At 72.4% G+C, this 42947-nt stretch carries 35 protein-coding genes, 2 pseudogenes and 1 riboswitch; of the genes and pseudogenes, 25 read left to right on the forward strand and 12 right to left on the reverse strand.

What is annotated here, in order from left to right; genetic code table 11:
* Together DEP02_RS15235 and DEP02_RS15240 are read right to left on the reverse strand one after the other, a co-directional pair.
* On the reverse strand, nt 1-216 hold a 216-nt coding region (locus tag DEP02_RS15235), incomplete at its 3' end, for a DUF5691 domain-containing protein (protein ID WP_500299329.1).
* Nucleotides 217-471: 255 nt separating this feature from the next.
* Nucleotides 472-1848, reverse strand: a complete 1377-nt coding sequence (locus DEP02_RS15240; protein WP_112467867.1) for an SWIM zinc finger family protein — start codon at nt 1846-1848, stop codon at nt 472-474.
* Nucleotides 1849-1981: 133 nt separating this feature from the next.
* On the opposite strand from DEP02_RS15240, the gene DEP02_RS15245 reads away from it, so the two are divergent.
* From DEP02_RS15245 to sucD, 5 genes are all read left to right on the forward strand, one after another.
* Nucleotides 1982-3133, forward strand: coding sequence for an ATP-binding protein (locus DEP02_RS15245; RefSeq protein ID WP_112467868.1), 1152 nt, complete (start codon nt 1982-1984; stop codon nt 3131-3133).
* A gap of 120 nt (nt 3134-3253) precedes the next feature.
* A complete protein-coding gene (locus DEP02_RS15250) occupies nt 3254-5671 on the forward strand; it encodes a DUF5682 family protein (RefSeq protein ID WP_232839128.1) in 2418 nt (805 codons plus the stop codon).
* Nucleotides 5668-6843 carry a VWA domain-containing protein gene (locus tag DEP02_RS15255; RefSeq protein ID WP_112467869.1) on the forward strand — a complete coding sequence of 392 codons (1176 nt, stop codon included), beginning with the start codon at nt 5668-5670 and terminating at the stop codon, nt 6841-6843. Before DEP02_RS15250 ends, DEP02_RS15255 begins: the two co-directional genes overlap by 4 nt.
* 412 nt (nt 6844-7255) lie before the next feature.
* Nucleotides 7256-8437, forward strand: a complete 1182-nt coding sequence (gene sucC / locus DEP02_RS15260) for an ADP-forming succinate--CoA ligase subunit beta (RefSeq protein WP_112467870.1) — start codon at nt 7256-7258, stop codon at nt 8435-8437.
* A 21-nt stretch (nt 8438-8458) separates the two neighbouring features.
* Entirely contained in the window at nt 8459-9343 is an 885-nt protein-coding gene (gene sucD / locus DEP02_RS15265; RefSeq protein ID WP_112467871.1) for a succinate--CoA ligase subunit alpha, read from the forward strand.
* A gap of 100 nt (nt 9344-9443) precedes the next feature.
* Here sucD and DEP02_RS15270 read toward each other — a convergent pair whose 3' ends face one another.
* Nucleotides 9444-10367, reverse strand: coding sequence for an RNA polymerase sigma factor (locus DEP02_RS15270; protein WP_232839129.1), 924 nt, complete (start codon nt 10365-10367; stop codon nt 9444-9446).
* Between the two features lie 105 nt (nt 10368-10472).
* On the opposite strand from DEP02_RS15270, the gene DEP02_RS15275 reads away from it, so the two are divergent.
* Nucleotides 10473-12302, forward strand: coding sequence for a cell division protein PerM (locus DEP02_RS15275; protein ID WP_232839130.1), 1830 nt, complete (start codon nt 10473-10475; stop codon nt 12300-12302).
* A gap of 34 nt (nt 12303-12336) precedes the next feature.
* Here the strand turns inward: DEP02_RS15275 and DEP02_RS15280 are convergent, their stop codons facing one another.
* Complete coding sequence (locus DEP02_RS15280) at nt 12337-13143, reverse strand: hypothetical protein (protein WP_112467873.1); 807 nt, start codon at nt 13141-13143, stop codon at nt 12337-12339.
* Nucleotides 13144-13456: 313 nt separating this feature from the next.
* On the opposite strand from DEP02_RS15280, the gene purN reads away from it, so the two are divergent.
* Together purN and purH are read left to right on the forward strand one after the other, a co-directional pair.
* On the forward strand, nt 13457-14086 hold the full coding sequence (purN, locus tag DEP02_RS15285; RefSeq protein WP_112467874.1) for a phosphoribosylglycinamide formyltransferase: 630 nt from the start codon (nt 13457-13459) through the stop codon (nt 14084-14086).
* The gene (purH, locus tag DEP02_RS15290; protein ID WP_112467875.1) at nt 14083-15648 is read left to right on the forward strand and encodes a bifunctional phosphoribosylaminoimidazolecarboxamide formyltransferase/IMP cyclohydrolase; all 1566 of its coding nucleotides are present in this window, start codon (nt 14083-14085) and stop codon (nt 15646-15648) included. The genes purN and purH overlap by 4 nt, the downstream gene beginning before the upstream one ends.
* A 225-nt stretch (nt 15649-15873) precedes the next feature.
* Here the strand turns inward: purH and DEP02_RS15295 are convergent, their stop codons facing one another.
* Nucleotides 15874-16461, reverse strand: a complete 588-nt coding sequence (locus DEP02_RS15295) for a hypothetical protein (RefSeq protein ID WP_112467876.1) — start codon at nt 16459-16461, stop codon at nt 15874-15876.
* Between the two features lie 286 nt (nt 16462-16747).
* On the opposite strand from DEP02_RS15295, the gene DEP02_RS15300 reads away from it, so the two are divergent.
* From DEP02_RS15300 to DEP02_RS15350, 11 genes are all read left to right on the forward strand, one after another.
* Complete coding sequence (locus DEP02_RS15300; RefSeq protein ID WP_112467877.1) at nt 16748-17602, forward strand: bifunctional methylenetetrahydrofolate dehydrogenase/methenyltetrahydrofolate cyclohydrolase; 855 nt, start codon at nt 16748-16750, stop codon at nt 17600-17602.
* Nucleotides 17592-18095: a DUF3017 domain-containing protein gene (locus DEP02_RS15305; protein ID WP_112467878.1), complete on the forward strand. Its 504-nt coding sequence runs from the start codon at nt 17592-17594 to the stop codon at nt 18093-18095. Before DEP02_RS15300 ends, DEP02_RS15305 begins: the two co-directional genes overlap by 11 nt.
* A 337-nt stretch (nt 18096-18432) precedes the next feature.
* Nucleotides 18433-19680 (forward strand): helix-turn-helix domain-containing protein, encoded by a 1248-nt coding sequence (locus tag DEP02_RS15310; protein WP_232839131.1) that lies wholly within the window; start codon nt 18433-18435, stop codon nt 19678-19680.
* Nucleotides 19681-20568: 888 nt separating this feature from the next.
* On the forward strand, nt 20569-21558 hold the full coding sequence (locus tag DEP02_RS15315) for a malate dehydrogenase (RefSeq protein WP_112467880.1): 990 nt from the start codon (nt 20569-20571) through the stop codon (nt 21556-21558).
* Nucleotides 21559-21823: 265 nt separating this feature from the next.
* A complete protein-coding gene (locus DEP02_RS15320) occupies nt 21824-23350 on the forward strand; it encodes an aldehyde dehydrogenase family protein (RefSeq protein ID WP_112467881.1) in 1527 nt (508 codons plus the stop codon).
* A gap of 135 nt (nt 23351-23485) precedes the next feature.
* The gene (locus tag DEP02_RS15325) at nt 23486-25015 is read left to right on the forward strand and encodes a GMC family oxidoreductase (protein ID WP_112467882.1); all 1530 of its coding nucleotides are present in this window, start codon (nt 23486-23488) and stop codon (nt 25013-25015) included.
* On the forward strand, nt 25015-26190 hold the full coding sequence (locus DEP02_RS15330) for a quaternary amine ABC transporter ATP-binding protein (RefSeq protein ID WP_232839132.1): 1176 nt from the start codon (nt 25015-25017) through the stop codon (nt 26188-26190). Before DEP02_RS15325 ends, DEP02_RS15330 begins: the two co-directional genes overlap by 1 nt.
* Complete coding sequence (locus tag DEP02_RS15335) at nt 26190-28139, forward strand: ABC transporter permease (RefSeq protein WP_112467883.1); 1950 nt, start codon at nt 26190-26192, stop codon at nt 28137-28139. Before DEP02_RS15330 ends, DEP02_RS15335 begins: the two co-directional genes overlap by 1 nt.
* Nucleotides 28140-28143: 4 nt before the next feature.
* Entirely contained in the window at nt 28144-29097 is a 954-nt protein-coding gene (locus DEP02_RS15340; protein ID WP_112467884.1) for an ABC transporter substrate-binding protein, read from the forward strand.
* Nucleotides 29098-29280: 183 nt separating this feature from the next.
* Entirely contained in the window at nt 29281-29625 is a 345-nt protein-coding gene (locus DEP02_RS15345; RefSeq protein WP_112467885.1) for a hypothetical protein, read from the forward strand.
* 7 nt (nt 29626-29632) lie between these two features.
* Entirely contained in the window at nt 29633-30820 is a 1188-nt protein-coding gene (locus DEP02_RS15350; RefSeq protein WP_112467886.1) for a glutathionylspermidine synthase family protein, read from the forward strand.
* Nucleotides 30821-30834: 14 nt separating this feature from the next.
* Here the strand turns inward: DEP02_RS15350 and rocD are convergent, their stop codons facing one another.
* Nucleotides 30835-32040, reverse strand: coding sequence for an ornithine--oxo-acid transaminase (gene rocD, locus DEP02_RS15355; protein WP_112467887.1), 1206 nt, complete (start codon nt 32038-32040; stop codon nt 30835-30837).
* Between the two features lie 125 nt (nt 32041-32165).
* Nucleotides 32166-32281: riboswitch (ZMP/ZTP riboswitch) on the forward strand.
* A 31-nt stretch (nt 32282-32312) separates the two neighbouring features.
* On the opposite strand from rocD, the gene DEP02_RS15360 reads away from it, so the two are divergent.
* Nucleotides 32313-33767, forward strand: coding sequence for a glycine hydroxymethyltransferase (locus tag DEP02_RS15360; protein ID WP_112467888.1), 1455 nt, complete (start codon nt 32313-32315; stop codon nt 33765-33767).
* Here DEP02_RS15360 and DEP02_RS15365 read toward each other — a convergent pair whose 3' ends face one another.
* The 4 genes from DEP02_RS15365 to DEP02_RS15380 form a co-directional block, all read right to left on the reverse strand.
* Nucleotides 33768-34391 (reverse strand): hypothetical protein, encoded by a 624-nt coding sequence (locus DEP02_RS15365; protein ID WP_112467893.1) that lies wholly within the window; start codon nt 34389-34391, stop codon nt 33768-33770.
* Nucleotides 34392-34498: 107 nt separating this feature from the next.
* Complete coding sequence (locus DEP02_RS15370; RefSeq protein WP_232839133.1) at nt 34499-35206, reverse strand: hypothetical protein; 708 nt, start codon at nt 35204-35206, stop codon at nt 34499-34501.
* 120 nt (nt 35207-35326) lie between these two features.
* Nucleotides 35327-36214: a hypothetical protein gene (locus tag DEP02_RS15375; protein ID WP_232839134.1), complete on the reverse strand. Its 888-nt coding sequence runs from the start codon at nt 36212-36214 to the stop codon at nt 35327-35329.
* Nucleotides 36207-36809 carry an RNA polymerase sigma factor gene (locus DEP02_RS15380; protein WP_198668450.1) on the reverse strand — a complete coding sequence of 201 codons (603 nt, stop codon included), beginning with the start codon at nt 36807-36809 and terminating at the stop codon, nt 36207-36209. The genes DEP02_RS15375 and DEP02_RS15380 overlap by 8 nt, the downstream gene beginning before the upstream one ends.
* 213 nt (nt 36810-37022) lie before the next feature.
* Between DEP02_RS15380 and trpS the strand changes: the two genes are divergently transcribed.
* Nucleotides 37023-38033 (forward strand): tryptophan--tRNA ligase, encoded by a 1011-nt coding sequence (trpS, locus tag DEP02_RS15385; RefSeq protein WP_112467889.1) that lies wholly within the window; start codon nt 37023-37025, stop codon nt 38031-38033.
* A gap of 177 nt (nt 38034-38210) precedes the next feature.
* The gene (locus tag DEP02_RS15390; protein ID WP_112467890.1) at nt 38211-38792 is read left to right on the forward strand and encodes a 2'-5' RNA ligase family protein; all 582 of its coding nucleotides are present in this window, start codon (nt 38211-38213) and stop codon (nt 38790-38792) included.
* 267 nt (nt 38793-39059) lie between these two features.
* Here the strand turns inward: DEP02_RS15390 and dprE2 are convergent.
* Nucleotides 39060-39821: pseudogene (gene dprE2, locus DEP02_RS15395) on the reverse strand (decaprenylphospho-beta-D-erythro-pentofuranosid-2-ulose 2-reductase); the annotation flags it as partial.
* 86 nt (nt 39822-39907) lie between these two features.
* On the opposite strand from dprE2, the gene DEP02_RS15400 reads away from it, so the two are divergent.
* On the forward strand, nt 39908-40891 hold the full coding sequence (locus tag DEP02_RS15400) for a YihY/virulence factor BrkB family protein (protein ID WP_112467897.1): 984 nt from the start codon (nt 39908-39910) through the stop codon (nt 40889-40891).
* On the opposite strand, the gene DEP02_RS15405 is transcribed toward DEP02_RS15400, so the two are convergent.
* On the reverse strand, nt 40839-42113 hold the full coding sequence (locus tag DEP02_RS15405; RefSeq protein ID WP_232839135.1) for a D-alanyl-D-alanine carboxypeptidase family protein: 1275 nt from the start codon (nt 42111-42113) through the stop codon (nt 40839-40841). The genes DEP02_RS15400 and DEP02_RS15405 overlap by 53 nt on opposite strands.
* Nucleotides 42114-42204: 91 nt before the next feature.
* Between DEP02_RS15405 and DEP02_RS15410 the strand changes: the two genes are divergently transcribed.
* Nucleotides 42205-42444 carry an SCO4848 family membrane protein gene (locus DEP02_RS15410; RefSeq protein ID WP_112467892.1) on the forward strand — a complete coding sequence of 80 codons (240 nt, stop codon included), beginning with the start codon at nt 42205-42207 and terminating at the stop codon, nt 42442-42444.
* 36 nt (nt 42445-42480) lie between these two features.
* A pseudogene (locus DEP02_RS15415) lies at nt 42481-42947 on the forward strand (metallophosphoesterase); the annotation flags it as partial.

A 42947-nucleotide genomic window follows, 5' to 3' on the forward strand; every position in this document is an offset into this window, starting at 1 on the left:
GGCCGGCTCCGGGCGCTCGGCCGCCGGCGCGGGGCGCAGTCCCGCCCGTCGCCGTACGGTCTGCACGGCCGCCGCGTCCAGCAGCGCCACGGGGGCCGTCCGGCCGGGCGCGCCGCCCGGAGGCGTACGCCGGTCCGTGCCGAGCAGGGCGGTGGTGACCAACTCCTCCCAGGCGCCCGTGGCGGGCGCTTCCACCGGAGCGGAGGTCCTGATCATGAGCTTCCTTTCGGTGGTCGGGTGCCTGGAAGTGGTGGGAGGGTCACTGCCCACCGGGTTTCCCGTGGGGTGGAACAAATGCCTGGTTCAGGAGAGAAAGGATGGGTTGGTGGGTTATTCTCTCGCTCTTCTGCGCCTTTCGGGTGAGGGTTCCCGCTGCGTCGGCGGGGCCCCGCCGTTTGCCGGGACGTCACTCCTTTGCCGGACGCTTCGAGTTCGCCGTCGGGGCGAATGTTGCGGACGGTGTATGAAGGGTCAGCACAGCGTCACTATTTCTCCCTCGGTCTTTCCCTCGTCCCGCGGCCAGGCGGCCAGAGGGGTGAAACCCCGGTGGCCGCACTCGCCGAAGACGGTGACGGGCGCGCCGCCCGACAGGGCGACCAGCCGCCACAGGCCCGGACGCGTACGGGCCGCGGGGGCGAGGGGCAGCGCGGAGTCGCAGCCGGCGTCGGCCAGCTGCCAGGACTCACCGTCCGGGACCGGTACGACCTCCCCGAGTGTCACCGGGACCGACTCCAGCCACGGGTCGTCCCGCAGCGCCTCGCCGTAGCAGGCGGCCGCCTGCGCCGTGGTCACCCCGGGCGGGCGTATGCGCGTGGGTGCCGGAGGAGTGAACCGCTCGCCCAGGGCCGCACGGAGCTGTCCCACGCCCGGATACGCGGACACCTCCGCGTCCAGGGCCAGGCCCACCGGCAGCGCGAGCTCCGGTGCGCGGCCGGCGGCGCCGTAGGAGAGCAGCAGCGCCGTACGGCCGGAGCCGGCGCCGTACAGCCAGATCCTGCGGGTGGTCAGCTTCGCGTCCGCGGTGTCGTACTGGGCGAGGACGAGCCAGTGGTCCCGTACCGCCGGCCCGTCCGCGGAGGCGGGCAGGCCGACACGGGAACGGACCGTCGCCGCCAGTCCCTCGGGCAGCCGCTCGCGGCCCAGCCAGCCCTGGTCCAGGAGGTGCAGCAGCGCGCACTCCTCCAGCAGCCGCACCGGCCAGCCCGGCCCCGACGAGGGTATGGCCGCCAGCTCCCGCACCCGCGCGGCCAGCCCGGGCGCCTGCGCGTCGACCATGCGGGCCGCCGTCTCCTCCCACAGCCCGTACCCCGCCTGTTCGGCCGTGGCCAGACCGCCGCGCAGCAGGTCGGCCAGGCGCTGCTCCAGCTCCGTCGCTCCCGTGGTGATCCGCTCGGCCCGTCGCTCCGCCCTGCGCCGTGCCGCCCGGGGGTCAGCGGAGCCGGAGGCGGATCCGGCCGTCCCGGCCGCCCGTTTCTCCGCCGTCCGCTTCTTTCTGCCCGCCGCCCACTGCTCGGCCCAGTCCGGCGCCCGCCCGGGCGGTACCGCACCGGCCGCACCGTCATCACTCGCCCACAGCAGCAGCAGACCGAGCGCGTGCTTGCACGGGAACTTGCGGCTCGGGCAGCTGCACTTGTACGCCGGCCCGGCCGCGTCCGCGATGTCGACGACCGTCCGATACGGCCTGCTGCCGCTGCCCTTGCACAGTCCCCACACCGTCCCCTCGTCGGAACTCCCCGCCTCGGACCACGGCCCGGCCGCTGCGAGTTTGCTTCCCGCTTTGCGTGACGTGTCGTCAGGCGCCAGTGCCAGCACCTGGTCCGCGGTCCAGCGCACCCCCTGCTGAGTCATGCCATCGAAGGTAGGTCCTGCCACTGACAATCGACCTCGCGAGAGCGTTTGCCCAGGTCAGAACGTGTTGTCAGTGCCGTGGTGCACGGTGGGTGCCAGATCCGAACCGGCCGAGCTGGAGGGGGCCTCAGCCATGTCTGTGTCCGTGGAACCGACATCCGTCGAACCGAGCCGCAGCCACTCCGCGCCCGCGAACGCGAAAGAAGCGGAGGCGCTGCGCCCGCACGCCGAGAACGCCTTCGCCGCCGAACTGGCCGCGCTCGCCGCGCACGACGACCGCCCGCGCCCGCCCCGCTGGAAGCTGTCGCCGTGGGCCGTCGCGACCTACCTGCTCGGCGGCACGCTGCCGGACGGCACGGTGATCACACCGAAGTACGTCGGACCGCGCCGCATCGTCGAGGTCGCGGTCACCACTCTCGCCACCGACCGCGCCCTGCTCCTGCTCGGCGTGCCCGGCACGGCGAAGACCTGGGTGTCCGAGCACCTGGCCGCCGCGGTCAGCGGCGACTCCACGCTGCTGGTGCAGGGTACGGCCGGCACACCGGAGGAGGCGATCCGTTACGGCTGGAACTACGCGCAGCTGCTGGCGTACGGCCCCAGCCGCGACGCCCTCGTACCCAGCCCGGTCATGCGGGCCATGACGCGGGGCATGACCGCCCGTGTCGAGGAGCTGACCCGCATCCCGGCCGACGTGCAGGACACACTGATCACCATCCTGTCGGAGAAGACCCTGCCGATACCGGAGCTGGGCGAGGAGGTGCAGGCGGTCCGCGGCTTCAACCTGATCGCCACCGCCAACGACCGCGACCGCGGGGTCAACGACCTGTCCAGCGCCCTGCGCCGCCGCTTCAACACGGTGGTGCTGCCGCTGCCCGAAAGCCCCGAGGCCGAGGTCGACATCGTCGCGCGCCGCGTCGACCAGCTCGGCCGCTCCCTGGATCTGCCGGCCGTACCGGACGGCACCGACGAGATCCGCCGTGTCGTGACCGTCTTCCGCGAGCTGCGCGACGGGATCACCACCGACGGCCGTACGAAGCTGAAGTCGCCGAGCGGCACCCTGTCCACGGCCGAGGCGATCTCGGTGGTCACCGGCGGGCTGGCACTGGCCGCCCACTTCGGTGACGGCGTGCTGCGCGCCGGTGACGTGGCCGCCGGCATCCTCGGCGCCGTCGTCCGCGACCCGGCGGCCGACCGTGTCGTCTGGCAGGAGTACCTCGAGACCGTGGTCCGTGAGCGCGACGGCTGGAAGGACTTCTACCGGGCCTGCCGGGAGGTGAGCGGGTGAGCGGCACCGGACGGCCGAACGGCATGGGACGGCTGCCGGCCGGCACGGCGGGAGCCCGCGCCGACGACGGGCCCAGCCGGACGGGCGGGCGAGGACGACGTGGGGGACGAGGTGGACGGTGTGACAGGAGTTGAGCCGGCCGGGGGCCGGTGGCCCGGCGCGGGGCCGCTGCTGCTCGGAGTCCGGCACCACGGACCCGGGTCCGCACGCGCGGTGCGGGCCGCACTGCAGGCGGCACAGCCACGTGCGGTGCTGATCGAGGGGCCGCCGGAGGCCGACGCGCTGATCCCGCTCGCCGCCGACGAGGACATGCGGCCGCCCGTCGCACTCCTCGCCCACGCCGTGGACGAGCCCGGCCACTCGGCGTTCTGGCCGCTGGCCGAGTTCTCGCCCGAGTGGGTCGCCATCCGCTGGGCCCTGGAGCGCGACGTCCCGGCCCGCTTCATCGACCTGCCGGCCACGCACACGCTCGCGTGGGACAAGGAGCGGCCGGACGGGGACGGCTGCGCGGGGGAGGGGACCGCGCAGCGCCCGTCCGAGGGCCGCCCGCCCGAGGCCGATGTGCGCGTCGATCCGCTCGCAGCGCTCGCCGGAGCCGCAGGGTACGACGATCCCGAGCGCTGGTGGGAGGACGTCGTCGAGCACCGGGGCGCCGGGGAGGGGGACGTGTTCGCCCCGTTCCTGGCGCTGGAGGAGGCCATGGGCGCGCTGCGGGAGGCGTACGGCAGCGGCGGGGGCCACGACCGGGATCTCGTGCGCGAGGCGTACATGCGGCTCCAGGTGCGCTCCGCCCGGCGCGAGTTCGGGGACGCCGTCGCGGTGGTGTGCGGGGCCTGGCACGTGCCCGCGCTGCGGCGGAAGGAAGCCGTGACCGCCGACCGGGCCCTGATGAAGGGGCTGCCCAAGGTCAAGGCGGACATGACGTGGGTGCCGTGGACGCACCGCCGGCTCTCCCGGGCGAGCGGCTACGGCGCGGGCATCGAGTCGCCGGGCTGGTACGCCCACCTGTTCGGCGTGCCGGACCGGCCCGTGGAGCGGTGGCTGACCCGGGTGGCGGGGCTGCTGCGGGAGGAGGACCGGATCGTGTCCTCCGCGCACGTCATCGAGGCGGTGCGGCTGGCGGGGACGCTCGCCGCGATGCGCGGCCGCCCGCTGCCGGGCCTGAGCGAGACGACGGACGCGGTGCGCGCGGTGATGTGCGACGGCTCCGACGTGCCGCTGGAGCTGGTGCGCGACCGGCTGGTGGTCGGGGACGTCCTGGGAGAGGTGCCGCGGACGGCGCCCGCGGTGCCGCTGCAGCGGGACCTCACCCGCATCCAGCGGCGGCTGCGGCTCAAGCCGGAGGCGCCGGAGCGGGAACTGGAGCTCGACCTGCGCGAGGAGACCGACGCCGGGCGCAGCAGGCTGCTGCACCGGCTGCGGCTGCTGGGCATCGGCTGGGGGGAGCCGGCCGCCTCGCGGGGCAGCACGGGCACGTTCCGGGAGACCTGGCGGCTGCGCTGGGAGCCGGACCTGTCGGTGCGGGTCGCCGAGGCCGGGGTGTGGGGGACGACCGTGCTCGCCGCCGCGACCGCCAAGGTGGAGGCCGACGCCGTCGCCGCGCAGGCTCTCGCCGAGGTCACCGAGCTCGCCGAGCGCTGTCTGCTCTCCGGACTCCCCGACGCGCTGCCCGTGGTGATGCGGGTGCTCGCCGACCGGGCGGCGCTCGACGCGGACGTCGGGCACCTCGCCCAGGCACTGCCGGCCCTGGTGCGCTCCCTGCGCTACGGCGACGTGCGGGGCACGGACACCGGGGCCCTGGCCGGAGTGGCCGCGGGCCTGGCCGAGCGGATCTTCGTCGGCCTGCCCCCGGCCTGCGCCGCACTGGACGCGGACGCGGCCGAGGAGATGCGGCGCCACGTGGACGCGGTGCACGGGGCCGTCGCCCTGCTCGGCGACACCCCCGCGGCCGTCCACGACGGCCTGCGCACCCGCTGGCACGGTGTGCTCCGGGTGCTGTCCGGGCGGGACACGGTGCCCGGGGTGCTGCGGGGGCGTGCCGCGCGGCTCCTGCTCGACGACGGGGAGGTCGAGCAGGAGCAGGCGGCGAGACTCATGGGGCTCGCGCTCTCGCCGGGTACGCCGCCGGCCGACGCGGCCGCGTGGATCGAGGGCTTCGTCGGCGGCGGGGGCGGGATGCTGCTCGTGCACGACGAGCGGCTGCTGGGCCTGGTCGACACCTGGCTGACCGGCGTGCCGGGGGAGGCGTTCACCGACGTACTGCCGCTGCTGCGGCGCACCTTCTCGGCCTACGAGCCCGGGGTGCGCAGGACACTCGGCGAGCTGGTCCGGCGTGGTCCGGGGCGGGGCGGTGGCGGGGCCGGGAGGACGGGGGCCGGTATGCCCGGTTTCGCCGCGGACCTCGACCAGGAGCGGGCGGACGCCGTGCTGCCGGTGGTACGGCTGTTGCTGGGGCCGGCCGGCCCCGGACCGAGCCCCGCCCCGGGCCCCGGTCCCGGGAAGCAGGGGGGCGACGAGCTGGTGGGGGTGGCGGGATGAGCGCGGGCGAGAGGTACGACGTGACGGACCCGGCGCAGGAGCGGCTGCGGCGCTGGCGACTGGTGCTGGGCGGCGATGCGGCCGACGGCACCGGATGCGCGCTGTCGGGCCGGGACGCGGCGATGGACGGGGCGCTCGCCGCGCTCTACGGCAAGGGGGACAGGCCGCGGACGGGACGGGACCGTTCGGCCGGGCTGGGGGCCTCGGCGCCCTCGGTGGCGCGCTGGCTCGGGGACATACGGACCTACTTCCCCTCGTCCGTCGTCCAGGTCATGCAGCGGGACGCCATCGACCGGCTCGGGCTGGCCACACTCCTGCTGGAGCCGGAGATGCTGGAAGCGGTGGAGGCGGACGTCCACCTCGTCGGCACCCTGCTCTCGCTCAACAAGGCGATGCCGGAGACGACGAAGGAGACGGCACGGGCCGTCGTGCGCAAGGTCGTCGAGGACCTGGAGAAGCGGCTGGCCACCCGCACCCGGGCCACCCTCACCGGCGCCCTCGACCGCAGCGCGCGCGTCAGCCGGCCGCGCCACCACGACATCGACTGGAACCGCACCATCGCGGCCAACCTCAAGCACTACCTGCCGGAGTACCGGACGGTCGTGCCCGAGCGGCTGATCGGCTACGGCCGGGCGTCGCAGTCCGTGAAGAAGGAGGTCATCCTCTGCGTCGACCAGTCCGGGTCGATGGCGGCGTCCGTGGTGTACGCCTCCGTGTTCGGGGCGGTGCTGGCGTCCATGCGGTCCATCAGCACCCGGCTGGTCGTCTTCGACACGGCGGTCGTCGACCTCACCGACCAGCTCGACGACCCGGTCGACGTGCTCTTCGGCACCCGGCTCGGCGGCGGCACGGACATCAACCGGGCGCTGGCGTACTGCCAGTCGAGGATCACCCGGCCCGCGGAGACGGTGGTCGTGCTGATCAGCGACCTGTACGAGGGAGGCATACGGAACGAGATGCTCAGGCGGGTCGCCGCGATGAAGGCGTCCGGAGCGCAGTTCGTGACACTGCTCGCGCTCTCCGACGAGGGGGCGCCCGCGTACGACCGTGAGCACGCGGCCGCGCTCGCCGCGCTCGGGGCACCGGCGTTCGCCTGCACACCCGACCTGTTCCCGGAGGTGATGGCGGCGGCGATCGAGAAACGGCCGCTTCCGGTGCCGGACACCGTGTGACGCGTAAAAACGGACATGCCTACCCATCGGTAACAGGAGGCTTGCGCAACCCCGGGAACCCCGTGCGAGGATCGCCGCCTCACCACTGGTGCCGCCGCACGGCATGCGCCGCACCCGCGTCGGCGCCGCGGCGGACGGGTCGGCTCCCGTTGGGGCGGGGGCATCCGCCCCGGGTCCCCCGCGTGGCACGCCGTGCCAGGGAGTGCGGCATCATGTGACAGGTATCACCGCTCATGTGTGACCCCGGATTTAGGGGGTTCCGGCAAGCGGGGATAACCTGCGAGATGGACATGCCGCGCGCTCGGACACCGTGTGCGCCTTCCCTGTGACCCAGAGCAGACGTCACGTTGCCCTTCGCGGCACGCCCACGCATTCAACGAACCGCGAGATCACTGGATAGGGACGGAAGCGCGTGGACCTGTTCGAGTACCAGGCGAGGGACCTCTTCGCCAAGCACGGTGTACCGGTGCTGGCCGGTGAAGTCATCGACACGCCTGAGGCGGCGCGCGAGATCACCGAGCGGCTGGGCGGCAAGTCGGTCGTCAAGGCCCAGGTGAAGGTCGGTGGTCGTGGCAAGGCCGGTGGCGTCAAGCTCGCCGCCACCCCGGACGAGGCCGTCGCCCGTGCGACGGACATCCTCGGCATGGACATCAAGGGCCACACGGTCCACAAGGTCATGCTCGCCGAGACCGCTCCGGAGATCGTCGAGGAGTACTACGTCTCCTTCCTCCTCGACCGTGCCAACCGCACCTTCCTCTCCATCGCCTCCGTCGAGGGCGGCATGGACATCGAGGAGGTCGCGGCCACCCGCCCCGAGGCCGTCGCCCAGATCGCGGTCGACGCCATCGACGGCGTGGACCGGGCCAAGGCCCAGGAGATCGTCGCCGCGGCGAAGTTCCCGGCCGAGGTCGCCGACAAGGTCGCCGACGTCCTGGTGAAGCTGTGGGAGGTGTTCATCAAGGAGGACGCCCTCCTGGTCGAGGTGAACCCGCTCGCCAAGGTCGCCTCCGGTGACGTGATCGCCCTCGACGGCAAGGTGTCCCTGGACGACAACGCCGAGTTCCGTCACCCCGAGTTCGAGGAGTTCCACGACAAGGCCGCCGCCAACCCGCTCGAGGCGGCCGCCAAGGAGAAGAACCTCAACTACGTCAAGCTCGACGGCGAGGTCGGCATCATCGGCAACGGCGCCGGCCTGGTCATGTCGACCCTGGACGTCGTCGCCTACGCGGGTGAGGCCCACCAGGGCGTCAAGCCGGCCAACTTCCTCGACATCGGCGGCGGCGCCTCCGCCGAGGTCATGGCCAACGGCCTCGAGATCATCCTCGGCGACCCGGACGTCAAGTCCGTCTTCGTCAACGTCTTCGGCGGCATCACCGCCTGCGACGCCGTCGCCAACGGCATCGTGCAGGCCCTGGAGCTCCTCGAGTCCAAGGGCGAAGAGGTCACCAAGCCGCTCGTCGTGCGCCTCGACGGCAACAACGCCGAGCTGGGCCGCAAGATCCTCGACGACCGCAAGCACCCGCTCGTCCAGCGGGTGGACACGATGGACGGCGCGGCCGACAAGGCCGCCGAGCTGGCTGCTGCCGCGAAGTAAGGGACGAGGTCACAGAACACCATGGCTATCTTCCTCACCAAGGAATCCAAGGTCATCGTCCAGGGCATGACCGGCTCCGAGGGCCAGAAGCACACCCGCCGCATGCTGGCCTCCGGCACGAACGTCGTCGGCGGCGTGAACCCGCGCAAGGCGGGCCAGAGCGTCGACTTCGACGGCACCGAGGTACCGGTCTTCGGCTCCGTCAAGGACGCCATCGAGAAGACCGGCGCCGACGTCACGGTCATCTTCGTCCCGGAGAAGTTCACCAAGGACGCGGTCGTCGAGGCGATCGACGCCGAGATCCCGCTCGCGGTCGTCATCACCGAGGGCATCGCGGTGCACGACACGGCCGCCTTCTGGGCGTACGCCGGCAAGAAGGGCAACAAGACCCGCATCATCGGCCCGAACTGCCCCGGCCTGATCACCCCCGGTCAGTCCAACGCCGGCATCATCCCGGCCGACATCACCAAGCCGGGCCGTATCGGCCTGGTCTCGAAGTCCGGCACGCTGACGTACCAGATGATGTACGAGCTGCGTGACATCGGCTTCTCCACCTGCGTCGGCATCGGCGGCGACCCGATCATCGGTACCACGCACATCGACGCGCTCAAGGCGTTCCAGGACGACCCCGACACCGACCTGATCGTCATGATCGGCGAGATCGGCGGCGACGCCGAGGAGCGGGCCGCGGCCTTCATCAAGGAGAACGTGACCAAGCCGGTCGTCGGCTACGTCGCGGGCTTCACCGCGCCCGAGGGCAAGACCATGGGCCACGCCGGCGCCATCGTCTCCGGCTCCTCCGGCACCGCCCAGGCCAAGAAGGAGGCCCTGGAGGCCGCGGGCGTCCAGGTCGGCAAGACCCCGACCGAGACGGCCAAGCTGGCGCGCGCCATTCTCGGCGGCTGAAGCCGGCCGCGCCGACTGAGCTTTCCGACACGAAGGCGTGGTGGGCCCCGTTCCCCCGTGGGAACGGGGCCCACCGGCATGTCCGGGACCGGGCGCCGGACTATCCGGCCTCCGGTACCAGCTGTTCCGGGCCGGCCGTCGGCTCCTTCCGCAGCTCGGAGTGCAACTCGGCGTGCAGCTTGGCGTGCAGTTCGAACGCCCCCGGCGAGAGGGGCCCGAGCAGACCCTGCGGCGGCACCCCCTGCACCGCGTGCCCGGGGGGCACCGGTGCCAGGTAGTGCGTGGGGGCCGTGCGCAGCGTGAGCGCCGTCGCGCCGAAGACGGTGACCGTGAAGGCGATGGCGGACCGGGTCCAGAAGCGGGTGCGGCGCTCCCCGTTCGTCCGCACGGCCGTCGGCCCGGCCGCCCCGAGGCGTTCCGTGGCCCCCAGCCGGACCAGACGCCGGTGCAGTTCCGCCGGGTCGGCCAGTTCCGGCAGGCGCGCGGCGACGGCCTCACGGGCGTGCATCAGCCGGTTCGCCGCCGCGGGGGTGCTCGCCTCGGTCTCCGCCGCGGTCTCCGGCAGGTCGAGGCCGACGCCGTCGTAGAGCACCAGGGTGCGGCGGTACGACGGCGGCAGCCGCAGCAGAGCCTGCTGCAGTGCGCGGTCCGCGGGGTCGAGGGGCGGGTCGGGGACGCGGTTGCGCGGGACGAAGCGGTGCCAGGGGGACAGCGCGCACTCGTACGCCGCCGCCCGCACCCAGCCGGCCGGGTCCCGGTCGCGGGCCACCTCCGGCCAGTGCTGCCAGGCCAGTTGGAAGGCCTCTTCCACGGCGGCGCGCGCCCGCTCGTGCCGGCCGGTGAGCAGGTAGGCCTGCCGTACGAGGGCGGGGGCGCAGAAGGCGTGGAGCGCGTCGAAGGCCTGAGTCGGCATCAGGGAGTCGCCGTCCTCCTCGACAGGCTGACCGGACGTCAGGGAGACGATCGCGCCGGGGTGTCGGCCCCCCGTGGGCAGTGGCAGCAGATTCGCATGACTGTTCGTCACGGCGCGTCCCTCCGTGTGAATAGGCACATAAAAGTATATTGAGCGACACAGCGGAGGTTCGCCTGTTGCGCAGGGAAAGCGGGTGTTCGTTGGGAGCATGAAGCCGTGATCCAGACGACCCGTCACCGTCCGCCGCTGCCACGCCTGCGCACCCGGGTACGGGACCGCTCACCCGGCCTGGGGACCGGTTTCGTGGGCGGTGCGGTGGCGGCGGGGCTGGGACTCGGCTCGTTCGCCGTGCTGGTCATCGCGCTGTGGATCAGCTCGCCGTACCCCGACAGCGGGCCCGGCGGCGCGCTGAACGTCGCCGCGGCGCTGTGGCTGTTGGCGCACGGCGCCGAACTGGTCCGCACCCACACGCTCACCGGAGTCCCCACGCCCGTCGGAGTGACCCCGCTGCTGCTGTTCGCCCTGCCCGCGCTGCTGGTGCACCGGGCGGCGCGGGACGCCACCGACACGGGCGACGGCGGCCCGCTCCTCCCGCCGCGCACCGCCTGGGCGGGCGTCGTCCTCGGCTACCTCACCGTCGGCGGCGGTGCCCTCGCGTACGCGGCCGACGGTGCGCTGCGTCCCTCGTGGACGTGGGCGGTGGTGTGCGTACCGCTGCTCGCCGTGGCGGCGGCCGGCACCGGCGTGTGGACGGCGTACGGCTGTCCTCGTGCGCCCCTGGACAGGGCGCTGCGCCTGCTGCCGGGCGGCGTACGGCGCCTGCTGCTCGGGCCCGGCCCCCGTGCGCGCCTCGGCGCCGCGACGCGGGCGGCGGGGGCCGGGGTGGTGGTCTTCGTGGGGGGCGGGGCGCTGGTGCTCGGGGTGTCGCTGGTGGGGCACGGCGAGACGGCCCAGGGGGCGTTCCTGACGCTGACGGAGGGCTGGTCGGGGCGGTTCGCCGTCCTGCTGCTGTGCCTGGCGCTGCTGCCGAACGCGGTGCTGTGGGCGGTGGCGTACTGCCTCGGGCCCGGCTTCCTGCTCGGCTCCGGTCACGTCGTCGGCCCGCTCTCCTCCTCCCCGGCCCCGCTACTACCGCCCTTCCCCCTGCTCGCCGCGGTCCCGGACGCGGGGCCCGGCACCCCGCTCACCTGGGCGTCGGCGGCGGTGCCGGTGACGGCCGGACTGACGATGGGCTGGTTCGTGGCGGGAGCGGCGGTGCGGGAGAGCTGGGACGCCCGGGGAGGAAGCGCGGGGGTGCGGGCGTGGTCGTGGCGGCGGACCGTGGCCGGGGCCGGACTGGCGTGCCTGGTGTGCGCGGCCGCGCTCGGGGCGTTCGCGGCCCTGGCGGGCGGCCCGCTCGGCGGTGCCGCGCTCGCCCGGTTCGGACCGGTGGGGTGGCAGGTGGGCGGGGCCGCGCTGCTGTGGACGGCGATGGTGGCCGTGCCGACGGCGACGGTGCTGCGGGCGTGGCGCTGCCGCGGGGGCCGGATGCCGGCGGGTGACGGAACCCGGCGGACGATCGGCAAACCCCGGGCGGGCGGAGCCCCCACGGTCCCGGAGCCTTCGGCCACCGACGGACGCGTACGCCGACGGGGCCCGTTCCTTCGGCCGAGGGCCGCGGCGCCCCCGCCTCCGCGGCCCGCACCGGTGCCCGGTGGCTACGGTGCCGCCCTCGAGCCGTACGACGTACTGCCCCTCGACCCGCTGCCGCCCGGACCCGCCGACTCCTGGCAGGACGACGACAGCGCCCGCCGCGCCCGCTGGGCCGCGCTGAAGGAGGCGGCGAAGGGAGCCACGGAGCCGGAGGAAACCGTGAAGCCGGAAGAGGCCGCCGCCCAGGAGGAAGCCGCCGACCAGGAGAAAACCGCAGACCCGGAGGAGACGAAGACGGGCGACGCGAAGGCGGCGAAGACGGGCGACGCGAAGGCGGACGGCATCACGGAGCCGGTGCAGCCCCCGCCACCCCCCGAGGGCGACGGCCCGGCAGACCCGCCCGCCGAACAGTGACCCCCGCTCAGGACCCCCCGAGTCCGGCGCCCCGTCAGCCGTTGTTCCCCAGAACCTTCCGCAGTTCAGGGGGAAGATGCTGGGCGCAGGACTGTTTGGCCTGGTTGGTGAGGGAGTCGTGCACGCACGTGTAGTAGTCCCGGTAGACCAGCTGCGCGGCGAAGAGCACGGCGACCACGACAATCGCCAGCGAAGCGGTGACCAGACCGCTGATCGCGGCCGTCACCTGGGGGCGGCCCGTGGGCGCCGGCGTGTTGGGATCGTGCCCGCGAGGTTTGGCGCGCAGGGAGCTGATGCCCCAGTACAGGGCCAGCGCACCGAGCAGCAGGGCCACGTACGTCCAGCTGAACAGCGCGAAGAAGAAGGCCCACATGCCGGACAGCAGCGCGTACCGCGCGCGGCGCTGGACGGGGTCCGTGGGATCCCAGCGCATACCGGAGCCGGGGCCGCCGCCCGGGCCCTCCGGGCCGCTGGGTCGCTGCGGGCGCTCGCCGAAGCCGCCGGAGGAGCGGCCCGGCTGGCGGTCACTCCACTGGCTGCCCCACGGGGACCGGCCGCCGCCCTGCCCCGAACCGTCGGAGCCGCCGCCGTTGGAGGAATCCCCACCGGAGGAGTCCCCGTCGGACGGGCGCCGGGGCTGCCACGGCCGGTCGGGGGTGCCCTCCGGAGGCGGAGCGAAGGGGTTGTCGTCCGGGGCCGCGCCGCCCGTGCCGTTGCCCCGCCCGTCCGAGGAGGCGTCCGGCGGCGAGGACGGGCGCTCCCTCAGCAGCACGGCACCGCGCTGCCCTCCCTGCGCCGACTGCGGAGGGAGCGTGAGGAGTCGCAGGCTGCGGTCGGGCATCAAGTGAGCGTCTTCCCCTTGGTGAGTCACGACTGATCTGGCACGTCCGGTACATCGTCCGGTACGTCCCGGAAAGCGCTGCGCGCCCCGGGACACGGGTCCGTCATTCCGTGAACGCACGGTGCAGGCGGTGCGTTCCCGTACCAGCTCCCCCCTGACGCTACCTTCCGGCCACGCCCCCGTCCCATGGGGGCCGGTCGGCTGTGCCGGTATCGTTGCTGACGGTCGGCCGCTTCGTAGGCTTCCCCGTATCCGGGGGCGCGAAGCGTTCGTACGACCATACAAAACAGCTTCCCCGAGAAAGGGCCCCACCGTGGCCGCCAAGCCCGTGGCCAAGCGCCTCGTCGTGCTGGTCTCCGGATCCGGAACCAATCTGCAGGCGCTTCTCGACGCGATCGCCGGGACGGGAGCCGAGGCGTACGGCGCCGCGGTCGTCGCCGTGGGCGCCGACCGCGACGGCATCGAGGGGCTGGCGCGCGCCGAGCGCGCCGGGCTGCCGACCTTCGTGCGGAAGGTCAAGGACTACGGCACGCGCGAGGAGTGGGACGCGGCGCTCGCCGAGGCCGTCGCCGCGTACGAGCCCGACCTTGTCGTCTCCGCCGGGTTCATGAAGATCGTGGGGAAGGAGTTCCTCGCGCGCTTCGGCGGGCGGTTCGTCAACACGCACCCCGCCCTGCTGCCCAGCTTTCCGGGAGCCCACGGCGTGCGGGACGCGCTCGCGTACGGCGCCAGGGTCACCGGCTGCACCGTCCACTTCGTCGACGACGGCGTCGACACCGGTCCGATCATCGCCCAGGGGGTGGTCGAGGTCCGGGACGAGGACGACGAGAGCGCGCTGCACGAGCGCATCAAGGAAGTCGAGCGAAGGCTGCTCGTCGAGGTCGTGGGGCGGCTCGCCCGCAACGGCTATCGCATCGAGGGACGAAAGGTAGTTATCCAGTGACCGCCGAGAGCAACAAGCGGCCCATCCGGCGCGCGCTCGTCAGCGTCTACGACAAGACCGGCCTGGAGGAGCTCGCGCGCGGGCTGCACGAGGCCGGCGTCGAACTCGTCTCCACCGGCTCCACCGCCGGGCGGATCGCCGCGGCCGGCGTGCCCGTCACCAAGGTCGAGGAGCTCACCGGCTTCCCCGAGTGCCTGGACGGCCGGGTCAAGACCCTGCACCCCAAGGTCCACGCCGGCATCCTCGCCGACCTGCGCCTGGAGGCGCACCAGCGGCAGCTGGCCGAGCTCGGCGTCGAGCCGTTCGACCTGGTCGTCGTCAACCTCTACCCGTTCCGGGAGACCGTCGCCTCCGGCGCCTCGCCCGACGAGTGCGTCGAGCAGATCGACATCGGCGGCCCCTCCATGGTCCGCGCCGCCGCCAAGAACCACCCGTCGGTCGCGGTCGTCACCAGCCCGGAGCGGTACGCCGACGTCCTCGCCGCGGTCACCTCCGACGGCTTCGACCTCGCCACCCGCAAGCGCCTGGCCGCCGAGGCCTTCCAGCACACGGCCGCCTACGACGTGGCCGTCGCCTCCTGGTTCGCCTCGTCCTACGCGCCGGTCGACGACTCCCGGTTCCCCGACTTCCTCGGCGCCACCTGGGAGCGCGCGCACACCCTGCGCTACGGCGAGAACCCGCACCAGCCGGCCGCGCTCTACCTCGACGCCGGCGGCGCCGGTCTCGCGCAGGCCGAGCAGCTGCACGGCAAGGAGATGTCGTACAACAACTACACGGACACGGACGCCGCCCGCCGTGCCGCGTACGACCACGACGAGCCGTGCGTGGCGATCGTCAAGCACGCCAACCCGTGCGGCATCGCGATCGGCGCGGACGTCGCCGAGGCGCACCGCAAGGCGCACGCCTGCGACCCGCTGTCCGCCTTCGGCGGTGTGATCGCCGTGAACCGGCCGGTCAGCAAGGAGATGGCCGAGCAGGTCGCCGAGATCTTCACCGAGGTCGTCGTCGCGCCCGGCTACGAGGAGGGGGCCCTGGAGGCCCTGACCAAGAAGAAGAACATCCGCGTCCTCAAGGCCCCGAACGGCCCGGCGAACCCCGTCGAGGTCAAGGCCGTCGACGGTGGCGCGCTGCTCCAGGTCACCGACCGGCTCCAGGCCGACGGCGACGACCCGGCCAACTGGACCCTGGCCAGCGGCGAGGCGCTCGACGCCGACGGGCTCGCGCAGCTGGCCTTCGCCTGGAAGGCCTGCCGCGCGGTGAAGTCCAACGCGATCCTGCTCGCCAAGGACGGCGCCTCGGTCGGCGTCGGCATGGGCCAGGTCAACCGTGTCGACTCCTGCAAGCTGGCGGTCGAGCGGGCCGGCGAGGAGCGGGCCCGCGGTTCCTACGCGGCCTCCGACGCGTTCTTCCCCTTCCCCGACGGCCCCGAGATCCTGATCGCGGCGGGCGTGAAGGCGATCGTCCAGCCGGGCGGCTCGATCCGTGACGAGCAGGTCGTCGAAGCCGCCAAGAAGGCGGGTGTGACGATGTACTTCACGGGCACGCGCCACTTCTTCCACTGATCCCGGCACCCGTACGCGACCGCGGCCTCCGGCTCTCCTGCGAGGGAGCCGGAGGCCGCGGTCGTGCCGGGCGGTCTCGGCGGGAGGGCAGCGGGCCGGTCTCCGGGGCGATGCCGTCGCCGCTCCTCCAGCCGGCCGCGGAGTCCGGACCGGGGTGACGCGCCAAGGGCCGTGTCCCTCCTTCTTCCGGGGGACACGGCCCTTGGGGTGAATGGCGCGGACTGTTCAGTAGCTGGGGCGGTTGAACCAGGCGCCGCCGGCCTTGTTGGCGCAGAAGACGATGATCAGGATGCCCAGGACAAGGCTGATCAGGGCGAAGACGTTGGCGCCCAACAGGTTGATCACGCTGAACAGGATTATCACCGAGCTGTACACGATCGCGGAGACGCGCGCGCCGCCGCGCCCGGTGGTGAACTTCACGGCGGTGAAGATCGCCCAGAAGGCGAACGCGAGCACGATGACGCCCACGACGATCATGACGCCCGCGCCGATGCTGGCCACCTTGTCCGCGTCCGCGGCGGAGACGCTGCTGTCGGCCTCGACGGCCTCCTGGATCTTGTCGGCGAACCAGGCGCTCGCCACCATCATCAGCAGGCCGCCCAGCGCCTGGAAGCCGCCCAGGATGAACAGCATCACGCGAGCCGCCTTCACGGTGCCCGGCATCGTCTGCGGCACCGGGGCGCCGTACGGCTGCTGCACGGGCGGGGCCTGCGGGTAGCCGTAGCCGGGGGCCTGGCCCTGGGGGGCGCCGTAGCCGGGCTGGGACGGCTGCTGCGGCGCGCCGTAGGGGTTGTTCGGGTCGCCGTAACTCATGGCGTTCGCTTCCTCCGTTGTTCCGGTGCGGGGACGACGCGCGGCACCATACGGAGGCGATTTCTACAGAAATGCGGTGTGTCCCCCCGATGAGCTGCCCGCGGCACTGTGCTGTTCATCGTTCTTCACGAGCGACTTGCTTGTCCAGACGGATTGCACGGGTGTTGTGCAAGTGCAACATCACCGATCACGGGCGCCGGCGGGAGAAGGTCCACGGGTCACCCGGATCGGATCCACGGGTCACCCGGATTGGAACCGCGTGCCGGTCATCCGCGAGGATGGGAACATGACCGCCCAGATTCTCGATGGCAAGGCCACCGCAGCCGCGATCAAGTCCGATCTGACCGTCCGCGTGGCGGCGCTGAGGGAGAAGGGCGTCACGCCCGGACTCGGCACGATCCTGGTCGGTGACGACCCGGGCAGCCGCAAGTACGTCGCCGGCAAGCACCGCGACTGCGCCGAGGTCGGCATCGCCTCCATCCAGCGCGAGCTGCCGGCCACCGCCACCCAGGACGAGGTCGAGGCGGTCGTCCGGGAGCTGAACGAGGACCCCTCCTGCACCGGCTACATCGTCCAGCTGCCCCTGCCCAGGGGCATCGACGAGAACCGCGTCCTGGAGCTGATGGACCCGGACAAGGACGCCGACGGCCTGCACCCGATGAACCTCGGCCGGCTCGTCCTCAACGAGCCCGCCCCGCTGCCCTGCACCCCCAACGGCGTGCTGACGCTGCTGCGCCGCCACGGCGTGGAGATCAAGGGCGCCGAGGTCGTGGTCGTCGGCCGCGGTGTGACCATCGGCCGCCCGATGCCGCTGCTGCTCACCCGGCGCAGCGAGAACGCCACGGTCACCCAGTGCCACACCGGTACCCGCGACCTGTCCGCCCACCTGCGCCGCGCCGACATCATCGTCGCCGCGGCCGGCTCCCCACACCTGATCCGCGCCGAGGACGTCAAGCCCGGCGCGGCCGTCCTCGACGTCGGCGTCTCCCGCAACGCCGAGGGCAGGATCGTCGGCGATGTCCACCCGGACGTCGCCGGGGTGGCCGGCTGGCTGTCCCCGAACCCCGGCGGCGTCGGCCCGATGACCCGGGCCCAGCTGCTGGTCAACGTGGTCGAGGCGGCGGAGCGCAGTGTCGGCTGAGGCGAAGAGCACCGGGCGGGAGTCCGCTTCCGCGAAGCCGGAGCCGGAGATCGAGGTACGGGACCCGGTCAGCGCCCCGGACGCCGAGGGCAGGCCGCGCCGGGCCACGCGCCGCTTCCCGCTGTTCACAAGAGACACCGCGCGCCCGGAGGGCGGCGGCCGGGCCGCGCCCGGTGACGCCCCGGCGCCCGCCCGGCAGTGGCCGATGCTGGCCGTGCTGTCCGTGGTCGGGCTGGGGCTGCTGGTGACCGCCTTCGACGCCTTCCGGGTCGGCCTGCTGCTGGTCGGCGTCGCCCTGCTCGGCGGAGGCGCGCTGCGCTGGTTCCTGCCCCGCGTCGGCATGCTCGCCGTCCGCTCCCGCTTCACCGACATCGTCACCTACGGTGTGCTGGGCGGCGCCATCGTCCTGCTGGCGCTGATGGCCCAGCCGAAGCCGTGGCTGGAGATCCCGTTCCTGGACGACGTGCTGCACTTCACCGTCCGCAACAGCTGACGAAGCGTCATGTCCGTGCCGTGACGGCGGCCCATCCCCTCCCCCGAGCCAGGACGGGCCGCCGCCGCGCCCCACCCTCCTGCACCGTGAACGGGCTGTTCAATGCCTGTCCGCGCGTCGTGGCACGGAGGTGACCGTTCCGCTACGGTGTCCGCGCTCTGCCACAGGGCCCGTACGAGGCCTGAACGCTCCCGTGCGCCGCCACCGCGCGACCTGAGATCCTGGCGGGGCGCATCCCTGTGGGTAGCCGGAACGAGGACTCGGCACAGGGCGTCACGCGCGGGGAACAGCCAGCACGTACCGGGGGGAAGGGGACACGATGCCTCGTTGGAAGGCCTTGCCCGATGAGCTCGATCCGCAGATAAAGGAGTTCGCGAGTCAACTGCGGCGGCTCGTGGACCGCAGCGGCCTGAGCATCGCCGCGCTCGCCGATCGCACGGGCTACAGCAAGACCTCCTGGGAGCGCTATCTCAACGGCCGGCTCCTGGCGCCCAAGGGCGCGGTCGTGGCCCTCGCCGAGGTCACCGGCACCAACCCGGTCCACCTCACCACCATGTGGGAGCTCGCCGAGCGCGCCTGGAGCCGCGCGGAGATGCGCCACGACCGCACCATGGAGGCCATCCGGATATCCCAGGCGCGTGCCGAGCTCGGGGACTTCGGCGGCGACGCCCCCGGCGCCGAGGCCAACGGGAGCAAGCCGCCCCGCAGGAGCGGCAGCGCCACGGAGGCCCCTGGAACCCCGGTGGTGCCGGCGCAGCCGACGGCGTCCGACGCCGACGCCCGGGAGAGCGCGTCGAAGAAGGCCGGGCCGGCCTCCGGCTCCGGCGCCGACGCGCGCACCGACTCCGGTACCGGCGCGCAGACCCCCGCGGGCGGCAACTCCTGGAACGTGGCCGGTTACCGGGGGCCGTCCCGGACAGGAGGGCGCGCTCCCGGGGCCGGGGCGGCCTCGCCCTCCGTACCGTCCCAGCCCGACGGCACCGGGCGTACGCCGGGCGCGCCGAGCCCGTACGCCGCCGCCCCCGCCCCCTCGGAACCGTACGGCGGTCCTCCGCAGGCTCCCCCGCCCGTCTCCGGCGGCGGCGCCGGCGGGGCGCGCAAACAGCAGCTGACCATGTTCTTCGCCGGCCTGGTCGGCGTGCTGGTCGTGATCGCCGCCGTCTTCCACTTCACCGGAGAAAACGGGGACGGGAAGGCCGACGCGGGCAAGTCGCCGTCCCCCTCCGCCGACACCCCGCTCAACCTGCCGCCCGGGGTCAAGTGCAGCGGGAACGGCTGCACCGGCAAGGACGCCGAGAACATGGGGTGCAGCGGCGAGCTGGTGACCACCGCCCGGAGCGTCACCGTCGGTGCCACCTTCCTGGAGGTCCGCTACAGCAAGACCTGCGGCGCCGCCTGGGCCCGTATCACCAAGGCCGTGCCGGGCGACGAGGTCCAGGTCACGGTCGGCAAGCACAAGGAGACCGGCACCATCACCAGGCCCGGCGAGACGATCGCGTACACGCCGATGGTCGCGGTGAAGGACGCGGCACAGGTGACGGCGTGCGCGACGCTGGCCTCCGGACAGCAGGGGTGCGCGAACTAGTGCCGTGGCAGGCAATGTTCGCCCGTCAAGGAGCGGCGTCCGGTGCGTGCTCTGGGGGTCCCCCCTGCTCGAAGAGCTTGGGGGAGTGCCGGCCGGAAGTCCTCGTACTGGACGTACTTGGGCTTTCGGCTGGTGCGGCGAGTGGGGGTCCCCCTGCTCGAAGAGCTTGGGGGAGCGTGCCGGGCGTCGCGACGGGGCGAACGTTGCCTGTCGCGGCACTAGGTGCGCTGTCCGGAGTCTGCCGCCCGCGCCGCGACGCCCTCCCCGCCCGGCGGCCGGGAGGTGCCTCCAGGCAGGGCACCTCGTCGCGTTGCCGGTATCGCCCGCGTACGCCCAGTGCACGGGTGGCTCTCCGCCCTGCGATGCTCCCCCCCACTGCCCGAAGGGCGTGGGAGGCATCCCCGGCACCGGGCGCCGCGGAGTCAGCCCTCCCGGCGGGCGACGGGCAACTCCGGACAAGCCCTGGCCGGGACCGCTGGGACCGGCGGGACCGGTGGGAGCGGTGTGCCGGGCGGCCGGTGGAAGAAGTGGCGCCGGACAGGCATGGGAAGCGCCGAGCGGGGCACGTGAACCTCACCCCCACGGGAGTCCGGCAGTCCGGAGATCCCCCTACGGCGGCCGCCCTCGTCCCCACCTCTCCGGACGGGCGGCCGCCCCTCGTGCGTCACAGGGCCGCCACGTGGCCGCCCTGTGGGCCGGGCCACACGGGTCCGGCCGACCGGGATGACGGGGAGGCGATAGCCTGACGAGTGGATCTCTCTTGACGCCAAGAGATCGATCATCCGTACCCGTGATCGATCATCGTGGCGGCGCCGGTCACGAGTCGGCGACGGGATCCCGCTCCCGGGGCAGGCACGCCCCACCGCCAGCTGTCATACGGAGAACGCCATGACCCGCACTCCCGTGAACGTCACCGTCACCGGCGCGGCCGGCCAGATCGGTTACGCCCTGCTCTTCCGCATCGCCTCCGGCCAGCTGCTCGGCGCGGACGTACCGGTCAAGCTGCGGCTCCTGGAGATCACACCGGCGCTGAAGGCCGCCGAGGGCACGGCCATGGAGCTGGACGACTGTGCGTTCCCGCTCCTGCGGGGCATCGACATCACCGACGACCCGAACGTCGCCTTCGACGGTGCCAACGTCGCCCTCCTCGTCGGCGCCCGCCCGCGCACCAAGGGCATGGAGCGCGGTGACCTGCTCGAGGCCAACGGCGGCATCTTCAAGCCGCAGGGCAAGGCCATCAACGACCACGCCGCCGACGACGTCAAGGTCCTGGTCGTCGGCAACCCGGCGAACACCAACGCGCTGATCGCCCGGGCCGCCGCGCCGGACGTACCGGCCGAGCGCTTCACCGCCATGACCCGCCTGGACCACAACCGCGCGCTGACCCAGCTCGCGAAGAAGACGGGCTCGTCGGTCTCCGACATCAAGCGCCTGACCATCTGGGGCAACCACTCCGCCACCCAGTACCCGGACATCTTCCACGCCACGGTCGCCGGCAAGAACGCCGCCGAGGCCGTGGGCGACGAGAAGTGGCTGGCCGAGGACTTCATCCCGACCGTCGCCAAGCGCGGCGCCGCCATCATCGAGGCCCGCGGCGCCTCCTCGGCCGCCTCCGCCGCCAACGCCGCCGTCGACCACGTCCACACCTGGGTCAACGGCACCGCCGAGGGCGACTGGACCTCCATGGCCATCCCGTCCGACGGCTCCTACGGCGTCCCGGAGGGTCTGATCTCCTCCTTCCCGGTCACCTGCGAGGACGGCACGTACGAGATCGTCCAGGGCCTGGAGATCAACGACTTCTCCCGTGCCCGCATCGACGCCTCCGTCAAGGAGCTGGAGGAGGAGCGCGAGGCGGTCCGCGGCCTCGGCCTCGTCTGAGCCGTACGGCTCCCTCCGTCACACCCCGTACGGGCCCCGTCGCCGGTTTCCTCCGGCGGCGGGGCCCGTGGCCGTTCCAGCTGCCGGAACGACCCGGAATTCCGCACCTCTTGTCCCCTGATGTCCCCAAGTTCCGTGACCCTGAACACTTTCGGCCACGGCTCAGGCATGGACGGCACGGAAGGGGGCAGAGGCTCAGCTTGCCCGGCGGGTCACACCGATGTGACGCAGAGGCACTGAGCAGGAACGGAAGGCAGTACCGATCATGGCGGACAGTACGGAACGCGACGCGCGCGGCACCATTCACGCGGGCGGGGAGTGGCGTGGAGCGGTCGGCGGTGCCACGCGCGAGATCCTCGACCCCGCGGACGCGACGCCGTTCGCCGTGGTCGCGGAGGGCGACGAGAAGGACGCGGACCTGGCCGTGGAGGCCGCCCGCCGCGCCTTCGACGGCGGGCAGGGCGCCTGGCCGCGCACACCGGTCGCCGAGCGCGCCGCCCTGCTGCGCCGGGTCGCCGGCCTCCTGGTGCGCGACCGGGAGGAGCTCGGCCTGCTGGAGAGCCGGGACGCCGGAAAGACCCTGGAGGAGGGCCGCGTCGACATCGACTGCGTCGCCGACGCCTTCCGCTACTTCGCCGACCTGGTCGCAGCGGAAGCCCCCGGCCGGGTCGTGGACGCGGGCTCGCCCGACATCCACAGCGTCGTCGTGCACGAGCCGGTCGGCGTCTGCGCGATGATCACACCCTGGAACTACCCGCTGCTCCAGGCCAGTTGGAAGATCGCCCCGGCGCTCGCCGCGGGCAACACCTTCGTGGTCAAACCCAGCGAGATCACCCCGCTCACCACGGTCGCCCTGATCGAACTCCTCGTCGAGGCGGGCCTGCCCGCGGGCGTCGCCAACATCGTCACCGGCCCCGGCCACACGGTCGGCGCCCGGCTCGCCGAACACCCCGACGTCGACCTCGTCTCCTTCACCGGCGGCCTGGTCAGCGGCGCCAAGGTGGCCCAGGCCGCCGCCCCCACCGTCAAGAAGGTCGCCCTCGAACTCGGCGGCAAGAACCCCAACGTCGTCTTCGCCGACGCCTGCGCCACCGACGAGGGCTTCGACACCGCCGTCGACCAGGCCCTCAACGCGGCCTTCATCCACAGCGGCCAGGTCTGCTCCGCCGGCGCCCGGCTCATCGTCGAGGAGTCCGTCCGCGACCGCTTCGTCACCGAACTCGCCCGCCGCGCCGAGAGGATCCGGCTGGGCCGCGGCACCGAGTCCGGCGTCGAGTGCGGCCCGCTCGTCTCCGAGCAGCAGCGTGCCAAGGTCGAGGCGTACGTCGCATCCGCGCTCGCCGAGGGCGCGGTGCTGCGCTGCGGCGGCCGGCGCCCCGAGCCGTCGCCGCAGCGGCCCGCCACCGGCTACTTCTACGAGCCCACCGTCCTGGACCGCTGCCACCGCGAGATGAAAGTCGTCCGGGAGGAGGTCTTCGGACCCGTCCTCACCGTCGAGACCTTCCGCACCGAGGACGAGGCCGTCGCGCTCGCCAACGACACCGAGTACGGCCTCGCGGGCGCCGTGTGGACCACCGACGCGGGCCGCGCCCGGCGCGTGGCCGGCCGGCTGCGCCACGGCACCGTGTGGATCAACGACTTCCACCCCTACCTGCCGCAGGCGGAGTGGGGCGGCTTCGGCAGGAGCGGCGTCGGCCGCGAACTCGGCCCCGCCGGTCTCGCCGAGTACCGCGAGACCAAGCACGTCTACCAGAACCTCGCCCCCGGCCCGGTGCGCTGGTTCGCGGGCTGAGCCCCGCTCACCACCCCTGACGCCGGTGCCGCGCACCGCTGTTCCTCCCCCGCTCCTTCCCGTTCTTTCCTGTTCTTTCCTGTTCTTCCTCTGAAGTTTTTCCGACCTCCTCGTCATCACAGGAGTACCTCCCCCATGCACGACAACACCCACGAGTTCGACTACGTCGTCATAGGCGGCGGCACGGCAGGATCCGTGATCTCCTCCCGCCTCACCGAGAACCCGGACGTCACCGTCGCCGTCGTCGAGGGCGGCCCCAGCGACGTCGGCCGCGAGGACGTGCTGACCCTGCGCCGCTGGATGGGCCTGCTCGGCGGCGAACTGGACTACGACTACCCGACCACCGAGCAGCCCCGCGGCAACTCCCACATCCGGCACAGCCGCGCCCGCGTGCTGGGCGGCTGCTCCTCCCACAACACGCTCATCGCCTTCAAACCGCTGCCGTCCGACTGGGACGAGTGGGAGGCGGCCGGGGCCAAGGGCTGGGGCGCGGTCCAGATGGAGGCGTACTTCGCCCGCCTGAAGAACAACATCGTCGCCGTCGACGAGAAGGACCGCAACGCCATCGCCCGGGACTTCGTCGACGCCGCCCAGGCGGCGCTCGGCGTGCCGCGCGTGGAGGGCTTCAACAAGAAGCCGTTCAACGACGGCGTCGGCTTCTTCGACCTCGCCTACCACCCGGAGAACAACAAGCGCTCCAGCGCCTCCGTGGCGTATCTGCACCCGGTGATGGACGAGCGCGACAACCTGACGATCCTGCTGGAGACCTGGGCGTACAAGCTCGAGGTGAACGGCGCCCGCGCCGAGGGCGTCCACGTGCGCACCAAGGACGGCGAGGAGATCCTCGTACGCGCCCGCCGCGAGGTCCTGCTGTGCGCGGGCGCCGTCGACTCGCCCCGCCTGCTGCTGCACTCCGGCATCGGCCCCAGGGCGGACCTGGAGGAGCTCGGCATCCCCGTCGTGCACGACCTGCCGGGCGTCGGCGAGAACCTGCTCGACCACCCCGAGTCGGTGATCGTGTGGGAGACGGACGGACCCATCCCGGACAACTCCGCGATGGACTCCGACGCCGGCCTGTTCGTGCGCCGCGACCCTGAACACGCGGGCCCGGACCTGATGTTCCACTTCTACCAGATCCCGTTCACGGACAATCCCGAGCGCCTGGGCTACGAACGGCCCCCGTACGGCGTGTCGATGACCCCGAACATCCCCAAGCCGAAGAGCAGGGGCCGGCTGTACCTCACCAGCGCCGACCCGTCGGTCAAGCCGGCCCTGGACTTCCGCTACTTCACCGACGAGGACGACTACGACGGCCGTACCCTCGTCGACGGCATCCGCATCGCCCGTGAGATCGCGAAGACCGAGCCGCTGGCCAACTGGCTCAAGCGCGAGGTGTGCCCCGGCCCGGACGTCACCGGCGACGAGGAGCTGAGCGAGTACGCCCGCAAGGTCGCGCACACCGTCTACCACCCGGCGGGCACCTGCAAGATGGGCGACGCCGACGACGAACTCGCCGTTGTCGACCCCGAGTTGCGCATCCGGGGCCTGGAGGGCATCCGTATCGCGGACGCCTCCGTGTTCCCGACCATGACCGCCGTGAACCCGATGATCGGAGTGCTCATGGTCGGGGAGAAGGCCGTCGATCTGATCGGAGGTGAGAGCTGATGGCTCTCGCAGTCCCCACCCGCAAACCGCCCAACGACGACTCCGCCGCGGCTCCCGTCTTCGCGGTGGACGGCCTGTGGAAGGTCTTCGGCCCCAAGGCGGCCCGCGTCCCCGCGGACCCGGAACTCAGCGCCCTGAGCCCGGCCGGGCTGCGTGAGCGCACCGGCTGCACGGCCGCCGTCCGCGACGTCTCCTTCGACGTGCGCAAGGGCGAGGTCTTCGTCGTCATGGGCCTGTCCGGCTCCGGCAAGTCCACGCTGGTGCGCTGTCTGACCCGGCTGATCGAGCCGACCGCGGGCGCCATCGCCATCGACGGCGAGGACGTCCGCGCCATGGACAGGGCCCGGCTGCGCGAACTGCGCCGGCACCGCGCCGCGATGGTCTTCCAGCACTTCGGCCTGCTGCCGCACCGCACGGTCCTCGACAACGTCGCCTACGGCCTGCAGATCCAGGGCATCGGCAAGGCCGAGCGCCGCGAGCGGGCCGCCGAGATGGTCGCCAAGGTCGGCCTGGAGGGCATGGAGCAGCGCCGCCCCGGCCAGCTGTCCGGCGGCCAGCGCCAGCGCGTCGGCCTGGCCCGCGCACTGGTCGTGGACCCCGAAGTCCTGCTGTTCGACGAGCCGTTCAGCGCGCTCGACCCGCTCATCCGGCGGGACATGCAGGAGGAGGTGATCCGCCTGCACGAGGAGGAGGGCCGCACGATGGTCTTCATCACCCACGACCTGCAGGAGGCCCTCCGGCTCGGTGACCGCATCGCCCTGATGCGCGACGGCCGCATCGTCCAGCTGGGCACACCCGAGGAGATCGTGGGCTCCCCGGCCGACGACTACGTCCGCGACTTCGTCCGCGACGTCCCGCGCGAACAGGTCATGACGGTCCGCAGGGCCATGCGCCCCGCGTCGGCGGAAGACGCGGGCAACGGCCCGGCGGTCCCCCCGGAGGCCACGGTCGCCGAGGCCATCGAGGCGGTGGCCCGAGCAGGAGCCCCGGCCCGAGTGGTCGACGAGGGCCGCTGCGTGGGCATGGTCGACTCGGACGCCCTGCTCGGCGTAGTGGCGGGTGTGGCAGCCCCCACAGCCCCCACAGCTCCAACAGCCGCAGCAGCCGCAGCAGCGCCCCGCGAGGGCGGGGAAGCGACCCCGGGCGACAGCGGCCCCGACGCGGGGGCCGTCTGATGGCAACGCTCACCACACCAGCCCCCCGCACAGTCCCAGCCGTGCTGAAACACCGCACCACCCACAAACTCGTAGCCCTCACCGTCCTCGCCGCGGTCCTCGTCCCGCCGGCCCACATCCACTGGGCCGGCGGGGCCTGGCCGCAGGCCCTGACCGTGGACCTGTCCAGCCCCCTCGGCGGCGCCAGCGACTGGATCATCGACAACCGGGACAGCCACCCCCTGTTCCTCCACTTCTTCGGCCACGTCAGCAACGCCGTGGTCATCTCCGTACGCGCCGTCTACCTCACCCTCCTCGCCGCGGGCTGGGCGGGCGTCACGGCCGCCGCCGCGCTGATCGCCTGGCGCGTGGCCGGCACCCGCCTCGCCGCCTGCACAGCGGCAGCGCTCCTCGCCTGCGGCCTGCTCGGCATGTGGGTGCCGACCATGCAGACCCTGGCCCTGATGGTGGTCGCGGTCCTCGCCTCCGTCGTCGTGGGCGCGCTGCTCGGCCTCGCCGCCGGGCTGTCCGACCGTATGTACCGCGCCCTGCGCCCGGTCCTGGACACCATGCAGGTGCTGCCGGCGTTCGCGTACCTGCTCCCCGTCGTGCTGGTCTTCGGCATCGGCGTACCCGCCGCGGTCCTCGCCACGGTGATCTACGCCGCCCCGCCGATGGCCCGTCTGACCGCGCTCGGCCTGCGCGGCGCGGACAAGGAGGTGCTGGAGGCGGTCGACTCGCTCGGTGCCACCGCACGTCAACGCCTGTTGACCGCCCGCATCCCGCTGGCCCGCAAGGAGCTCCTCCTCGGCGTCAACCAGACGATCATGATGGCGCTGTCCATGGCGGTCATCGCCTCCGTGATCGGCGCCGGCGGCCTCGGTGACCGCGTCTACCAGGCGCTCGCCTCGGTCGACGTGGGCGCCGCGCTCGCGGCCGGCATCCCGATCGTGCTGCTGGCCGTCGTACTGGACCGGGTGACGGGCGCGGCGGGAGAGCGTCTGGGGCAGGGCCGGCGCGATCCCCGCCCCTGGCTCCACACCGCCGCAGCCGCCGCGGCGACCGTGGTCGTGGCGCTGGCCGCCCGCCTCGCGGGCCGCCTGGACTGGCCCACGGGCTGGACCGTCGGCATCGACGAGCCGGTCAACCGCGCCGTCGACTGGATGACCGCCCACCTGTACTCCGGCGTCCCGTACATCGGCGGCACCGCCGACTGGGCGGGCCGCTTCACCACCTGGGTCCTCGACCCGGTCCGCTCCGGCCTGCAGTGGCTGCCCTGGTGGTCGGTCCTGCTGATCGTGGCCGCCCTGGCCTGGCTGATCGGCACCTGGCGCACCGCGCTGACCGCCGTACTCGCCATGGCCGCGATCGGCGTGCTCGGCGTGTGGAAGCCGTCCCTGGACACCCTGTCCCAGGTGCTCGCGGCCGTCGCCGTGACCCTCGTCCTCGGCTTCGCGACCGGTGTCGCCGCCGCCCGCAGCGACCGCGTCGAGCGGCTGCTGCGCCCGGTTCTGGACGTGTTCCAGACGATGCCGCAGTTCGTGTACCTGATCCCGGTCGTCGCGCTGTTCGGCGTGGGCCGCGCCCCGGCCGTCGCCGCGGCCGTCGTCTACGCCCTCCCGGCGGTCGTACGGATCACCGCGCAGGGCCTGCGCCAGGTGGACCCGGCGGCCCTGGAGTCGGCCCGTTCGCTCGGCGCGACCAGCGGACAGCAGCTGCGCCAGGTGCAGCTGCCGCTCGCCCGCCCGGCGCTGCTGCTCGCCGTCAACCAGGGCGTGGTGCTCGTCCTCGCCGTCGTCATCATCGGCGGTCTGGTCGGCGGTGGCGCGCTCGGCTACGACGTCGTCTTCGGCCTGGCCCAGGGCGACCTGGCGACCGGCCTGGTCGCCGGCCTCGCGATCGTCTGCCTCGGCCTGATGCTCGACCGGGTGACGCAGCCGACCCAGCGGCGCGCGAAGAAGGGAGCGTGACGCAGTGCGTCGTCGTACGACTCTGACGGCCGCCGTGGCCGTCCTGGCGCTGACCACCGGCTGCGGTGCCGCCGACATGACCAAGCAGGCCTCGCCGTTCGCCAACGCCAAGGGCGCCAGGACCGTGACCCTGTCCGTGCAGTCCTGGGTCGGCGCCCTGTCCAATGTGGCCGTCGCGCAGTACCTGCTGGAGCACGAGCTGGGCTACCGCGTCGACCTCGTCCAGATCGACGAGGTGCCCGCCTGGGACGCCCTCAGCCAGGGCCGGGTCGACGCGATCCTGGAGGACTGGGGCCACCCCGAACAGGAACAGCTGTACGTCGAGGACAAGAAGACGATCGCGCGCGGCGGCAGCCTCGGGGTCACCGGGCACATCGGCTGGTTCGTGCCGACGTACTTCGCCGAGCAGCACCCCGACATCAAGGACTGGAAGAACCTCAACAAGTACGCCGACCAGTTCCGCACCGCGGAGAGCGGCGACAAGGGCCAGCTGATGGACGGCTCACCGGCCTACCTCACCCACGACAAGGCCCTGGTGAAGAACCTGAACCTGGACTACCAGGTCGTCTTCGCCGGTTCGGAGGCGGCGCAGATCACCCAGATCAAGCAGTTCGCCAAGGAGAAGAAGCCCTTCCTGACGTACTGGTACACACCGCAGTGGCTGTCCGCGAAGGTCCCCATGACGGAGGTGGAACTGCCGCCGTACAAGGAGGGCTGCGACGCGGACGCGGCCAAGGTCGCCTGCGCCTACCCGCACACGCCGCTGCAGAAGTACCTCAACGCCGACTTCGCCAGGTCCGGCGGCAAGGCGGCCGCCTTCCTGAAGAAGTTCAAGTGGACGACCGAGGACCAGAACGAGGTCTCCCTGCTGATCGCCGACCAGAAGCTCACCCCGGCCGAGGCGGCGAAGAAGTGGGTGGAGGGCCACGAGTCCACATGGAGGGCGTGGCTGTCCTGATGACGGACATCTGAACGCCCCGTGCCGGGTCCCGCCGTGAACGATCACGGCGGGACCCGGCCGTCAGACCGCCCCCGCCGGTCTCTAGGCTGGCAGTCGAAACCGGTCAACAGGCGCATGAAACAAGCGACTCGGCGACCCAAGAGACAACAGAGGCAACAGGGACAACGGGGAGACACGGACATGGCGGACGCACGTCGGCGACTTCGCTCGGGCACGGTCGTACTCGGTGGCATGGGACTGCTCGCCGCCGCGCTCACCGCCTGCTCCTCCGACCCGGACAAGCGCTGTGTGGACCGCGACAGCTACACCTACGGCAAGGGCTACAAGGTCGTCTCCGACAAGAACTGCAAGTCCGCCGAGGTGTCCTCCAAGAGCGACTGGTACTACGGCGGCAAGAAGAAGAGCGGCTGGGTCAACGGCGGCTCCTTCACCAGGCCCCGCAGCGGCTCGGGCGGTGCGGGCGGCGGCAGCGGCGGTGTGAACCGCGGCGGCTTCGGCGGCGGCAGCGGCAAGTCCGGCGGCTGAGGCCGGCATGGAGCGCCGTACCCTCACGCCCCGCCCCGGCTGGCAGCAGACCGTCGAGGCCCAGGGCCTCGTCTACCCGCTCACCAGACACCCCGACAACTCCTTCCGCCCCTACTGGGACGAGAGCGCCCACTACGTCTTCACCCTCGCCGAGGTGGAGGCGCTGGAGGAGACGGTCGAGGAACTGCACCGCATGTGCCTCGCCGCGGCGGACCACATCGTCACCGCCGACCGCTTCGCCGACCTCGGCATCACCGACTCGCGCGTCGCCCACGCCGTCGCCGAGTCCTGGCACCGCCGTGCCGAACTCCCCTCCCTCTACGGCCGCTTCGACCTCCGCTACGACGGCACCGGCCCGGCCAAGCTCCTGGAGTACAACGCCGACACCCCCACCTCCCTGGTCGAAGCCGCCTCCCCCCAGTGGTTCTGGATGGAGGAGCGCTTCCCCGGCGCCGACCAGTGGAACTCCCTGCACGAACGCCTCGTCGCCGCCTGGCGGAAGCAGGCCCCGCTGCTGCCGCCCGGCAGCCCCCTGCACTTCGCGCACACCAGCGACGACGAGACCGGCGAGGACCTGATGACGGTCGCCTACCTGAAGGAGACCGCGGAACAGGCCGGCCTCGACACCGACTGGATATCCATGGAGGAGATCGGCTGGGACCCGCTGTCCGAACGCTTCGTCGACAACGGACTGCGGTTCATCCGCAGCATCTTCAAGCTCTACCCGTGGGAGTGGCTGACCACCGACCGCTTCGCCGGCCACGTCCTGGACACCCTCGACAACGGCGGCGGCACCGGCTCCACCCTGTGGATCGAGCCCGCCTGGAAGATGCTGCTGAGCAACAAGGCCCTGCTCGCCGTCCTCTGGGAGCTGTACCCGGACCACCCGAACCTCCTCCCCACCCACCTGGACGGCCCCCGCGACCTCGCGGCCACCACCGGCTACGTCGCCAAACCCCTGCTCGGCCGGGAGGGCGCCGGAGTGACGATCCACCGGCCCGGCAGCGGCGGCCCGCCCGTCAGCGACGAGCCCTGCTGCTACCAGGCCCTCGCCCCGCTGCCCGCCTTCGACGGCAACCACGTCGTCCTCGGCGCCTGGGTCGTCGAGGACGAGGCGGCCGGCCTCGGCATCCGCGAGTCGGCCGGCCTGGTCACGGACGGGTACGCCCGCTTCCTGCCCCACGTGATCCTCTAGCGGGACACCGGCGCTCATCCGCCCAGCACCGCCCGCAGCCGGTCCAGACCCCAGTCCAGGTCCTCCTCGCCGATCACCAGCGGCGGGGAGAGCCGGATGGTCGAACCGTGGGTGTCCTTCACCAGGACACCCCGGTCCATCAGCTTCTTCGAGACCTCCCGGCCGGTCCCGAACGCCGGGTTCACGTCCACCCCCGCCCACAGCCCCCGCCCGCGCACCGCCCGCACCCGCCCCGCGCCGGCCAGCTGTCCCAGCTCCCGGTGCAGGTGCTCGCCCAGCTCCGCGGCCCGCGCCTGGTACTCGCCCGTGCGCAGCATCGCGATCACCTCCAGCGCCACCGCGCACGCCAGCGGGTTCCCGCCGAACGTCGACCCGTGCTCGCCCGGCCGGAACACCCCGAGCACCTCCCGCGACGACACCACCGCAGACACCGGCAGGAGCCCGCCGCCCAGCGCCTTCCCCAGGACGTACATGTCGGGGACGACCCCCTCGTGCTCGCACGCGAAGGTGCGGCCCGTCCGCCCCAGCCCCGACTGGACCTCGTCGGCGACGAACAGCACGTTCCGCTCCCGGGTCAGCTCCCGCACCGCCGGCAGATAACCGGCCGGCGGCACCAGCACCCCCGCCTCGCCCTGGATCGGCTCGAGCAGCACGGCCACCGTGTTCTCCGTCATGGCCGACCGCATCGCCGTCAGGTCCCCGTACGGCACGATCTCGAAGCCCGGCGTGTACGGCCCGAAGTCCGCCCGCGTCTCCGGGTCGGTGGAGAAGCTGATGATCGTCGTCGTACGGCCGTGGAAGTTGTTGCCCGCGACCACGACCTTCGCCATCTCCGCGGGCACGCCCTTGACCGTGTAGCCCCACTTGCGGGCCGTCTTCACGGCCGTCTCCACCGCCTCCGCGCCCGTGTTCATCGGCAGCACCGTCTCCATGCCGCACAGCGCCGCCAACTGCTCGCAGAACGCGCCGAAACGGTCGTGGTGGAAGGCCCGCGAGGTCAGCGTCACCCGCTCCATCTGCGCCCTGGCCGCCTCGATCAGCCGCCGGTTGCGGTGCCCGAAGTTCAGCGCCGAGTAACCGGCCAGCAGATCGAGATACCGGCGGCCCGCCACGTCCGTCATCCAGGCGCCGTCAGCGGTGGCGATCACCACGGGCAGCGGATGGTAGGTGTGCGCGCTGTGGGCGTCGGCGGCGGCGATGAGGTCTTCCGTAGCGGTCACGGCGGCTCCCGAACTCCCGAGGACGACGAGGGACGCCCCCCGGCGAAGGGGAGGCCGTCCTCCTTCCTATCCCCGCTCGCATGGTGGACGCGGGAACTGCGCCGTTCGGCGCGCCCGGTAGGCTGACCACGGGCCGTGACTGGCGTGCTGTGTCCTGGCGACGCCAGGACCCAAGGATGGGACCGACCATCGGGGAGCGGCCCGTACGTGGTGAAGAGTGCCGTGCGCCTGGGCCGTACCGTGAACGCCGAACGCCATGTCCGGAGGTCCTGATGCCCGAGAAGTCCGCGCCCCTGTCCCACGAGTCCACCGCCTTCCGTGCCGCCCTCGACGTGATCCGCGCCGTCGAACCGCGCGTGGCCGACGCCATCGGCCAGGAGGTCGCCGACCAGCGCGAGATGCTCAAGCTGATCGCCTCCGAGAACTACGCCTCCCCGGCCACCCTGCTGGCCATGGGCAACTGGCTGAGCGACAAGTACGCCGAGGGCACCGTCGGCCGCCGCTTCTACGCCGGCTGCCGCAACGTCGACACCGTCGAGTCGCTGGCCGCCGAGCACGCCCGCGAACTCTTCGGCGCCCGCCACGCCTACGTCCAGCCGCACTCCGGCATCGACGCCAACCTCGTCGCCTTCTGGGCCGTCCTCGCCGACCGTGTCGAGGCCCCCTTCCTGGAGAAGACCGGCGTCCGCCAGGTCAACGACCTCTCCGAGGCCGACTGGGCCGAACTGCGCCAGGCCTTCGGCAACCAGCGCATGCTCGGCATGTCCCTGGACGCCGGCGGCCACCTCACCCACGGCTTCCGCCCGAACATCTCAGGAAAGATGTTCGACCAGCGCTCCTACGGCACCGACCCGGCCACCGGCCTGCTCGACTACGAGGCCCTGCGCGCCACCGCCCGTGAGTTCAAGCCGCTGATCATCGTGGCCGGCTACTCCGCCTACCCGCGCCTGGTGAACTTCCGGATCATGCGCGAGATCGCCGACGAGGTCGGCGCCACGCTCATGGTGGACATGGCCCACTTCGCGGGCCTGGTCGCCGGCAAGGTCCTCACCGGCGACTTCGACCCGGTCCCGCACGCCCAGATCGTCACCACCACCACCCACAAGTCGCTGCGCGGCCCGCGCGGCGGCATGGTCCTGTGCGACGACTCCCTCAAGGACCAGGTCGACCGCGGCTGCCCGATGGTCCTCGGCGGCCCCCTCCCGCACGTCATGGCCGCCAAGGCGGTCGCCCTGGCCGAGGCCCGCCGGCCCTCCTTCCAGGACTACGCCCAGCGGATCGTCGACAACTCCCGCGCCCTGGCCGAGGGCCTGACCCGCCGTGGCGCCACCCTGGTGACCGGCGGCACCGACAACCACCTCAACTTGATCGACGTCGCCTCCTCCTACGGCCTCACCGGCCGCCAGGCCGAGGCCGCCCTGCTCGAGTCCGGCATCGTCACCAACCGCAACGCGATCCCGGCCGACCCCAACGGCGCCTGGTACACCTCCGGCATCCGCGTCGGCACGCCCGCGCTGACCACCCGCGGCCTGGGCACCGCCGAGATGGACGAGGTCGCCGGCCTGATCGACCGCGTCCTGACGGTCACCGAGCCCGGCACCACCAAGTCGGGCGCCCCGTCCAAGGCCGCCCACGTCCTCGACCCGAAGATCGCCGACGAGATCTCCCACCGCGCGACCGACCTGGTGGCCGGCTTCCCGCTGTACCCGGAGATCGACCTCGGCTGATCACAGCTCGATCAGCTCCTGTCGTGGTTCCTCCCGCGGCGGTCCGGCACTTCTCCGGGCCGCCGCGCGGCGTATCAGCAACGTGCCGCCGACCCCGACGGCGAGCCCGCCGGCCGCCCACCACAGGGGGTCACCTCTCCTGTCCCGAGCCCCGCCGGGTGACGTACCGTCCGCGCCGCCCAGAAGCCCCCGGCGGTCCAGCCGCTCGTACAGATCCCGCGGCGCCCGGTGCCAGCGGATGTCGTCGTCCTCCACATCCGGCGCCAGGTCCGAGCGCACCCACGGCGTGCCGTCCTCCGCCACGATCAACTGGTCCTGCCTGTCCACAGCCACATCCCCTCCCGGCGGCCTGCTCGTCATCGGCCACCCCCCGACCCCGGTCAGCCCCCACACCACGGTCACCCGCACCGCCGGATACCGCCCCTCCGCCCAGGCCGTCGGCACCGGCTCCGTCCCTGTGTACGACGGCCGCAGCAGCTCTTGGAGCCGGGCGAAGTCGCGATCCTCCGAGTGCAACGCTCTCGTCCGCCCCGAGCCGCCCACCACGACCAGCGCAACATCGGGCGGGCGCGGCGCATTGTCCCTGTCCGCGGCCGTCGCGACCGCCGGCATCCCGCACACCATCGCCGCCACGGTCACCGACACCCGCAGCACGGAGATGAGCCGCGGCGCCGTGCGCCCGCCCCGCAGTGACATCCGACCAACCCTCTCCCTCGTCCCGCGCACGCGTCCTACACGTCCCGCAGTTCCTGCCTGGGGCCCGGTTCCCGCTCACGCCGCAGGCGCTCGAGCGGCAGCCTCGACGCGAAGGGCCGCAGCACCAGCGCGAGCAGCGCACCGGCCGCCGCTCCCGGTAGCGCCCACCACCAGCCGGTGCCGTCACCACCCGCGGTCGGCGCACTCGCCTGTACCGTCTGCGTCCCCGTGTCGGCGTCCGGTGTGGCGGTGTCGGCTGTGGCCGTGTCCTCCTCCTCCGGCAGCGGGAAGATGCCGCTGTACCCGTCACTCGTGGGCTTGCCCATCATGCCCAGTTTCTTGAGCAAGGCCCGAAGTCGGTCGGGCTGCTGGGCGAGGTGCCAGTTGCCGGCCCTGGAGTCGGACGCGTGTGCCGCCGTGTGGATCCAGACGGCGTTCTTGTCGGTCAACGGGAAGATGCGGTCGAGCCGCCACACCGTTACGTCGTGTATCAGCCAGGTCGCGTTGATCTGCCGGGCGTTGGCCAGGTCGGCCTCGGACGGCGCTTTCATGCCGCCCGCGCCCAGCGGGCCCAGGAGTTGCTCCAGAGCCAGATAGTCCTTGTCGGAGTTGTACAGCCCCGTGGCCTTCGCGCTCCCCGGCGAGGTCACCAGCACGCTTGTCGGCCCGCCGGCCGACGCGGAGGACGCGCCCCACACCATCACAGCGAGCACCACCGCCAGCGCGCCCGCCAGCGCGGTCATTTCTCGAACCTTCCACTTGCCCATCCGAACCCCCATGGCCGGTCCCCGTGCGGCCCGTCACCGGCCGCGTGTCACCTCTGGTACACCGCCCGGCCCGCCGGGGTTCCCACCCCGCGCGCACTATTTCGGCGGCCGCCCGGACGTTCCGGCCCCCCGGGCTTCCGAGTGGGCGATCCGCACCGCCCGCTCCTTCGAGGCCACTCCCTCCAGCCGGAGCGTCACATCGCCGTCGCGGGTCTCCCGGACCCACAGCAGCGTCGGGCCGGCCGTCCGCTTGCTGCGGGTGAAGCGGTGACCGTCGGCGTCCACCAGCCAGAGGGTGAGCACGTGCGGGTTCCGGAACCACAGGGCGGAGTTCCGCATCCCGCCCTCCGAGGCCGTCTCGTCCAACTGCACCCACTCCACAGGCTCCCGCAGACTCTTGCCGAAGCCGACGTCCAACCGCTCCGGATACTCGTCGAGCCGTACCGTCCGTCCGTGCTCGTACCAGCACAGGGTCACCAGCGACCGCCCCTGCGGCTCATCGGTCACCGTCACGGCGTCCGGCACACCGAGCACGTCCGGTACCACGGGCTCGAAACCGGCCTGCCGCCGGGCCTGCGCCAGGGACAGCGACCGGCCGCAGCCGGGGACCCGCGCACCCGGCGAGGGCACCGCCGACGGGTCGTAGCGCACCTCGACGCCCGCGAAGCCGAACCAGTCGAGGACCTCCGCCCGCACCGGGGGTGTGAGGACGAGCACCGTGAGCAGACCGCACAGGGCCGCCGTCAGCGAGCGCCACCGCATCCGTGTCCAGTGCCGCACCGCCCGCAGCCGCTCCCCGGCGTCCGCCGGCTCGGCCACCGGCACAGGTACCTGATCGGCCAGTATCTGCTGCAGCACCCGCTCCACCATCGACTCCGGTCCCGCCGCAGAACCCGCCGAACCCGCAGCCCCCGGCGCGTCCAGCGACCGCCCCAGTGCCCGCAACTCCTCTCGCAGCCGAGAGGTGTCCTCCGGCTCACGCACGCTCCTCACCCCCTTCCCGTGGCTGGAAATCCGGCAGCAGACGGCCCAGCTTGCGCAGGGCACGGTTGAGCCGGGACTTCACGGTCCCGCGAGGCCAGCCCAGGGCCTGGGCGGTCTCCGACTCGTCCATCTCCAGCAGATAGCGGTAGGTGACGACCAGGCGGTGCTCCTCGCTCAGCTGCTCCAGCGCGGCGAGCAGGGCGGCGCGGCGCTCGGCCTGCAGTGTCGCCACCGCCGGGTCCGCCGACTCCGGTATCAGCGGCTCGGTCTCCACGAAGGCGGCCTCCCGGCCGGCGAGCGTGCGCTGCCGGGCCGCCGTGCGCACTGTGTTCCTGGTCTCATTGGCGACGATCGACAGCAGCCACGGCTTGAAGGCCGAGCCGTCCCTGAACCGGCCCAGGGCGCAGTACGCCTTGACGAAGGCCTGCTGCACCACGTCCTCCGCGTCCGCCCCCGCTCCGAGCGCGGCGGCCGCCCTGAGCGCGATGCCCGTATGGGCCCGCACCAACTCCGCGTACGCCTCCGGCTCCCCGGCGCGTACGCGAGCGATCACCGCGGCCTCATCGACGATGCGGCCCCCCTCCCGCGTCCTCACACCCTTGTTACACCGCGCGAGCCGATTCGGTTCCCACCTGTTCCCCACCTGTTCCCGACCCGTTCCGGATCCCCGTTCCGGATCCCCGTTCCGGATCCCCGTTCCGGACCGGGGATCCGGAACGGAGAGGATCCAGCACCTGAGAGAATGGTGAGCATGTCCTCTGACCGCCCGCCCGTCTCCCACCACCACCCTCAGGGGAATGGCTTCGCCATGCAGCAACCGCCGCGCGTGCTCTCCGGAATCCAGCCCACCGCAGGCTCCTTCCACCTCGGCAACTACCTCGGTGCCGTCCGCCAGTGGGTGGCTCTGCAGGAGACCCACGACGCGTTCTACATGGTCGTCGACCTGCACGCGATCACGATCCCGCAGGACCCGGCCGAGCTGCGCGCCAACACCCGGCTCGCCGCCGCCCAGCTGCTGGCCGCCGGACTGGACCCGGAGCGCTGCACCCTCTTCGTGCAGAGCCACGTCCCCGAGCACGCCCAGCTGGCCTGGGTCATGAACTGCCTCACCGGCTTCGGCGAGGCGTCCCGGATGACCCAGTTCAAGGACAAGTCCGCCAAGCAGGGCGCCGACCGAGCCTCGGTCGGCCTGTTCACGTACCCGATCCTCCAGGTCGCCGACATCCTGCTGTACCAGGCCAACGAGGTGCCGGTCGGCGAGGACCAGCGCCAGCACATCGAGCTCACCCGCGACCTCGCCGAGCGCTTCAACGGCCGCTTCGGCGAGACCTTCACCGTGCCGAGCGCGTACATCCTGAAGGAGACGGCGAAGATCTACGACCTGCAGGACCCGACGGTCAAGATGAGCAAGTCGGCGTCCACGCCGAAGGGCCTCATCAACCTCCTCGACGAGCCGAGGACCACCGCGAAGAAGGTCAGGAGCGCGGTCACCGACACCGACACCGTCATCCGCTTCGACCCGGAGACCAAGCCCGGCGTCAGCAACCTGCTGTCGATCTACTCGACCCTGACGGGCGCGGACATCGCCGAACTGGAGGAGAAGTACGCCGGCAAGGGCTACGGCGCGCTCAAGACGGACCTCGCCGAGGTCATGACCGAGTTCGTGACGCCGTTCCGCGAGCAGACCCGGCAGTACCTGGACGACCCGGAGACGCTGGACTCGATCCTGGCCAAGGGCGCGGAGAAGGCGCGTACGGTCGCCGCGGAGACCCTCGCCCAGGCATACGACAGGGTGGGCTTCCTGTCCGCCAAGCGCTGAGGCGCACCACGGCACACACAGGGCACCGGGCAGAGCGCTGCACATCACATGGTTGCGCCTGCCCACAACACGGCCGCGGACGTACAGTCGAAGCCGGACGGCAGTGACGTAGCGGCTGAGAGCCAAACAGCTGAGAACCAGACAGACGACGCTTCCGACACGACGACAGGAGACGACGTGGGGACCGTAACGATCGGGGTGTCGATCGCGGTCCCGGAGCCCCACGGCAGCCTGCTCCAGCAGCGGCGCGCGGGCTTCGGCGACGCCGCGGCTCACGGGATCCCCACGCACGTCACCCTGCTGCCGCCGACGGAGGTCGATGACGCCGAACTGCCTGCCGTCGAGGCCCATCTGACGGAGGTGGCCGCGGCCGGGCGCCCGTTCACCATGCGGCTGTCCGGCACGGACACCTTCCGGCCGCTGTCGCCGGTGGTGTTCGTCCGGGTCGTCGAGGGCGCCGAGGCGTGCGCGTGGCTGCAGAAGCAGGTCCGCGACGCCTCCGGACCCGTGGCGCGCGAACTCCAGTTCCCCTACCACCCGCATGTGACGGTGGCGCACGGCATCGACGACGCGGCCATGGACCGCGCCCTCGAGGAACTCGCCGCGTACGAGGCCGAATGGCCGTGCACCGGATTCGCCCTGCATGAGCAGGGTCCTGACGGGGTGTGGCGCAAGCTGCGCGAGTTCGGCTTCGGCGGCTGCACGGTGGTGCCCCCGCAGGCGGGCCCCGTGGACCGCGGCACACTGCCCACCCGCTAGCGGCAGCAGGAGGGGACAGCGGGGGTTGGCAACTGCTCGCCAAGGAGCGTGTATAAGACCGGTTTAGCTCGATCGTGTGATGGTCGGCTTGCGGGCTTGCGGGCTTGCGGGCTTGCGGTGTGCTGGACCGGCCGGGGTAGCGCTGCCGTGCGATCTGGGACGCCGGGTGCGGTGCCCGGGGTGCCCCCTCTGGGGGAGTGCGGGGCCCCTGCTCCACCAGCGAGATGGTTCAGGGCCTCCCCGTCGCCTCTGGCCGCTCCCACAGTACAGCGGAAGCCGCCGGAACACCGCGCGCGGCAGATGCCGCAGTACGGACGTCACCAGCCGGAGCACACCGGGCACCCACACCGTCTCCGAGCGCCGCCTGAGGCCCAGTTCGACGGCGGTGGCGACCTCCTCCGGGGTGACGGCGAGGGGTTCGGCCTCCCGTCCGGCGGTCGCCCTGGACCGTACGAACCCGGGGCGTACGACCATGACGTGCACGCCCGTGCCGTACAGAGCGTCGCCCAGACCCTGGGCGAAGGTGTCCAGACCGGCCTTGCTGGAGCCGTAGATGAAGTCCGCGCGGCGGGCGCGTTCACCGGCCGCCGCCGAGAGCACCACCAGCGAGCCGTGCCCCTGGTCCTGCAGCGACCGGGCGGCGACGAGTCCCGCGGACACCGCCCCGGTGTAGTTGGTCCGGACGACCCGGACGGCGTTCAGCGGTTCGCGTTCGTCGTACGCCTGGTCGCCGAGGACGCCGAAGGCCAGCAGCACCATGTCGATGACGCCCTCGGCGAAGACCTTGCCGAGGGCGGTCTCGTGGGACTCGGGGTCGAGCGCGTCGAAGGGGACGGTGCGCACGTCGGCGCCCAGGGTGCGCAGATGTGCGGCGGCCTCCTCCAGGGCCGGCGACGGGCGGCCCGCCAGCCACACCGTGCGGGTGCGGCGGGTGATCAGGCGGCGCGCGGTGGCCAGGGCGATCTCGGACGTGCCGCCGAGGACGAGGAGGGACTGGGGGAGACGGGTCGGACCGGGGGCAGCTCTCACGGCAGAGGACTGTATCGTCCGGGTATGCGTGGTTTGCCGCAGAAACGCGGTGTTGGCGCGGCCGTCGAGCGGGCACAGTGCGCATCATGGACTGGCTGAAGAGACTCCCCGTCGTCGGGCCGTGGGCGGCGCGCCTGATGGCCACGCACGCGTGGCGGTCGTACGAGCGGCTGGACCGGGTGAAGTGGACACGGCTGGCCGCCGCCATGACGTTCATCAGCTTCATCGCCCTGTTCCCACTGCTGACGGTGGGCGCCGCGATCGGCGCGGCCACGCTCAGCGCTGAGCAGCAGCACACGCTCCAGAACAGGATCGCCCAGCAGTTCCCGGGCCTCGGCAGCCAGCTGGACATCGGCGCCCTGGTGCAGAACGCCGGCACCGTCGGGGTCATCGCCGGCGCCGCCCTGCTGCTGACCGGCGTCAACTGGGTCGCCCAGATGCGCGACTGTCTGCGCGCGGTGTGGGAGCTGCCCGACCCGGAGGAGAACCCGCTGCTGAGCAAGGTGAAGGACGCGGGCATCCTGGTGGGCCTCGGCGGCGCGCTGCTCGTCACGCTCGCCGTGTCCACCGTCGCCTCGGCCGCCGTCGGCTGGACCGCCCGGCAGATCGGGCTGGACGAACACGGCTGGGGCAGCGTGGTGTTGCGGGTCGTCGCGTTCGCGGTCGCCGTACTGGCCGACTTCCTGGTGCTGTTGTACGTCCTCACCCTGCTGCCCGGCGTCGAACCGCCGCGCCGCCGGCTGCTCGTCGCCGCGCTGCTCGGCGCGGTCGGCTTCGAACTGCTGAAACTGCTGCTGAGCGGCTACATCCAGGGGGTGGCGGCGAAGAGCATGTACGGCGCCTTCGGTGTCCCCGTCGCCCTGCTGCTGTGGATCAACCTCACCTCCAAGCTGGTCCTGTACTGCGCCGCCTGGACGGCGACGGGCGGCAAGGAGGACGAAGCCGGCGGCCAAGCCTGCGGCCAAGGCGGCAGGGACGGCGACGGTGGCAGGGGCGTCCGGCTCAGGGGCGTCCGGCTCAGGGACGGCTCCGGCGGCGCACCAGGTCCGGCAGCGGCCAGCGGCGGTTGACCAGGAACGCCGCGGCGGCGAACAGCACCAGGGCACCGCCCGCGATCCCGAGGGCGGTACCGGCGCCACTGGAGCCGCTCCTGACGGAGGCGCTCGCCACGGGCTTGGACGACGATCCGCCGCCCGCCTGGCCGGCCGAGGGCGTGGCGCCCGGCCGGCCCTTCGCGCCGGCCGCGCTCTTCGGCGGCACCAGTTCACCCACCGGCCGTACCTTGCCCGCGGCGGCGAAGCCCCAGTCGAACAGTTTGGCGGTCTCCTTGTAGGCCTCGTTGTGCTCCTTCTTCTCCGGGTTCATCACCGTCACGAGCAGCACCCGGCCGTCGCGTTCGGCGACGCCGGTGAAGGTGTTGCCCGCGTTGGTGGTGTAGCCGTTCTTCACCCCCGCGATGCCCTGGTAGACGGAGATGTCGTAGTCGCCGCTCAGCAGCCGGTTGGTGTTCTGGATCTCGAAGGAGCCCCGGGTGGTTTTACCCTTCTTGTTCTTCTTCGTCTCGCCGGGGAACGGGGCCCGTACGGTCGAGCAGTACTCGCGGAAGTCCTTCTTCTGCAGCCCGGAGCGGGCGATCAGCGTCAGGTCGTACGCAGAGGAGACCTGGCCCTTGGCGTCGTAGCCGTCCGGGCTCACCACGTGCGTGTCGAGGGCCTGCAGCTCCTGCGCGTGCGCGTTCATGTCCTCGACGGTCCGCTCGACGCCGTCGTTCATCGCGGACAGGACGTGCACGGCGTCGTTGCCGGAGCGAAGGAAGACGCCCAGCCACAGGTCGTGGACCGTGTACGTCTCGTTCTCCTTGATGCCGACCAGGCTGGAGCCGGCGCCCACGCCGGCCAGGTCGGCCGGGTCGACCTTGTACGTCTGCGTCTTGGGGAACTTCGGCAGGACGGTGTCGGCGAACAGCATCTTCAGCGTGCTGGCCGGGGGCAGCCGCCAGTGCGCGTTGTGCGCGGCGAGAACCTCGCCGGACTCGGCGTCGGCCACGATCCAGGAGCGGGCGGTGATGCCCTTCGGCAGGACGGGAGCCCCGTTCGCCAGGTCGGCCTGCGTGCCCGGCAGGCCCAGACGGGCGCCGCCCACGGTGGACATCTGCGCCGGGGGAGTGGCCGACGGGCTCGTCCCCGGGGTGGCCGGCGCGGCGAGGGCGGCGGGCGCGGTCAGGGAGACGGACAACAGGGCGGCTGAAGTGACCAGCAGGCAGCGTCTGGTGGTCTTCTGGGGTGCGGGCACGGTCGGAAACGTACCTGGCGTCGGCAGTGACGTTCCTCCCGGCCTCCCACCCCGGGCGCGGAACCCGGCGCCCGGCAGCGATACTGAAGGTATGAAGCTCAGCCGCCCCGTCTCCTGGTTCCTGCTCGCCTTCGGGGTGTGGAGCTGGGTCATCTGGGTCACTTTCGTCAAGAATCTCGTCAAGGACAGCAGCGGGCTCGCGTTCGACGACGGGCACCCGACGGCGTACTTCTGGGTGCATCTGACGCTCGCCGTCGTCTCCTTCGTATTGGGGACGGTCATCGGGGCCATCGGGTTGCGCGGACTGCGCGCACTGCGCCGGACGTCATAGCGTTTTCGACACCCCGACCCGGAAGGTACGTACGGCATGGCGGTCGTCTTCGTGCTTGTGGCGCTGCTCGTCCTGGCCCTCGTGGTGGCGGCCAACTGGTACCTGTGGCGGCGCCTGTTCCGCGACACGACCCGCGGCCCCGGCCCGGTGCGGCGCGTCGGCGCGGTCCTGATCACCGGCGGCTGGCTGCTGGCGGTCGCGGCCTTCGTGGGTGCACGCGCCGGTGCCCCCTTCTGGCTTCAGCGCGCCCTGGCCTGGCCCGGTTTCCTCTGGCTGGCCCTGTCGCTCTACCTCCTCCTGGCCACCCTGGCCGCCGAACCCCTGCGGCCGGTCCTCCGCCGTCTCCTCGCCCGCCCGGCGAAGCCGGGCTCCGGGGCGGGGCATGAGGGGCGGACGGACGTGATCCGCGAGCCGGCGCTTTCCCGCGAGGCGGCGCCCGGCGGTCCGTCGACGGCCGGCTCCGGGGCGGGGCTCGGCGGCGGGGCGGGGGCCGGCGGGCGGAT

It is taken from the genome of Streptomyces triticisoli (genome assembly GCF_003270085.1).
GTDB lineage: Bacteria > Actinomycetota > Actinomycetes > Streptomycetales > Streptomycetaceae > Streptomyces > Streptomyces triticisoli.

Coding starts and splice junctions, on each gene's coding strand:
- DEP02_RS15240 (WP_112467867.1), bottom strand. CDS start 1,848: ATGACTCAGCAGGGGGTGCGCTGGACCGCGGACCAGGTGCTGGCACTG.
- DEP02_RS15245 (WP_112467868.1), top strand. CDS start 1,982: ATGTCTGTGTCCGTGGAACCGACATCCGTCGAACCGAGCCGCAGCCAC.
- DEP02_RS15255 (WP_112467869.1), top strand. CDS start 5,668: ATGAGCGCGGGCGAGAGGTACGACGTGACGGACCCGGCGCAGGAGCGG.
- sucD (WP_112467871.1), top strand. CDS start 8,459: ATGGCTATCTTCCTCACCAAGGAATCCAAGGTCATCGTCCAGGGCATG.
- DEP02_RS15280 (WP_112467873.1), bottom strand. CDS start 13,143: ATGCCCGACCGCAGCCTGCGACTCCTCACGCTCCCTCCGCAGTCGGCG.
- DEP02_RS15295 (WP_112467876.1), bottom strand. CDS start 16,461: ATGAGTTACGGCGACCCGAACAACCCCTACGGCGCGCCGCAGCAGCCG.
- DEP02_RS15300 (WP_112467877.1), top strand. CDS start 16,748: ATGACCGCCCAGATTCTCGATGGCAAGGCCACCGCAGCCGCGATCAAG.
- DEP02_RS15315 (WP_112467880.1), top strand. CDS start 20,569: ATGACCCGCACTCCCGTGAACGTCACCGTCACCGGCGCGGCCGGCCAG.
- DEP02_RS15320 (WP_112467881.1), top strand. CDS start 21,824: ATGGCGGACAGTACGGAACGCGACGCGCGCGGCACCATTCACGCGGGC.
- DEP02_RS15325 (WP_112467882.1), top strand. CDS start 23,486: ATGCACGACAACACCCACGAGTTCGACTACGTCGTCATAGGCGGCGGC.
- DEP02_RS15330 (WP_232839132.1), top strand. CDS start 25,015: ATGGCTCTCGCAGTCCCCACCCGCAAACCGCCCAACGACGACTCCGCC.
- DEP02_RS15335 (WP_112467883.1), top strand. CDS start 26,190: ATGGCAACGCTCACCACACCAGCCCCCCGCACAGTCCCAGCCGTGCTG.
- DEP02_RS15345 (WP_112467885.1), top strand. CDS start 29,281: ATGGCGGACGCACGTCGGCGACTTCGCTCGGGCACGGTCGTACTCGGT.
- DEP02_RS15350 (WP_112467886.1), top strand. CDS start 29,633: ATGGAGCGCCGTACCCTCACGCCCCGCCCCGGCTGGCAGCAGACCGTC.
- DEP02_RS15360 (WP_112467888.1), top strand. CDS start 32,313: ATGCCCGAGAAGTCCGCGCCCCTGTCCCACGAGTCCACCGCCTTCCGT.
- DEP02_RS15365 (WP_112467893.1), bottom strand. CDS start 34,391: ATGGTGTGCGGGATGCCGGCGGTCGCGACGGCCGCGGACAGGGACAAT.
- DEP02_RS15370 (WP_232839133.1), bottom strand. CDS start 35,206: ATGACCGCGCTGGCGGGCGCGCTGGCGGTGGTGCTCGCTGTGATGGTG.
- trpS (WP_112467889.1), top strand. CDS start 37,023: ATGCAGCAACCGCCGCGCGTGCTCTCCGGAATCCAGCCCACCGCAGGC.
- DEP02_RS15400 (WP_112467897.1), top strand. CDS start 39,908: ATGGACTGGCTGAAGAGACTCCCCGTCGTCGGGCCGTGGGCGGCGCGC.
- DEP02_RS15410 (WP_112467892.1), top strand. CDS start 42,205: ATGAAGCTCAGCCGCCCCGTCTCCTGGTTCCTGCTCGCCTTCGGGGTG.